Consider the following 55,286-nt stretch of genomic DNA (forward strand, 5'->3'; position numbering starts at 1 on the left):
TCACCCAGTCGCCGCCGAGGCTTTGAGCGAGGTTGGCCGCGGCTTCTCGGACTGCGGCGTCGGTAATGAGCATGTGTGGTTCTCCAAGAGGTCTGCGGGTGAAGTGGGGCCCGCCCCTGCCGGGGCGGGCCCGGTATGGCTATGCGGGGCGTACTTCGTCGCCGTCGTCGAGGAGCATCGAGAGGGTGGAGCCGCTGTCCCAGCTCACGGAGAGGATGGAGAGGTTGGCGTCGAACCGGTGGACGGTGCCTTCGTCGCCGGGCTTGAGTTCGGTGTGCGAGTCGGTGGTGTGTACGAGGGCGATGCGGTCGCCCTTTTTGTAGGTCATCTGCGCTCCAGTCGTGATGTGTTGGGGAAGTCGTGGTGGGCCGCCGACTGGCCCCGCCGAGTGACGGGGCCGTTGGTGGCCGCCTGCTAGGCGTCGTGGTCGCATGCCTCGGTCGGGCAGGCTCCGCAGTCGAAGCAGTGGTCGCAGGCGCAGGCGCCGCAGCCCGGCTCCTGGCACCGGACGTCGTGGCTGCGGCAGTACGGGAATGTGAACGGTGGCTTTTCCATGACTCCCCACCCCTTCTGGTTCTATTCTATATGCAGTCGGGGAGGAGTTCAAGATCACATAAGGCGATTTCCGCAGGTCAGGCTGCTACATCGCGTATCAGAGCTTCGACCTTCCGGATGGCCGCGAGGAAGACAGCCTGCGAGTGCAGTCGATCGCGCCGTTCCAGGGACTCCAATGCCTCCCGGGCGGCCCTGGCGGGCACGTTGCCTTCGTGCAGGGTGTCGCCGCACCCGATGAGTACGTGCGGGCCGAGGTCCCAGAGGATCGCGTTGACGGCGGCGCCCGCCGCCGCGAGGGGGTCGATGTCAGTCAGCGACCATCCGAACTGGTGCGGGTCGATGCCGCGTTCGCGCATGACCTGTACGGCGGCGCGGTACATGCCACCGGTCCCGCCCGCGGGCTCGTCGAACTTCATGCCGGGCTCAAGCGGCATGTCGTCGAGCAGCATCCTGGCCATCAGGTAGGCGACGTCCGGCGGTGTGTGTATCTCCGCGAGTGCATCGTGAGCGCCCTCGGAGCGCATGACGGCAAGCAGGGTTCCGATCACGTCGGTGGTGGAGCGGAGATCGGGGTCATCGCTGGCGGTCAGATGCAGGAGCCCGTTGGTGAGCGCGGCCTCGACAACGGCTCGTACGGCAGTGGCTCGCCGAGCATCGGGTTTCTCGTCGTCGACCCACTTGTGGAGAGGTGTGGCTCGGTCGATGAGGTCGGGTCGCATGATCCACATGCGGGCCCAGCACTCGCGGAAGGCGGCCAGCAGCTCGGTGTCGTCGAGGCTGAGCCACCAGTCGGCGGCGAGGTGGGCGTCCGGGCCGCGCAGGGGCCACAGGGCGAGTGCGGCGACCGTGCCGATGGGGATTTCGATGCTGCTCCCCCCGTGCGCGTGGTGCCAGGCGTAGCTGACGGCTTCCGCGATCTCGAACGCGTGCGCGTGCGGGTTGCTCTGCGCCGGGCGGTAGTGACCCAGCTTTGGCTTGACGACCGCCAGGGAAGGGCGAGGCGTGGCGGCGGGCATGGTCACGGGCGCAGGGGCCGGCGGCAGGTCGGTGAGGTACTTGCGGGTCAGGGCGGCAGGGGTGCGCGGCGCGGGTGGCTGGTCTGGCTCTTCAGGGTCGGCGAACAGATCGAGTTGGCTCATGCTGGTCCTCCTGGCTCGTGGGTCTGCGTGCGGCGTCACGTGTCGGCCTGCCGGGGTGCAGGCCGACACGTGTCGCCGTCAGGGGGCGTGCTGGATGCGGCGCAGCAGGACGGCGGCTTCCTCGGTGCGTCCGGCGTCGACGAGCGCGGCGTGCTGGAGCAATTCCGTCAGGTCCTCTGCGGTGAGCTGTGCGAGGACGTCGGTGAGGCTGAGGTGCCGCATGTCTGCGGATCGGTAGGGGTAACCGGTCGCGATGGTGAAGACCAGTCCGGGTATGAGCCGGTCGGTGTGCTCGTCGGCGAGGCCGAGTTGGCGGCCAACGCGGTGGATGGCGTCCGGGTCGCCGAGGATGGCGTTCGCCGGTACGGCCTGATGGGCGAGCCTGGTGGTCTCCATCTCCCGGTCGAGATAGGCAGTCCAGGTGAGGCGGGCGTCGGCGTCCCGGCCAGCGGCCGTCAAGGTGGCGGCGATGAGCAGGGCCTTGAATCGATCGCTCTTGAGCGCCAGGCCGAGGTATTCGGCGGGTGTGATGCCGGCGTTGACGATCGCGGGGTGGTGGGCCTGGGCGCGGAAGAGGCCGAGGGCGGCGCGCAGCGCGCGAGCGGCGGCGTCCGGGTGAACACCCAGTTCCTCGGCGACGCGGACGGACACGGTGTGCAGAGCGGTCGGACTCATGTGGTCTCCAGAGATCTAGTCGGTGGACTGGTTGAGGGAGGCGAGGTAGGCGTTGGCCGCCGCCAGCCGTGTCGGGCTGTTGACGAGTTCTTCCGACCAGACCCGCAGAGCGATGTCGCCTGCCACGTCCTCGTCGGGTGCAGTGACGACGTAGGCGGCCTGGCCGGATGTCTCCAGTTCGGCGCACCGTTTGTCATGGGCTGCGTCGTCCTCGGGAGGGGTTTCGACGGCGACGACGTCTATCTGTGCGGGGTTCGACTCCTGGTAGATGACCCACCACTGCCGTGCGGGTGGATTGGGCATAGCTCTCCTTTGGTGTTCAGGGGCGGGCGTCAGACCTGGGGGCCGGGCGCGGAGTAGTGGGTGAGGAGTTCCGCGACCTCTCGGCCGATGTGGTCCATGAGCGTGCGGATGTGCTTCCTGTCGCCGCGCAGGTAGAGGGCCAGGTCGAGGACTTCGGGAGCGGCGGTGTAGGCGAGCAGCTCCCGGTACTGCTCGACGGTGAGGGGTTCGAGGTCGTCGGGGCGCAGTGCCCAGGAGGCGACAGCTGCGCTGTCGGCGAGGCGCGTGGCGGCGCGGAGCGTGGCGGTGTCGGGCGCGCGGGCGAGAAGGATGAGGAACATCGCAGCGAAGTGGTGGTCCGGCGTGTTGATGACCGGTACCGAGGGGCGAGCTGGCACAAATGCCTCCGGTTGAGGATGAACGGGCCTCGAATGCTTCTTTTCTATATGCACTCAGGGGAGGTTGCGGCCCTGCCGCGAGCGAGCACGGAGGGGGTCAGTCCTGACTGATGTTGACCACGAGCGCCGCCCCGTCGGCAGGGCGGTCACCCTCGCCGACAGCTACCACCGAAGGTGACCGACCTCGCGAGGAGGGAGGCCGCGGGGGTTGGCAGGGAGAGGGACGGCGATGTCGCGCTCGTCGGTCAGCGGGTGGACGAAGTAGTAGCCGGGCGGGTGCGTGCGCAGGTCGGCGAGCCGAGCGAGGAAGCACAGATCAACGGTGAGCTCGCCCCAGATCGGGTCCGGCCGCTTTTGCAGGTCGAACCGGAGAAGGAGTCGTCCGTCGTCGCCGTGCAGACTCCATAGGGCATAGCCGGGTTCGTCGCGGGTGGCGACGAGGGTCCTGATGCGCGGCTCGATCGCTACCGCCGTCACAGCCATGCGCCTCAGTACGGCGCGAGCGAGGTTGCGGGTGGCCTCACACACCCGCCTGTCCGCGAGCGGGCAGGGATCTTGCACTTCACATGCCTCCTTGGCATAAGGCCGCCCGGCGGCCGGGATGCGGTGGTCACCGGTCGCCGGACGGAGTCGTCGACGGCGTCAGCCGACGGGGATGGGACGGTTCTGCAGATCCAGGAAGATGCAGGCGGCTGCGACGGTGGGCCTGTAGTCGGCCACGATTTGACCGTCCTCGTCCCAGGTGAGGAGTTGGACCAGGACGTCGAGCAGCGGTTCGGGGAGCATCTGCCGCCAGTTGTCGTAGTCGGTGCCGGGGAACCACTCCCTACAGGTCCGCTGAAGGGATTCCACGACGGCCTCGGCCAGCCGGTCCGCCTGGGTGGGGCTGATCTGCTCGACGCTCAGGCGCTGGCGGATGCGCTCGGGACTGAAGGGGTCTGTCACGGTCTCTCCTGACGGTTCAAGAAGGGGGCCGCTCCCCCTTCCTTCTGGTTCTATTCTATATGCATTCGGGAGGAGGGCAAGATTTCCGGTAGATTTTCTTGATCACCGAAGGGCTTTATTTCCGCAGGTCAGGAGCCATGTCCGCAGGGGTAAGATCGCGTATGTGGAGGACGAGCCGCGCGCCCTCGATTACGTGCCCCATGCGCATGTCCGGGCCGACGACGCGCGTGTGGTCGTCGTCGTCCAGGACTCCTTGGTCCACCAGCCCGTCAACGCACGCCTTGAAGCTGGGGTACCAGTTGGCCGGGTCTCTCCTCTGCCTGTCCTCGGGGTGCAGGACGCCGATGATGTGGACCCGTTCCAGGCGTGGCACTGCGCGTGAGGCGGCCCAGGCCGCCCGCCGCAGCACCCTGGTGATCTCCGCGCGCTTGTGGTGGTGGAACCGCTGGTTGGCGTTCAGGAGCGTCAACCGGGGCGGCAGCGCGACCATGAACTGGCGGCCGGGCATCCCCTCGAACCAGTCCGGTTCCTCCTTGCCCGGAACTCCGACCGGGGGACCTGCTTTGGGCGTTGCCAACGCCGTTACGTCAGGGGCGTATCCGCTCCGGCGCGGCACGCCGGCGTTGGTGAAGGCCGAAGCGTGCAAGGCCGAGATCAGCATGAGGCGACGCCTGCGGCCAGTCGCAGCGTCCGCGACCAGGGCGCGCATGTCCCCCGGCTTGTACTGCTCGATCCGTATGCGGATGCTGTCCCGCGGGTCGCAGGCCACGAAGATCCGTCCCGGCTTGATATGGGTCACCTGCGGCCCCGGTCGAAGAGATCCGACAGAGCCTTCGCCGCCACCGCCGCCGGCCACGCGACGATGACCACCGCGAGGTACAAGGCGGACGCGGCTGGCCGCAGTTGGCACACCAGTCGCAGGATCGGGTCGTGGGCGAGCAGCCTCCGGAAAGCGCCCGCCAGGACCACGGCTCCCGCTGCCCACGCGAGGAGGACAGGCAGAGCGAGCACGCTGGTCACGACTCCACCTTTCTGGTGTCGACGTGAACCCAGACGGTACGAAGTACGCGGGCTCGGGCCAGGCGCAGGGCGAGGGAAGCGGCCCGGCCGTTCCGGTGCGCGGCGAAGCCCGCGCAGATGGCAGGGGCATCGGTGCCGAGCGTGGCGTGGCAGACGATGTGCCCCTCCTCGGCGATGGCGTTGGCGATCATCTCTGCCACGCGCCCCTCTTCCAGGCGCATCAGGTTGCCCGGCCGGAAGATGCACGTGCCGCATCGCCCCGCGCAGATCCGGACGCTCCATGTCGCCGGGTCGGCAACGTCGTGGCGCAGTCCGTCGGACGAGTAGGTGGCAGAGCTGGTCATCGATCGGCCCCCGGAGTGGCGGCGCGTACTGCCTCACCCGTCGCTGCCAGCAGCATCTCGAGGCAGTGGGAGAACAGTTCGGGGTCCGGCGCGGTGAAAGCGGCCCCGTAGAGGGCGAGCGTGGTCGCGGTGTCCCCGTTGGCGAACGCGGTGATGAAGCGTGCTGCGAAGAGGTGTGGCTGCGGGACGATGTCCTCGGGGCGGCTGCCGTCGGAAGTCAGAATGATCCAGGACGCCGTGTCGGCATCGAGTCCCTGCATCTTCGCCAAGGCCGCCTTCGCCATAACTGCGAGTTCCGTCGCGACGCCGTACATCAGCGAGGGTGTCCCGTTCCGTGCGAGGTCCGCCAGGATCTCCTGGGCCTCGTCGTGGCGTCCCTCCGTCCAGAGGGAGACCGCCTCGACGAGGCGCTCGCTGACCATCAGGTGCGTCACTGAGTCGCCCCCGTTCGTCGGCATGACCGGCACGGACCAGGTTCCGGGCTGGCCCGGGACCTCTCTCCAGCCGTTCACCGCGTCCTGGGTTCGGGCGTCGGGTCGGATCATGTAGCCGTGCTCGATCAGCCGGTGCCCGGCGCTGGCCGGGCGGAAGCTGTCCCAGTCGAAGACGAGGTCCACCAAGTCGTCGTCGCGGTCCTCGGCCAGAACTCGAATCTGGTAGCCGTCCGGCAGTCCGGTGCATATTGCGGTCAGGTGCTTCACTGCGATTCCTCTCAGTTGGTCAGGGAGCGTCGGGCAGTTCGAGCTGCTGCGCGGCCTGCTCCTCCGCGTCCAGTGGGTTGGGTCCGGGGCGGTAGTGGGGCAGGCACCGGGGGCACTGCTGCTCTACGGCCCGGCGGTGAGCGCGTGATCCGGCGGCCGTGCCGCACGATTTGCGGATGACCGGGACTGGCAGCTCGCTGGGGTCGGCGTCGGGAAGCTCGTGGATGATCACGCCGTTGAGCCAGATACGGCCGCCGCAGATGCCGGTGAACAGGCTTTTGGCTGGCAGGACTTGCCGGATGCAAGCGGCCCGGAAGGGGCATCCTCCGCAGACGTAGAGGACGGGTTCGCAGATGGCGACCAGTTCGATGCCGTTCTTCCATCTGTCGTCGGCAACGGCGAAGTCCTCGTCGCCGAAGCATGGGGCGTGGGAGGTGACGTGGGTGCCGATCAGGGTTCGTGATCCGGTCACAGGACGGGCTCCAATCGCTGGCCTATCCACCGGGCGACATTGACCGAGACCGCGTTGCCTGCCTGCGCGGTCTGCTCGGCCTGGTTGCCGTAGACGACGTACTTCTTGGGGAACCGCTGCCCTTCGAGCTGTTCGCGGGGCTTGAGCATCCGGAAGTAGCAGTCGTTGATGTGCGGGGCGTTTTGCACCAGGGCAGCTGAGTCGCGGGTGGAGAGGGTGTGGACGGGTTCGGCGGCCGTCTTCACCGCGGCCTTGCGGTACGGCACGACGAGAGTGTTCCGCGCATGCTCGGGGGTGGTGCCGGCGTGCGTGACGAGGCCGTGGTGGTTGCCCTGGGCGGTGACGACGCTGAGCGGGTCGCTCGCGGGGCTGGCGGTGGCGTGGTTGCGGTACTCGATGATGAAGGGGTCCATCGTCAGCAGGGCTTCGCTCTCGCGGGTGGTGCGAGTACGCATCGGCACGTCGAGGGGGACGGCGTCGGTGTTCCACGAGCCGCCGGTCGGCACCAGGAGCGCGTCTCCCTGCTTCACCGTCCGGGCGGGCATCGGCCGGTCCTCGACGGCGTACGCCCTGTCCCCGCCGTCCTTTCCGTGGGTGAGCGAGATCGAGTACGGGCGCCAGGGGAACTTGCGGCGCCCCGCGCGGATTCGGTCCATGGTGGTATCGGCGAGCGGTTTCTTGCGGTCGCCGATCCGCTTCCCGAGGTCGCTGAAGTCGATGATGTCGCTGGCCGGGCGAACGTACGGCTCGACCATGGAGTGGCGGCAACGGGTGTTGGGGCAGCGATAGATGTAGTCGCGCCGGTATTTACCGATACGCAGGCCATCGGTCTTGGTCCACGACTGGACGGCGTGCACGTCTTCACCGCAGTCGACGCAGGGAGCGAGCGGCCTGGGCTCCAGGTCGGGCTTGCGCATGGTCTTGAGGGTGAAGACCACGTACATCCGGTCACGCCACTGCGGGGCGCGCAGGTTGACGTCATCACCAACGTGGGCGCTGCTGACGCACACGATCTGGTACTGGTATCCGAGCAACTCCATGGCTTGGAGCCAGGTCGCGAACAGGATCCAGTCCAGGCCGAATTCGACGACGTTCTCGACGACGATGGCCTTGAACCGCTTCGCTTCAGCGGCTCGCACCACGCACCACGCGGTGACCCGGGTCGCCTCGAACGCATCCTTGGTCAAGGACTCCCATTCGTCGCGTTCCTCTTCGAGCAGGTCGAGGAGATCAAGTTGGTTGGTTTCCCGGGGCTTGCCGCCCGCGGGGCTGATCTCAGTGCAGATGACGGATGCCCACAGTCCATCGGCCTTGGGCAGCATGCGCATGGGGAAGCCGTCGCTGAGCGTCATGACGGCGTGCTCACAGTTGGGATGATTGGCGGCGTGCGTCTCGATCGCGAGCCGCCAGTGGTTGATGCCGAGCAACAGCTCGTGCCCGGCTTCGACAAGTCCGGTGCTACTGCCGCCCGCGCCACACAAAAGGTCAATCCAGGTGGCCATGCTGGTAGTTGTTCTCCAAGAGGTCTTGAATGCCCGGCCCCGCGACGCGGGGCCGGGCGACGGCCGAGATCAGTACGTGCGGAGGCCGCCGTGCGCCTGCGCACGGCGCAGGAAGGTGATCCAGTGCCCCCACATCGGGTCGCCCACGGGCATCTCGGCGATGACCACGCCCGGGTGGGCGCCATAGGCGGTGAGGGCAGCGGTGATCTCGGCGACGGTCACGAGAAAGCCGTCGTTGTATTCGAGCTTGTACCTGGGTATTCCGGTCGGCGCCGTCTCGGAGGCGTCCTTGACGGCCTGGTACGCGGCCCGGAACTCGGCGATTCGGTTCGCCGTGCTCTCGTCGTGTTTGATGCCGGGCCGGTGGTCCACGCCCGCCAGCCCGTAGGCGGACAGCTGGGGGTATGACGGGACGGGCAGCTCGACGAGCATCCCGAAGTTCTTCATCGTGTCGAGGGTGCGCGGCATCGCGGTGTAGGCGAACCGGAAGTAGTTCTGGTCCCCTTCAGCGGGCTTGCCGTCGGAGGTGTGGATGTAGATGTCGTATCCCACGGGGGTGTTCTCCAAGAGGTCTGCGGCTGCCCGGCCCGGAGTCGGGCCGGGCAGCGTGATCAGTGGTGGGCGGCGTGACGGTGGTGGACTTCGCCGTCGGGCATGCGGCGCGGGGCCCGGCTGCGGGCCTCCCAGCGGAGCTCTTCGATGACGATCACGGTGAGGCCGGCACCGACACCGAGGGCGAGCACGAGCAGCGCGTACAGGACGGTCACCGCGCCACCACCTCGTAGCGAGCCGGGCAGGGCTGAAGGAGCTGCATGCACGCGACGAACACCCCGTGGGCGTCGTTGGTCGCGAGTCCGTTGTCCAACGCGGCCTGGGCCCGGGCTCGTTCGGCGTCGTCCTGCGGGTGCGCGATGATGCAGGCGCAGCGGCGCTTGCCGGTCTCCTCCGCCGGATTCGGCGTTACCGCTTCGGCGCCCGCCATCAGACGATCACCTGCCCGGCGGACGCGAGGTAGAGGATGCCGACCTCATCGTCCAGCTCCCACACAGTGAGCGGCCAGTCCGTGCCGCCTTGCGCGTGGACGCACGTCCAGCCCTTCTCCACCATGGCGCGCACGGCGTTGCCGTACTCCTTGATGGCCGCGCCTTTGTCGGCGAGAGGGCCGTGGCGCAGCTTGGACAGCGGCTGGCGCTGCGCTGTCACGCCCCGAAGCCGGACGGAGACCAGATCGATGACGCGTGGCGCGAGGTGCCGCTCGGTGACGAAGGCCGTGATGGCCTGGATGAGCGGGACGACGTTGTTGCCGTGCTCCGACTGCTCTCCGCTGTCAGTGGAGTCGTAGAACACCTCGTCGATGTTCGGGTTGTCGTCGTGGAGGCGCTTGACCTGGAAGCCCTCCAGCGCGGCCGGGTCCATGGGCAGGTCCTCGACCGAGGAGATCCACAGATACGAGCCATCGGTGAGCTCGGCGGTGATGGCGAACATGTTCCCGGACTCGACGTTGGTCACGAGCGGGATGCGGCGCAGCGCGGTGATGACCGGCTCGTACGCGCTCCACAGAGCCAGCCACAGCGGGTCTTCGGTGTTGTTGTGTACGGGCATCGGGGCCAGCGGCGCCGGGTCGTTGCTCACAGTTCCTTCTCCAAGAGGTCGTGTGCCAGCCAACAGTACAGAGTTGGGATCTATCTCAGTGCAAAATTGATGCACATGGACGCGCTCACCACAGGCGGGTGACGAACACCAGGCGCGGGGCCTTGCGCCGTTCCTCTCGTGCCTGACGGGCGAGGGCGGTTGAAGCCTCCAGCTCATCGGCACGCTGGATAGCGACATCGGCGATGTCCAGCGCCTGGTGGGCGAGGTCCCGGGCTTGCATGAGCGCCCGGTGGTTCTCACGGTGGTCGAGGTGGATCTCTGCGCCGCCGACGTCGTCAAGGAGTTCGCCGACGACCTCGTCCCGCACGAGCTTGGCGCGCCCGAGCCCGCCGAGATGGCGCTCACAGTCGACCACGTCCTTGAGGTCGGCGATCTGGATGAGCATGTCGCCGACACCCTCGGGGTCCTGGCGGTAGAGGTCGGCGAGTCCGTGGATCTGCTCGCGGGCGGCAGCGCCGCTGTCGAGCACGAGCGCACCCTTGTGGCAGCGGCGAAGGATGGGCAGGTAGTTCATGTCGTCCTTCCGATCAAGAGGGGGCCTCTCCCCTTTCTGGTTCTATTCTATATGCATTGCCAGGGATGTCCATATTTCTGGTGCAATTTTCTTTCGGGGGGCTAAGTTTTTCGCTGACTGCCGCCCTTCCGTGCTCGTACGGCCTCGCGCACAGCTCTGCGCGCCTCTTCGGTCGCTTCCGGGTGCTCCTCGACCCGTCGGCGGCGCCTGGCGGCGTCCTCGCGCCACTCATCCCAGAAGCGCCCGTGCTCCCGGCGTTCCTCGTCCTTGGCCTCCTCCTGCTCCCTCTGGCGCCCCGCGCGCGGGTTGGTGCCGCAGCCACGGCAGGAGGCAGCGGGACGCCCCCGGTGCTTCGTGCAGCCCTTAAGCGGCTCCCCGCGTTCCGGGGCGGAGTCGTCCGGCGGAGCGGACGCGGGCTCCCCTGCGGCGTCAGCCGTGGGGGTAGGGGGGGAAGGAAGGACAGAGGAAGAACCAGGAAAGGAAGGGGTTCCATCGTTGGAACCCAGTGGGTTCCCCCCGTGAAACTCACCGGGTTCCACGGGTGGAACCCGGCTGTTCTGCCCGTCCGGGTTCCCCCCGTGGAACCCTGCCTCCTCACCCGGGTTCCCCGCGTGGAACCCAGCTTCGACCTGCGGCGATTCGACCTTCTCTCGGCGAGCGGCCTCGCGTTCTTCGACGTCCTGATAGGTCATCGCAGGCTTTGCGGGGGCCGAACGCGTGACTCCAGAGCGGGCCTTATTGGCGTTCTTCGGAGCAGCCTTGCGGGCCTCCAGGCGCTCCTTGAGCTCCGGCGTGGTCGGTGTGGGCGGTACCCCGAGGGGGAAGACCCGGTAGACCGCCGCACGTCCCGCCTTGCCGGTCTCCACGCGCTCGACAAGCCCTTTGGCTATCAGCTCCGTGACGATGGTGATGGCGCGCTTGTCGGTCACGCCGACCCATGCCGCGAGACGGGTGAGGCCGGGGCGTGCGAGGCGGGTCTCGTCGTCGGCACTGTCCGCGATCTTCATGAGGGCGAGTTTCTGGCTCTGGCTGAGCACGTCGGGCGGCAAGTAGGCCGCGGCAATCATCAGTTGGATGGACACGGTTCCCCTTGGGCGGTACAGGCACGGCGGCAGGACAGGGTGCCCCGCCCGGTCACTCCCGGGCGGGGCTGAGACTCATCGGAGTCGGGTCAGGCCGGCGCGATGTTGATGACCGCGGGCGTTTTCTTACCGGTCTTCCGCCGGGGGATCGCCAGTCCTGCGTCCTTGAGGTTCTTGACCATGCGGTTGACGTCCGGCGTCATCGGGACCGGGATTCCGGCGACCTCATGCAGGTCGACCATCGCCTCCACGTCGTCCTTCTCCTCGTCGTTGCCCCCGCCCCAGGAGAGCTTGTTGGGGCCGTAGATCCCCTCCGGGGAACGGTCGAGCTTCTTGCGCGCGAACTCCTTGATCCTTTTTCCCTCGCTGAAGAGCTTGTGTCCGTTCACGTAGTCGATGAGCGCCTGTTCGCGGTCAGCGTCGTTGCGGATGAGCGCCGTCTGCTCGGGCACGCCGGGAGCTGTCCCGGGCCAGCACAGGGAGCGGAACGGGCAGTAGTCGCAGATGGCGTCCAGCCCGGGGCCGTTGAAGTCTCGGGGCATCTCTTCGGGGTTGCTGGTCTCGCGCACACGTTCCACCCACCACTGGGCCTGGGCCGCGCGCTGCGGGTCGAAGTCGATCTCCTGGACATGCTCTGCGCCGGAGTCCCGGTTGATGAACCGGAAGCGAATACGACCGATGTTCAGTGGCCCCAGGCGGGACAGGTACCGCTGGCCGGGAACGTCCTCGAACCCGACTTCGAACAGCGCGCCCGCGTACAGATGGACCTGCCGCAGTTCGGCGGCCGTGGCACCGTAGCGGAGAACGCGGTCCCACAGATAGGTGGACTTGGTCTTCACGTCCTCCACGGTGAGGACGTCGGCGGGTATCGCCGGCCTGTGACGAGCGGGCAGGCGAGCGGCGGTCGCCGCGTCGAGCTGTACGACGTCGATATGCCCCCGGATCAAGTTGTCCTGGACGCTGCGTTCAACCAGCCATCTGTACTCGGTGCGCGCGGACTCAAGCAGCCCGTGGTGAATGAACGTTCCGAGGATCGCCGCACGCTTGTCGGGGTGATCGGTCGGTGTGGTGCCGTGCAGGATGAAGGCGGCGCGTCGGCCGCACACGGTGTCGGACGCGCCGAGCTGTGTCTGACGAGAGCGCGGGCGGCGGGCGTCCACGTCGTGTGCGGCATCCCAGATGGATGGTGCGATGCCGTCAACGGTGGCTACGGACATAGGGGAGTTCTCCAAGAGGTCAGCGTGGGCGGTCACTGCTCGGCGTCCGCGTCCTGCTCGTCGGCCTTGCGCTGGGCGGCGGCACGGAGCTTGTCGGCGTCGGACAGTGGGCCCTCCCCCATCTCCCGCCGGGGGCTGTCGAGTTCGGCGGCGCGCTGCTCGGCGGCGGCCCGGATGGTGAGGATTTCGTCGTGGCTCAGGCGGTTCACCGGATCTGGGACGGCCCGCCACAGCGCCTCAAGGAGCTTCTTGTCCGTCAGGCCGGCGATGCGGGCGAGCCAGGGCTGCACGAGATCGCCGACGAGCGCGGGCATGATGCGCGGCTGGGACTCGACTGAGCAGCCCAGCTTGTTGAAGACCAGGTCCTCGATGCTGAAGTCCCGCAGCGGCAGCGGCTTGTTCCGCTCGACGCGCATCCGCAGTGATCGGACCTTGATGACCTGCGGGTCGGCGTTGCGCTTCATGCGCACCCAGCACGACGAGTCGAAGCCAAGGTCTTTCTGGGCCGAGACCTTCCACTCGCTCTTGTTCTGGATCGGCTGGCCGTTGTCGTCCGTGGCGCTGACCTGCTTGCCGCGGGCCAGCACGATGGCGATGCCGGGCAGTGTGCGCAGCAGGTAGATGATCCTGTTCCACCGCTCCGTGGCGTCGTTCCACAGATTCCGGCCGATGTCGAATGCGGCGTCCGGGTCCTCCTGGAGCAGGGCGCGGTTCTTTCGCGTCCGACGACCTCGTTCGTAGGTCCAGTTGGTGAGCATCCGCCACAGGGCGGATCCCGAGTCGATGGTCAGGACGACGGGGGGCTCTCCGGCTGCCGCCGCGCGCCTGGCCTCGGCATGCACCGCCTCAACCTGTTCGAGAATGTCTCGGTAGGTGCCGTCGTGCTCGATGATCAGATAGTTGGCGCCCTCGATGGCCGCGTACTCGTCGGCCGATCCCTCGTCGAGGTCGATCCAGTACATCTGACCGATGCGGTCGCTGCTGGAGAACTGTGCCGCCGAGTAGGTCTTGCCCGCGCCCTCCTCGCCCTCGATGAGGAGGAGGGGCCAGGGGACGATCCCTGTCGGCTTGCGTGTTTTCAGTTGGACTGCGGGCGGCTTGTCGGTGCCCGCTGGTGCATTCACGATCTGGCTCCAAGAGGTCGTGGTCAGTCCGCGCGCAGAGCCCGGACTTCAAAGAGGGCTGACCACTCCGGGTGTTCGGCCAGCAGGAGCCGTACGTACCGGGAGCGGTAGTCGTTGTTCAGCGCGAACTCGTCGCCTCGGGTCGCCGCGCCGTACTGATAGCGCAGGAGCTCGAAGAGCATCCCGATGCCGATGCGGCCGAACCCCTTCTCCGCGCAGTCGGCGGTCATCCGGATCAGCGCCCTGAGAACCCAGGGGTTGAGCGCGTGGAACGCCTCGAATCGCTGCTGGATGGTCAGGCTGCCGACATCGGCGGGGTGGCGAACGGGCTGGATGGTGCCGAACAACGGCGGCTGTTCGATCAGCAAGGCTCCCCCTCAGAGATAGACCTGACACGCTGAAGTGTTGGAATCTATCTACGGATAGAGGGATTGTCGATCGACAACACCACCGATGCCCCCTCGGCGGCCCCCTGGATCGCTGCAAGATCCCCCCTTGAATGAGTGAAGCGCACCCCTTTGGGTGCGCTTCCATTCTATATGCATTTAAGGATTAGATCAAGAAGATCAAGCCTCTGACCTGGGGTTATTCAGCGATCTTGTTTGCCGCCTTGCCTCGCGGCACAATCCTGGATCCGGGCCCGTCGTAACTGCCGTCACGCAGGGCAGCCAAGACTTCCTCATCGATCACCCAGTCCACTCCACGCGCACCCGCCTGTAGCGCGGGTGCGTCGGCAACGACTGGCTCCAGGAACCAGATCGGTGATCCGGACAGGTTGTAGTCAGCGGGCCGGAACCGGCCCGTGCCCATGGCCTTCCGCAGGAGCGCGCCCGACGGAAGCTGGAACAGGGCCACCAACTCGGCCTGACCTACCAACGGGGGGAGTTGCTCAACGTCCCTCACCCAGTAGCCCGGGTCCTGCTCCTTGGTCAGCCGCTCAAGCTCCGTCTGATTGAGCTGCTTCGGGCGCGGGGTCGTCTCTCCGAAGCCCTTCACGAACTGGAGGAGCCAGTAAGGCGACCCGCTGATGATCTTGGCGTAGCGGTAGTCGAGGGTGTGGTCCCTGCTGATCCACTGGCTGACCTGGAGCCGCTTCACGTCGTACAGCGCGGCGAACTCAGCTCCGCCGGCCAGGTACGGCTTCCTTCCCGCTGGCGCCTTGTCCACTGCCACTCCATCGCCTCCAGCTCACGTCACGTCTGCATATAGATTGTAACCAACGTGGAAGCAGAGTCGGAACCCTCCAGAGAGGCGATAGGGTGGAGTCTCCAAGAGGTCGAAGACCCCCGTCGTGAGACGGGGGTCTTCTTCCATGCTGGGCTCTCGGGCTGCTCGACGTCACCTCATCGTGGGTCAGGTACGCGGCAGGGTGAGCGTCGTGTTCTCGTACTTCGGCGGACGTGCGTAGCCGAGCAGCCAGCCGAACCGAGGCGACAGGTGCTCCTCGGCGAGCCGGAAGACGCCGTAGTAGGAGAAGGTGGCCACCGGGGTCAAGGCTCCCGTGACGGCCGTGGTGTCGAGATCGAGTCCGTGGCGGAGGGCGACCGCGACGAGCCAGCCGACCGCGGCCGGGACTCCCGTACGCATCAGCGAGGCGTAGAGGTTCATGGGGATGTACTCCTTGAGCAGTCGAGTGGGATCAGGCGAAGAGACGGCGCCAGGTCTCCGGGCCGGGGTAGCCGTCGGCGTCGGAGCCGCTCCACTTCTGGGCGTGCTGGAAGTCGACGACGTTGAGGCGGTCCGCCTCACCCCAGTCGCGGGACGGGCCGACGCGGTAGTGCTTGCCGTAGCCCTTGCGCACGAGCTGCTGGCCCAGCAGGAGGACCGAGGCGTTCGACTTGCCGGGTCCGAAGGCTCTTCGGCCGGGGAACGCCGGCGGGCCCGGCTTGGGCGGCGTCGACGTCGTGGTCGGCCACTTCGGCATCGGGCCCGGGTCCGTGTGCGTGTTCTCGGGCGTCTGGCCGTGGCCGTAGTGCCCACCTTCCGTCTCCCAGATGTGCTCGCTTCGGTTCGCCTTCCAGGTCGGGGCGCCCATCGGCCAGACGTCCGGCACCCCCCAACTCCGCGCCCAGGCCAGGACCTTGTCGAGGCCTTTGGCCGGGGTGTCCCGGACGGTCGCGTACGACTTCCCGTTCACGCGGCAGTACGGGAAGAACAGCGTTTCGACTTGGAGACACACCTTCCCGGTGCGATTGGTTCGGGTGCCGCCGGTGGCGTCGGCGACCGACTTGGACCGGCTGTTCGCCGGATAGAACTGGGCAGTCCTGCCCGTGAAGGGATCCCAGAGCAGATGCGGCGCGACTCCCTGGCCGCCGCCGGTGAAGTACTGAACGAGCTTGTCGAACGCCACGAGATCGGCGGGCTTGGCCGCCGTGGTGTTCTTGTCCCACGTGATGTGCCAGATGACGCGTGGGTCGTACTGCGTGTCGGTGGGTGCGGTGTCGCTGAGCGGGTGCCGCTCAGCTCCAGGCAGCCAGAGATCAGGCATGGCGCGTTCCTTGTTCTCCCCCGCGCCTGCTGTTTTGAGCCTACAGTCCGAGCTTGCCGGTCACGATCGCGACGATCACTCCCACCACGACCGGCGCCACGAGGGCGGTGAGAGCCAACCGCCTTACGCCGCGGGCCTCTTGGCGCTCCGTCTCGCGCTCGCGCTGTATCTGGGCGATGTCGTCCTCGACGGCCTTGATCCGTACCTCGTCAGTCCGCCTGTCGGCGTCGTACTGGATCTTCGTCACCATCTCGGCGAGCCGCGCACTGAAGGCAGCGAAGTCGGCGCGCAGGTCGTCGCGCATCTGCTGCATGGCCCGCAGCAGTTCCCACGGCGTGGGGTCCTGTCCCGGCGGCGCGCTCACGGTGCTCCCTTCGGCAGCCCCGCGCCGCTGAAGATCAGTCTATGAGTCTTTTCCCTTGCGCTTGCATCAGTCCTACTGGGATTCCTCGGAACCGTCCTCGCTCGCTCCAGCGACTCTGCCGCCGACGAACGCCACGCTCAGCGCGAGCGCGGCTACACCGGTGGCCGCCACCAGCTTCATCCCCGCCCCCTGGAACTGCTTGCTCTCGCTGTCCTTCTCGGATACCCGCCCCACGTTTCGTTCGAGGCGGTCGTGGAGGGACTCCCGCTGTGCCTCGCTGAGGTCGTCCCGACCAAGGTCGGCCTGCAGAGCGTCCCGCTGGTCCTGTGCAGCCTTGTAGAAGTGGTTCTGACTGTTCTCGTTGGCTGCGAGAGTGGACCTGTGGGCCTCTGCGACTGCATCCATGTTGGCCTTGCCCAGGTCCTTGAAGGCAGGGAACTGCTCGATGAGCTTGAGCCGCGCCTCGGTGGCCATCTCGGGCATCGCTGCCGCGAACTTGAGCACCTTGTCCTTGGACAGGTTCCGCCAGTTCGGGATACCCAACTTCCGCTTGATCGCTGATTCGTTCACGTCGCCCATTCCCTGACTCCGCTCGTCGTTCCGTGAGGCATCCCGGATAGTAGCGGTGCCCACCGACAAGCCGTGGACCGTGTCGGTTGAGCTGTGCGATCACTTGGAACCGCTGCTACCGCAGCGCCAGCGGCACTTCCGCAATCCGGATCGCCGGCCGTGGCCGGACCGGGATGTGCTGTTTGGAATCTTGTACTTGCTGCACCTTGGGATCCGGCGGGAGTGTCTGCCGTGCGGACCCCGGTACAGCTCCGGGCATGACGTGGTGGCGCCGACAGCGCGTGTCGTAGCCAGCACCCCTGACGCTCCCTCAACTCGTACGAAAGAGGGTCCCTCAGATGACGTAGGCGCGGTCCCATTTCTTGAACCGCTGTTGCACCTCGATGCTGCCTGACCTGGGAAATTCGCATACGTCCACCCAAACGGGTGAGTGGTGCGAAAGAACACAAATCCCCAGTTCGCCTGGGACTTTCGACCGTGAGTAGGCCAAGATCCTGCTGACGACAAGCCCTCGCCGCAGTGGTGGGGCGATCCGGGCGGACGCCGAGTCCTGCCGCCGCCCGGATGACCGGTCGACAGAAGTGGATCGGCAGGAGTGGAGGACCCAGGCACGACGGGTCGCCGGGACGGTCACGCCATGACCGGGTCGAGCAGCCCTTGGGGTGAAGCCGCGTCAGCGGCCGGGCAACTTCGCCAGCCCGAATCCGACAGGTCATCCTTCACAGGCGGCTGACGCGAAGGTGCAGCCGTCATGTCAACGACTCAAAACAACCCCCAGCCCTCTGGAACCAGCTCCAACGGGGACGGGGGTGATGGGTCCAAGATCCGCAAATTTGAAGCCGCAGTCATTGTCCTTGTGGGGATCATCGGTGGTTTCACCGCGGCGACCGGGCGACGGATCATGGACCATGTCTCGTATTTCGAGGCGATTTACTCAGGCTGCCTAGCAGCCGTCGGCCTGTGTGGCTTCATCATCCTGATGTTGAGGTTCATCCGGGGACAGTCCTGACCCGGTAGCACAGCAGGAGGGGCCTTGGCATCTAACCAAGGCCCCTTTCCTGGGCTCTCCTTGTTACGAGCCAATAGCACTGACTTCAAGTGGTTAGGCGTGATTCAGGAAATCGCGGGCGTTACTTGAGAGCGGGACATTCTGAGTTGTCATGATCGGGCTAGTCAGGTAATCGCCTGGCCGATGTAGTCGTCGGCCGAGCCGCAGTCCTCTACCAGCAGATAGGCGACGTTGCTGCTGCTGGCGGCTAGCGTCCACGTCTGTGCGACACCGCCTTGAGTTCCGGTCCAGCACAGTGCCGCTGTGACGTCGCTGCCGGTTGTGTTGGTCAGGATGGTCTGGACGGAAACGGCTGCGTTCGCTGTGGATGCTTGCAGATTATTGATCCGTATCTGGTCCTTGTAAATCGTTCCGGACACGGTGTTCTTGCGGATTCGGTATAGCGCGTAACTGTCGCTGGCCGCACTGTGCAGCGCCCAGAGGGAGACACGGTAGGCGCGGCCGGTCTTGAACGTGATGCTGCCGGTGGTGATCAGGGCCGTCTCCGTACTGGAGAAGGTGACGTTCGCGGTCAGAAGCTTCTGAGCGACGAATCCGCGACCCTGGGATTTGCCGTAGACGCTGAGGTCTCGGTCGATCGCGAATCCGCTGGATGTGAGCTTGGCAGTGGACTGGGCCGACCCGGACGGCGCGTCGCGGACGTGCAGCTCGATGGACGATCCAGCGGCCGATGTATCGGCGCCGTACCCGTTGATGTAGGCAACTCCGTTGCCGCTCAGATCGTTTGCGTAGAGGTTGAAGACTCCTCCCGAATAGCCCGGCACGTGGCTTTGCAGGAACACCCCTGTTTCCTGGCTCGAACCAGTCACCTTCGGGGCACTGAGCGAAACGCTCGGAACTTCGTAGGTACCGGAGGAATCTGAGGCGTACCCGATGGCGGTATTGAGTTCTGCCGGTGCTGACTCATCGGCGCTGCCGGAATAGAACTCAATCGATCCGGTCTCCGGATTGGTGTTTCCGGGACTGATGACAACTCGCTGTCCGCTCGCAGCGGTTTGAAGGGTGCTGCCGGTGAGAACGGCTCCGTTGATCGTCTTGCCATTGATGGCGTCGGCGTCGAGCTTGTCCGCCGTGATTGCCCCGGCCTTGACATGGGTCGCTTCGATCGCGCCCGCCGAGATCTTCGTTGCCGTCACGGCGTTGGCCGCGATCTTGTCCGCAGTGACGGAGAGCGCGTTCAGCTTGTCCGTCGTGATGGACAGCGCCGCGATCTTCTCGGCCGTGATGACCAAGGCCGCGATCTTCTCGGCGGTCACCGCTCCCGCGAGGATCTTGGTCGCGGTGACCGCGCCGTCGGCGATCTGCACGCCCGGGACCACCGGACGGACGACTGCGTTGTCCCACAGCACGGCTCCGGCGGTCGACTGGTACGTCTCCACCCAGACCGTGGCCGCGGTGGTGTTCGCCGGCGCCGTGACCGTGGCGGCAAGCCGTTGCCACGACCCGCGGGCCGGGACGTCCACCTGGGCGACGCCGAAGCCGACGGTCGCGCCGGCACCGTCCTGCCACCGGGCGTAGAACTTGAGCGCGCCTCCCGCCCAGTCGGCGGACGCGTTGGCGTCGATGGCTAGGTAGAGCTGCTCTCCGCTCAGGATCGGCATCGACGTGAGGTTCAGGGCCCGTGTCGTGGCGGCCGCCGCCGTGGCGTCGACCCGGAGTGCCTTCGCCGAGCCGTTGCCGCCAGAGACGACGGACCACACGGTCGTGGCGATCGCCGCGGTGTAGGCACCCTCGAACGAAGGGTCGCTGAGCACGTTCGTACCGCCCGCGACGACCAGTTTGTCCGTGGAGATCGAGGCCGCCGCGATCTCGGCCGCCGTGACTGAATTCGCGGCGATCTCGCGGCCCGTGATGGCATCGGCCGCGATCTTCCCGGCGATCACCGAGTCGGCTGCGAGCGCGGCGGCGGTTACCGAACCGCTCACGAGGTTGGTTGCGTCGACGATCCCCGTCTTCAACGCCTCGATGGCAACGGCGTCGACCTGCATGACGGCCGGGGAGCCCGAGACGCCCATTGAGCTGTAGTTCAGCCACAAGTAGGGGGTGATGAACCGGACGGCGTCGTGTACGGCGCCGGGCGAGCGCGGGTCGTTGTTGGGACCGGCGGAGCCCGTGGTCGCGCGGTCCTTCAGGTAGCCGACGACCGTGACCCAGCCGTCCGTGGTCGGCAGCGATCGATACGACGCCGCGATGTAGTAGTGGCTGTTCGGGGTGTTCCCCCCGGCGCGGTTGACCAGGGTGGTCTGGTCTGCGCCCACGCCGAGCACGCCGACGTAGAACGCGTCAGGGCCGGCGGCGAGTTGGGCTGTAGCCCTGATCCGGGCGCTGATCCGGTACAGGACACCGGGCTCGTACGGGACGAGGGTCGTGCCACGAAGCCGGATGAAGCCGCGCGCCTCCCCGATGTTTCGACCAGTGGGAGTGTCCGGTACGCCGGTGAGGTGCGCCCATGTGGCGCCGCTGCCCTGGTCGGTGGTCTGCCAGGCGGCGGCCTCGCCCATCGTGTCGACGAGGCGCTGGCTGGTGGCGTCCGCGAGCGCGCCGCCGAGCGAGCTGAGGGTGATCGCGCCGCTCGCGACCTTGCCCAGGGTCACGGAATTGGCGGCGAGCTTCTCGGCGAGCACCGCGCCGTCGGCGAGCGCGGTGGAGTTAACTGCTCCGAGGTCGAGCGCGGCTTCGGTGACCGCGCCGCGGGCTAGCTTATTTTCGTCGATGATCGCGTTGACCAGGTCATCGGGGACGGCCTTGCGGGCTTGGCCCTGCACAGCGGTCGAGGGCTCTCCGGCCGTACCGGAGGTGTTGACCGCGATCAGTCGCACCCACACCGGGGCGTAGGTGTCAGTGGCGAGGGTGAAGCATCCGCCAACAGCCGTGTGGAAGACGGCTACAGGGCTGCTGGTGTCCGGTTCGGTGTCGGCGGTCGCCGACAGGTGGACCTGGACTTCAGCCAGATCGAGCGGAGCAGTCTCGGCGTCCGTCCACGTTCCGGGCCAGGTGACCGTAAGCCCGGACAACGCGGACTCCACCACAGGCGACCTGGGAGTGGGGGGCGGCGGTCCGTTGTGGGCGACGAAACCGACGGTGCCGTCGTCCTGGAGACCCATGCTGCCGCGCAGGGCGCCGTCCTGGTCGTAGACCTCGATCGCTCCGTCCTCGATCGACGAGTACGCCATGCGGGCGGTGCGAGTGGTACGGGTCAGCTGCCGTTCCAGGACTGCGACGCGGGCGGCCAGGCGGGCGATGTCGCTGCTCATGCGTGCCTCCCCCGTAGGTGAAGCGGTCCGCGCGCTGGAGCTGGATGACGGCCTGCTCCTGGTCCTCGCCGGAGGCGGGTCGGATCTGCCAGCCGACGATGCGGCACCAGGCATCGAAGTCCGTCCACTGGTCGTGGACCCGGGCCCGTACGTCGTCACCGATTTGCCAGGACCCGAAACGGGCCGAGGGGTGATCGCGGACGGTGATCTCGGTGACCTCGCCGATGACCTGGCGGGAGATGCGTTCCGTGCGGGCGCGGGCAGCCAGCCGGTCGTTCGCCTTTTCTTCCGGCACCTCGAGTAGGTGCTCCAAGCGCAGTCGTCCGTCGCGCACGGCGTCCACGGCGCGGCGCCGGTTGCGGCCCTCGCCGGCGCCGAGGGCGATGACAACCTGGGCGAGGTTGTCGGCGTCGTACTCGACAGGTACGGACTTGACGATGTTCACGCCGGACTCGAAGTGGATGTCTGTGCGGCGGCGGCCGAGGCGGGGCCAGCCGATGCGGATGCGGCCTCGCGGGGTTCCGTTCTGCCAGGCGGCCTCCTCAGTCCACTCGGGGCCGCCTTCGACGGCGACCATGTCCTCGATTACGTCGCCGAGCGAGGGGGTGTCCCACCAGTCGATCCGGTAGGGGTCTTCCGGGGTGCCGACGGTGGCCTTGGAGGTGGTGGCGTCGACCTGGATGCCGAGCTGGCCGTCCGGCTGTTCTTGGCAGTACGCCCACACGTCGCGGATGACCTCGCACGGGTCGGCGTAGGTGTAGGGGCCGCGTCCGTTGAGCTGACCGTGGAGGTCGTAGCGCCGGTATGGGTAGGAGCCCCAGCCGGAGGCCTCGATGTTCAGCTGCTGGCCCTCAGGGTCAGCTCGCCAGATCAGGCCGCCCCATAGCAGCCGCCCGTCACGCTCCGCGTAGATCTTGGTGTTGCCGGGATCGAGCTGGGAGCGGACCAGGTGAGCCAGGCGAGGTTCTACGGCTCCGGCGAGGCTTCCGGTCGCGGACAGTGCGGGCCCGAACTCGACGCCGGTCAGCGGCAGATCCCAGGCCAGGACCTTGTTGGTCAGCGCGTCGGTGGTGAGATAGCGGTACGACGGCGACGCCATAGGGCGCGTCCTTACTCTCCCCCGCGCCGGATGGGCTTGTGGTGGTGCGCGTCGTGTTAGAGGACGCCTTCGGAAAATTCGACGTCGGCGATGATCGATGTCGAACTGTCGACGGACAGGTCACCGGTCTCGGCCTTGGACATGTAGGTCTGCAGCGACAGCGTCTGGGTGGTGCCTCGCTGCGCCGCGCTGATGGTGATGTTGTCGGCGATGACAACGGTTTGTCGGCGGACGACGAAGCCCTGGTTGTCGTCGATGATCGTGTTCTCGCCGAGGTCGGAGCCGAGCTTCGTCTGCATGGCGGCGAATACATTGGCTCGGGCCATCCGGAGCCCGGCGATGGTGACGACGGCCTTGGCCGAAACAGCCCAGACGGGGATCGGGACCGACCAGCTCGCCGCGCTCGGCCAGTTGTGCCACTTGTTGTCCTGATACTTCAACTCACTCAGGGCGGACGGGTAGGCGGTGTAGAGCTTCCGATCGCGTCGCGGGTTCGCGATCTTCCGCAGGTCCGTGATCATGCTGTTGGTGATCGTGGCCGTGTTCGCCGGGAGGCTGAGTCGGGCCAGCGGGATCGCGGTCATGCCGGAGGGCACCGTCTTCGTCGAAGCGGAGACGCCGGACACCACGTGGAAGTAGCCGATGTCGTCGGCGGCCGGGTTCCGGTTTCCTTCGTACTCCGGGTCCTCGACTCGCAGGCAGATCAGGTCTGATCGAGCCGAGGAGCCTGTGGGCGCGATCGGCACGATGGCGTCGCCCACGTTGTACTGGGTATAGGAGCCCTGACCCCAGGCCGCTCCTCCCACCACGGCCGAGCCGTCGCCAACCCGCACGCCGGCGCCGGGGGTGGCCCACTCTCTGACCTTCAGGTCGTTTCCCTCGGTCACGCCCGAGTTCCCGGACGCGAGGTCGCGGATCATCATCCGGAAGGCGCGCGCGGGGTGGGTGCCGCCATGGGTCAGCATGGGCGGCTGAATCAGTGCCATCTGGTGGTGGTCTCCTTATAGGGCTGTGTAGGCGTCGCGCCACGACACCGTGAGACGAGTGGAGTTGGTGTAGTCCGCGCCGGTCCACCGGACTTCGCTGGTCCGAAGGGGCGGGATCTGAAAGAGGTCCAGTCGGGATGTGGCGGACAGGGCGTACGCGGCGTTGCCGCCGTTGCGCAGCACCCAGCGCGTCCCGGGACGGGTGTCGATCTGAAGGACGTCGCGCTCGCCCAGCGTCAGCGCGAGGTCGAGGACACGGCCGGTCTCCGTGATCCAGATGCGGGGATTCACGACCGGGCCCCTGATCCTCAAGGAGGGCCAGGCAGCCATGTCACCGGAGTTGGTGACCCAGCCGGGCCGCTCCTGAGGATTTGCCACGCCGGTGGTGATCGGTGCGGTTACCGGAGCGGTGAAGCCTTCCGCGTCGGAGTCGCGGGCGAGGGGTAGCGTGGTCTGCTGCTCGGTGTCGTCGTGCCACTCGGGGGCGGTCGCGGTGAACTCCAAGGTGATCGGGATCCAGCCGTAGATGGCCTGCGCCATGGACACGGCCTCGACTCGGCGGACCCTGCCGTAGAGCCGCTTGGTGTTGGTCCGGCCCGGCCACCACAGCCGCAGGGTCTGCACAGCGCCCGCGCTCTTCCGGGTCGCCGGGTCAGCGGCGGCCTGGTCGAGTGCGGCGAGCGCGTCGACGGCAGCCTGCGGCTCGCCCGGGGTGCGGATGCCGGCCTCAATCGTCACCGTGCGAGGGCTGTAGTAGTCGACCCCGGGGAACGAGCCATCGTCGGTAGGCAGCTCGACGTCTTGGGCACGAACTTCGGGTGTCCCCAGCCCCGTAATGTCGCTGACCGGGTACGGCGTGCCGGGGCCCATGAGGACGCCCGCGAAGTCCACTTGCCACTGCTGGGTGATCGTCGCCATCAGATTCGGCCTCCTCGCTGGGCGTTCCTCAGCCGCCGCATGATCTCTATGCCGACCCGGTCAGCTGCCTTGGCGTCGGCACCGCCGTTGACGGTCACGGGCATGGATCCGACGAGGGCGGCGGGCCGCTCGTCGCGGACGACGACGACTTGGACCGGGGTGGGCCGAGCGTCGACGAGTCGTACGAGCCCGCCGCTGTCACCCCCGTGGGTGAGCTGGTAGCCGAACCTGCTCGCCACGTCCGCCAGGACGGCGGTCGCCGATCGCCGCTTGTTCACGCCGAGCGGCAGATACGCCTCTCCACCGGTGGAGGGCTCGGCGAATCGGATGATCCCGTTGTCGGTCGCGTACAGGCCGGCGCGGATACCGCCGTCCTCGTAGGCGAGTTGTTTGTTGGCCTTGTCCAGGTCGGAAAGGAAGCGCGTGGCCTTCTTGCCAAGGGCGTCCTTGATGCGGGTCCGGCCGAGTGTGGCGATGTCGATGATTCGGTCCTCATCGAGATGGGTCTTCTCCGCGACGTCGTGGATACCGGTCTTGCTGGAGGTGATTGCGGAGATGATCGCCACGAGGTCCGGGAGGTCATCGTCGGGGATGGCCTTCGAGGCGGCCTTGGCCTGGGTGTTGGCATTCTTGGCCTTGCTCGGGGATTTTGCGGCTTCGGCGGCGATGTCCTCCGCGTCCTTGTCTCCCTGCTCCGCGAGCATCGTCGCCAGGTCTCCGTAGCCCATGGCCGCCAGCTTGGAGAGGTTCTTCTCGAACGCGGCCTGGTCCTTGACGGCCTGCTTCAGCTGGGCGGTGTAGTCGGACAGCGTGGCTCGTACGACCACGCCCAGCTTCTCCAGGTCCTTGGTCATCTCCTTGACGTACTTGGAGCTGCCGGTCGCCATCTTGTGCGTGAGCTCGACGCCGTCCTCGCCCATGGCCTCGAGGGCGTCCGCAACGTCCTGGCCAGCGCGCCGGGCGACGGTGCCCAGGTCCCTGCGCCACCGCTGGGCGCGCTTCACCGCCTTGTCGAGGTTCTTCTCGAAGAGCTTGAGGTCGAAGACCTCGGTCTCCTTGCCGCCCTTCTTCACGGTGCGCATGGAGTCCGAGCGGACAGACGAGACGGAGATCAGCTCCGTCGAGCCGGAGGGGCTGTAGGACCAGCCGGTCAGCCCTCCGTCGGCGTGCCATTCGACGCCTTTGCCTCCCAGACGTCGTACGACTTCCTCGGTGATGGCGCGGGAGCGGGCGCGCTTGTTGTGGGCCAGGGGTACATAGGCCTCCCCACCTGTGGCTTCCTCCGCCCATACCCGCCAGGTTCCGGCCTTCGCGATCTGCGCCATGTGGTCTTCTCGCCTGGCGGTGACACCTCCGTCTGCGAAGAACGACAGGATGCCTCCGTCCTTCCACTGCGGCTTGTTCGCCCACGGCAGGTCGGTGCCGGGCGCCACGCGCGGAATCACGGAGACCGACACGGGAGCCGGAGGGGTCACAGAGATCGCGATGCTCTTGGAGCCGGGGATGTTGGTGACGCTGATGCCGATGGCGTCCAGCTGTGTCTGCACCGCGGCCATGTCGCCCGACAGGAGTGCGGAGGTGAGCGCGCTCGCTGCTTCCGTGCCCTTGGACTGTGCCACCTGCCGGATCAGGTCGAGGGCGCCTGACCATTCGGCGTTCGCGTCCTTCCCGGCCTGGGAGAAGGCGGACACGACGTTCGCCAAGTCGGGCGCAGTGATCGGTACGTGGGCTCCCCAGATGCTCTTGAGGGAGTCCATTGCCCGCTCCACGTCGCCGGACAGCAACGCGTCCTGAAACGCGCCGGCGGCATCCTTCCCCTTCCTCTTGGCGACCTCTGCGAGAAGGCCCATGCCACGGTCGAATTCGCTGCGCGCGTCGCCGACGGACTTCTTTACGGCCTTGCGCAGGTCGACCATGGCCATCTGCTCGGTGACCTTCTGGAAGGCGGCCGGGTCGTTCCGCTCCGATGCCTTGGCCCAGGCGCGGCCGATCTCTTTGCCGTACTTCGCGGTGATCTCGGCGGTCTTCTGCAGGCCGAGCCGGTACGCCTCGGTGGACCGTTCCGCGTCCTCGGTCACGATGTCGCGCAGTTCGTCGGCGACCTTCGTCTTGCCCTTCTTCAGCTGCCCGATGAGTTCGTTGAGCATCGGTGCTGCGTCCACGCCGAGCTCCGCGAAGTGATCGGCGAGGTCGTCGTAGCCGAACACCGCGAGCTCGGACAGGTTTCCCTGGAAGTCGCGTTGCGCCTGAAGCTGTTTGTACAGCTCCTTCATGTAGTCGGACAGCTTCACCTTGGCGGTGTCGGCGTCCTTTCCAGCTTTGCGCATCGCCTCGCCCGCGGCGGCCTGTGCGTCCCTGAAGGCTCGGGACGGGTCGACGGCGGCACCCACGGCCTCGGCGAGTGCCCTCATCTCGTCGGTGATTTCAGGTGCACCGGTGCGGTCGATGTCCGCGAGGGAGAACAGGTCGAAGATGCCGCCGCTGGACTTGGCCTGCTGTTTGATCTTCGCTTCGACGATCGCCTTCTGCTGGGCGATCTCGGCTTCCTTCTTGACTGCCTCGGACCACATCTTGTGGCGCTCTTTGAGGGTCTTCTCCGCTTTGGCGTACTGGGTGATGCTCTCGTAATCGCCAGATACCTCACCGGCTTTGGCCTTGCCGGCGTACTCGTAGGCGTCCTGCTGAAGGCGGCTCTGGAGGATGGCGAGCTTCGCCCCGCCGGAGGTGATCGCGTCGATGGCCTCCGTCGTGCCGATGCCGACCTTCTCAAGGTCCTTCAGTGCACCGTCAGCGGTGAGCTGGTCGTACAGCTTGTTGATGCTGGCGCCGGTCGTCGTCTCCTCGCGTTCCTGCTGCAAGGCTTGGACCAGCTCGTTGGTGGCGTCCTTCGCCTTCTGCTTGGAGGCGGTGTAGGCGGCGTATCCGGCGATGCCGAGGGTGAGGACGGCGGCGAGGCCGGTGACCGCGAGGCTGGTGCCGGCCAGCACGGCGGGCATCACAGCGCCTCCGGCCTGGGTGGCGGCCAGGGCGGTACGGAACGCGGCGATCTGTACGGTGACCTTCGTGTAGGCAGCTCGGAGCAGGAGCAGTCCCGCAACGGACGCGGCGACCATCGCGATGACGGACTTCATCGGTCCGGGCAGGTCCTCGATGGTGCCGACGAAGGTACGGACGGCGGATCCGACGGTCATCAGTACCGGCAGCAGGGCTCGGCCGACATCGATGGCCAGGGCGCGGGCCTGGTTAGAGGCCAGCTGCCACTGGCCGGTGACGGTGCCGGTCTGGAGGGTGTACGCCTTCTGCGTGGCTTCGGCGCGCGCCACTTCGTTGGCAATGCCCGCGTAGGTATTGGCGTAGTTCTGTCCCCCGGCGGAGGCCAAGGCAAGAGCGGCACGTGTGGCGCGGATGTCCTTCCACATGTTCGAGATGCCCTCGGCGGTGTTTCCCGCCGCCCCGTTGAGCTTGTTGACGACCACATACAGGCCGTCCTGTTCGACGGCGGAGGCGGCCGACTCGTAGCCCAGGTCCTTGACGGCCTGTTTGAGGTCCTGCGTCGGCTTCATGACGCGGGTGAGGAGCATGTTCAGCGCGGTCACGGCTTCGGCCGCTGGGATGCCGGTGAGGGTGATCGCGGCGAGCGCGGCACTCATGTCGTCGAACTCGACGCCGGCCGCCGCAGCCATCGGTACGACGTCGCCGAGCTGCTGCGCGAGTTCCTCGAAGGAGATGACGCCGTAGTTGACGGTCTGGAACATCACGTCCATGACGTCGCTGGCGTCGGACGCCGACAATCCGTACGCGTTCAGCACTCCGAGCAGCGCGCGCGCTGAGGTCTCCGACGTGGTCAGGCCCGCTGCCGCACCCTGAGCCGCGACCTCGAGGATCTGCATGGCGTCCGCGCCGTCGAAGCCGGACGAGACGATCTGATAGAGGCCGTCGGCGAGCTGGTCGGCGGTCTGCGGCAGGCGGGTCGACAGCTCGACGATCTGATCGGTGAAGGCTCCGACGTTCTCGGACGTGATCTGTTGCGAGATCGTCAGCACGTTGGCCATTGCCCGCTCCAGCGAAATCGCCTGAGCCACTCCGACGCCGAGTGCGGCACCGATGAGCAGACCGTTCTTGGCGGTCCGCGCAGCCTGGGCGGTCCGTGCGGCGGCCAACTGCGCCTCAGCCCGAGCGACTTGCTGTGCCTGTCGCTGCGCGTTGCGTGCGGCCGTGGTCTGTGCCTCGTCCCGCATCCGCACTGCGGACACAGCACGCGCCTCGGCCGATGCGGCGAGACCGGTGGCGCGCGTCGCCGTAGCCTGGGCCGCCGCCGACCGCCGCTGCGCTTCGGCATGCTCCTGGGCGGCGCGGGCGGCGGCCGACTGAGCGGCAGCGGCGGTGCGCGCGGCAGCTGCGGCCCCGGCACCAGCAGTGGCCTGTGCACGCGCGTTCATCGTCTGTGCCAGGGCCTGGGCCCGTGCGGCTCGCGCTCCTGTCGCCGCCACGGCGGCCTGTTCCGCTGCCGCGCGGCGGGCCGCTGTCGCTGCCACCGCTTGTGCACGGCCCGCGCGTTCCTGGAGCGCGGTGGTCCGTTGCACAGCTTGAGCCACCTGCGCCTGCGAGCGAACCATCTGCGCCGACGCGGCAGCTTGAGCTCGGGCCAGATTGTCGCTGGCCACACGTACCTGGTTCAGTCGCGTCGCCGTTGCGTCCAATTGGCCATCAAAGGCACGAAGTTGCGTCGCTCCCTGCCGTAGACCGGTGGATAGCCCACCGGTTGACGCGAGCAGGTTGACGTACAGGGTGTAGGCACCAGCCACGTCAGGATGCCTCTCTGGGCCTCAGCCCGATCTTGAGCCCCCGCGCATCTGGTCCATCAGGAATGTGCTCGCGCTCCATCTCGATGACCTCGCAACCCACACAGCGGTAGGGCTCGGCCACGTACGCGAAGCGGTCGCCGCCCTGGCTCTCGTCCCACTCCGCAGCACGTGTCCCGCAGGTCTCGCAGACACTGCGCTGGTACGCGAGATAGGCCACCGCCTTCGCCCGGTCCAAAGCCGTCCACCGGCCGTCCCCCGCACCCGTGAATTGCGAGTGCGGGAGTCCGTAGGCGTGGCACAGCTCCATCTCGGCCCTGAACTGGGCGTCGGCGATCAGCCTTTTCCCAGGTCGGCCCTCATGGTCTGGTTGACCAGCAGCGCGGCCGTGAACAGGGCCTTGGCGTCTGCATCCGACCAGCTGTCGAGGAGTTCCTGCGCCTCTGCCTCGCTCATGCCGTCCACCGAGGAGGCCGAGACGAGAGCGGCGGGGAAGGTCTCGACGTTGTACTCATGGCCGAGATCCGCCTGCTCCTCCGTGGGGGCGTGCTCGCGAAGTAGCTGCTCCCAGGCGGGGCGAGGCAGAGCCCGGAAGGTGAGTGTGAGGGTCCCGGCTGCAAGGGCTCGCCGGGCCTCGTCCAGCGCGGCCTGGGCGGCCAGCACTTCCGGCTGAGCGAGCGCCCAGCTCTCACGCTCGTCGGCTGGTACCTCCATCTCGGAGGCTCGGCCAACGGCGCTGGTGCGTGCCTTGGCCATGTCGAGCGCCGCATCGGTCACGCGCTGCTTCAGGTCCTGGTCGTCGAGGAAGGACACGGCGCGCTCGGGAAGTCGACGGGCCCGCAGACGGGCCATCTTGGCCGCCCAGTGGGGATCGCGGGCGACGGCATCGGCCGGCGGTTCAACGAAGGTCGTAGTCATGCAGCACCCCCCGCCGATCAGGCCACGGCCGGGACGGCTACGTCCTGGACGGGCTTGCCGGTCACGTTGAAGCTGACCTTGAACTTCGCCGGCTCGGAGGCGGTCGTGTACGTGCTCGACCGGGAGCCGACGCGCACCGGGAAGATGTCCATGGACTGCGACGCCGGGATGTCGCCCTTGCGGAGGATGACCACGTAGCCCTCGGTCCCCTTGGCGAGGAGCGTCTCCAGGGCGTTGTCGACCTTGTCCTCGTAGAAGGTGAGGCTGCTGTTGTCGGCCTTGTCCTCACCGGGGATGTTGCCGGTGAACTCGGTCGCCAAGTCCGGAGTGTCGATGGGGGTGTTCTCGACGGCGAAGCCCTCGATGTCGCTGATGGCCGGGGACAGGTCGGTCCCGTTGGTGCCGCCGAGCTCCGGACGGATCGGGATCAGTTCCTTCGAGACGATGTCCTTCAGGAAGAAGAACTTCGTGGTGCCGCGACGGGTGAACCGCTGCTGTGACACTGATTCTCGCTCTCCGGGAACCGGTATTCCGGAGCGCGCACACGCCGGGCCGGTCCCCATGAAGGGGGAATCGGCCCGTGCCGGGTGGCCGGGCGTCCGCGAGATGCCTCCGCGGTGAGGTAGCTGGAACGTCAGGACCCGAGAGTGGTCACAGTGAGGACGTACCGCTGCACATAACTGTATACGCCACCGCTGACAGACATCCCTTCCTCCTTGTCCAGCTCACGGTCGATCACGAGGTAGCCGGTGATGGTGATGGTGTTGACGTAGGTCCCGTTCAAACGCGCGAGGAGCGCGGTGCGGACCTTGTCTGCCATCCACTCGACCTGTTCGGCGGTTGAGGCGACCGAGGTGACCTGGACGAGCACGCGGGCGTCAGCGTCACCGTCACCGTAGGGCGGGCCACTCGTAGTCACGCCCAGCGGGTAGAGAACGCTGTAGGGGATCGTGGCGCCGGTGGGCGTACTTGATGCCGTGGGGGCGGTCCCGTACCCGCAGCTTCGGGCGGTCGCTGTGGCCAGTGTCTTCTGGATCGCGAGGGACACTTCTCTGCCGGAGACGGGCACTATTCCTCCTCCTCTTCTCCCTGGGTAGTGAACTGTCGCCCGGTGGCGCGGCGGTCACTCACGAGTCGTCGTCGATCGTGTCGCCGAGCGCGGCGATGAACAGCGGCCGGATCTCCTCGACGGCCGGCCCGACGTGCGGGTAGGGCGGCTGGTTGTAGATGCGCCCCAGGCTGTCTGCGCCGACGAAGCCGTACTCCAGGCGCCGCGCCTGAGGCTTGTTCGTGCCGACAACCGCCGTGACGGAGAGCCCGTCCGTGGACACCTCGTGCGTCCAGGAGCGCCGGTAGTCGCCCGTGGGCGCGTTGGGGCCCGGCCTGCCGCTGGCCTTGGCCTTGATCCTGGTCTCCAGCAGCATCGCGTAGTGCTGGACGGTGGCCGTGACCTCGGGCAGAGTGCGCGCCGCCCTGGCGTCGAGCTGCGCGGCGATCTGGAACGCGTTGGAGTAGGCGCCCGCAAGAGGGTGTGCGTTGGGGTGCGGGTTCAGCGAGGACGCCACTGGCTCACTGCCCGCCTTCCGGTTCCGGCTCGCCCCACTGACCAAGGGCCCATTCCCGTAACAGGGCGAGCATGGCGCGAGTCAGCTCGTGCGGGCGGCCGTCCATGAGGTCGTGACGGTCGAGCGCGGCCTTCTCCAGTTCGGCGGGACTGATCGCGGACAGGAAGGCAGCCGCTGCCGGGCCAGGGTCCGGTGGGTCGCCGATGACGACACGTGCCAGGCCCTCGAACACACCGGTCGCCGTGGATCTCGGGGAGAGTTCGATGACCATCTGCGGTACGTCGCCCGCGCGGTGAGCCAGTGAATAGGCAGCAAGGTCCCGGGAGACGTCGTGACCGCCGATCTCCACGACGGCGATTTGCCCCTGCCCGGTGACGCGCACCGGCAGGGGCTCACCCTCGGGAGAGATAGATTTTGAATTCTTATGTGTTGGCACCTATCTGAGGTTACGGGTATCTGGTGACAGCCCAGCTCGCCAGCCGTCTATGGAGGGGTGATCTCGTCAAGACGGGTCACCCGAACGATCTCGACCGTGGACGCCTCCGACGGATCGAGGACCTGCCACACCCGATTCGCTGTCGCCGCATGCTCGCCAGCTGCGGCCACGACCTCCACGCGGTCGTACCGCACGGGAACGGGGGCCGAAATCGGCGTGAGGAGCCGATACCAGCTGACCGTGTCGTCCAGCCATTCCCGCCCGAGAACGTGCTGCGCGGTGACCTGGCCATGGCCGGACAGGACAGCCCCCGGTCCCTCGTAGACCGATTCCGCCGGCACTGACCCCAAGAGTCCGGTCGAGGGGTCGAGTTGGGGAGTTCCCGTTGGGCGGGTGATCCGTACCGTGTCCACCAGCAACGTCGACTCCAGCTTCTCCCGCTCCGCCTCGGTGTCGATCGGCGTGCTCACGAGGTGGCGCCTGAAGTGCTGGACTGCGTGTTCTGGTCCAGGAACGTCGTGCGGACCACGGCCAGAGTGGAGGTCTGCCCGACATCGAGGACGCGCCAAGTACGGCCGATCGCTGCTGGGTCGGCGGCGTTGACGACGCTCACCGTGTCCTCGCGCGAGGCCACCGGGGCGTCCAGGGGCGTGATCAGCTTGTACTTCGACGCGGAGTCGTCGACGTACGCCTGACCTTCCAGGTGCAGCACGATCCCGGGATCTCCATTCGGGAAGACCCCGCCGTGCCCTTCGTAGATGATGACGGGCGGGCCGGGCTCGTACTGGCCTGTGTCCGGGTTGAAGACCGGCTCGCCCGCTCTACTGATACGTACGATGTCGGTGAGGATCTTGCGTTCGATCAGGGCGCTGACGGCCCCGAGGGTCAATCCTTCAGCGGGAGTGCTCATATGTTTGAGCGTAGTCTCGTCAGCTGACAGCCCGAATTCCTCCTGACCCCAGGGTTAGGAGGTGACGCTGAGCGTCAGTTCGCGAAGCTGGCGGCCGGTGGTAGCGATGTCGTATCGGCGCGCGTTATCGAGAGCCGCCTTTTTCAGGGCCTTGCGCCGGTGGAAGTCCCGGCCCATCTCGTCTAAGGCCACAGCCAGCGAGCGCGGGTCGGCAGGAGTATAGGGAACGCCAGCGCCCCCGAGGATTTCCCTCACGCCGGGCAGATCGGAGTAGGCAACTGGAAGTCCGTGGGCTTGGGCCTCAATGAGGACGAGCCCGAAAGCCTCCAGACCCTTGGTTGTGAAGACGAAGGCGTCGAAGTTCGGCAGGCGGCGCCACACTTCGGCGCGGGGCAGGAACGGATCAAAATGAACCCGGCCCCGGAGCCCGAGTTCGATAGCCCGCTGTTCCAGATACTCCCGTAGCATTCCTTCGCCGATCACGGTCAAGTGGTGCGGCTGATCGGTTAAAGCGAGGGCTTCGACGGCGGTGATCGTGGATTTGTTGTCGTCCAGTCGACCGGCGTGCACCAGAGACAGGGGTCCGGTTCCGGTAGGCGGTTGATCGCGTACCCGGGCATCGCTCAAAGGGATGCCCCACGGGATGACGGTGAGTCGATCGGTGAATCGGCGTCTGGTGAGACGGTCGATGCGGTCGGCGAGGGCGGAGGTCGGGGCGACGATCGCGGCGCTGGCGGCAGCAACTTCATTCATGGCCTCGCGTTCCGATGCGCTGCGCTCGGCTACCATCACCTCGGGGCCGTGGGCGATGGCGATGATCGGGATGTTGCCGGCGGTTCGGGTAAAGGCCAGGCTGAGAGCGAACCCGAGGTACTGGGCGTGAATGGCGTTCGGCTGGATCTTCTCGATGAGCGCACCGACCTCACGCGTCAACTCGTCAACGTAGGGGGCGAAGTCCGGGCCGTGGGGGCGTTTCGTTGTGGCGAGCGTGATCAGCTGATCAAACGTAGCCTCCCAAGCCTGATCGACCGGCGCCCTGCCCAGGAAAGTCGTATGGATTTCAGGCATCGCGCCGTAGAGGTCGTTGACGAGGATCATGCTCCCGGACGAAGGCGCGGCAGTGCGGTTGATGCCGGTCAGGATGTTCAGGAGCTGGGCGGTCATGCGGAAACTCCATTCATGGATGACCGTTGGGGTGGAACCGGAGGTCGGGCTCCCAGGGCCACCCCGAATCGTGAATCATCGGCGGCGTTCTGCAACTCGCGATGACGGGGTGGTGCCCACCATGACGCCAGGTGCGGTGTGAAGACGGCCGTGACCTCATCGGCCGGATGCAAATAGCCCTTACCGTCCAGTTCTGCCGTCCATACTCTGACTGCCGATCGGGCGTAGACGGGATTTATCCCTATCTCTCCCTTGGGGAGGACTCCGTTGAAGGGGGTGGGTATTCCCTCGTTGTTCCAGTAGTCCCACGCCTCAAGGGCCTTGGCCTTCTGAAGCAGTGGTACAGCTGCTGGTAGCGCGGCATGTACCGGATCTCGCGGAAGATCATCTGGCCGATCAGTCCGGGCGCGGCTTTCCGGAGCGTACTGAGATCGACGCCCTGGAAGGTGACCGATGCCGCGTCCTGGGATGGGTGCAGCGCGGTCCGGGCGAAGAGGTGGGACAGTCGTCGCCGGACGTACTCGGCGACTCCCGGGCCGAGAGCTGATTCCATGCCTTCGATGAGCTGGACGAGCCGGTGATAGCGCAGATTGAAACGGGCCAGGTCGAACAACTGGCCCATGCCGTCCACGGCGGCGAAGGCGAGTCGTTTGTAGAGCCAGTTGTTCAGTTCTCCCGCCTGGGCATAGGTCTTGGTCTCCGGAGTAACGGAGTGGAGCATCAGGTATTCGGACAGAACCTCGAAGTACAGGTAGCCGAGGAACGGCACGTGGGCCACGGCGTCGGACAACTGGTCGATGAACTCGGGTGCCGGAGTGGCGTGGCCGGCGGCGTTGCGCAGGGCGACGTCGAGGAACACGGCCGCGGCACGCAGCCCGGCCAGCACGACGCGGTCGAGCTGGTCGTTCTCGGCCGGGGTGAGGAAGCTCTGGTAGCGCAGGTAGGTACGCAGATGGATGGCACCGAGATGCAGGTAGTCGACGCCCTTGGGGCGGATCGGGGCATCCGGGATGACCTCAAAGACCATGGGCGTAGTGGAAGGCTTCGTCCGCATCAGGTAGGCGCCGAGGTTGTGTGGACGCAGCCCCTCGCGCTGACTGACGAGAGGCGAGCAGTACAGGGCTCCGACCAGGCATCCGGTGGAGACGTGCAACTGCTGGCTGATGCGGATGGCGTCGATGTCCTTGGTGGTGTGCAGCAGGTACATCGGCTTTCCGCTGACGAGCGCGTCAGTCATGGCGTTGTTCTGGATCAGCCAGCCGTTGGGGGTTGAGCATTCCAGGTAGTGGCGCCAGTCGCTCTCGCTTTCGGCCAGCGAGGCAGGAATGCGACGCTGCACGGGCACGGTGTAGTCCGTGTGGGCGTGTTCCCATTCGTCGCGCAAGAGAACTCCCGAAGATGGAGGATTGGCCGCGGTTCGGAAGAATTTCGAGAAGCTAAAGAGTCTCGACGTTCACTCCGGAAAGACGGTTTCGGCAGTCGAGAACATAGGTTGCGCATTTCTCGATCATCGGGAGGTCGAATCTCGGATGGTCCATGAGGAGAACCACTGCATCAGCAGCCCCTACCTCGTCCGGGCTCGCATCGACCCGGAGCACGTTCAGCGTGGTGTCGTCGCCGTCCGGGATGTTGGGTTCGGCGCCGCGAACCTCGGCACCGAGGTCGATGAGCAGTTCGGCGACACGTGCCGAAGGTGAATTACGAAGATCAGTGGCGTTGTACTTGTAGGTCAGGCCGAGGAGCAGAATCCGAGATCCCCTGACGGGCATGCCGCGCTTGCCGAGTGCCTCCACGAGACGCCGGACGACGTAGTCGGGCATGTGCCGGTTCACATCGGCGGCGAGTTCCGCGAACCGGAAAGGGACGCCAAGCTCCTGCTGGGCCTTCCACGAGAGGAACATTGGGTCAACAGGCAGGCAGTGCCCGCCGACTCCCGGCCCCGGCGTGAACCGTGTGAATCCGAAGGGCTTGGTTGCGGCGGCGTCGATCGCCTCCCAGATGTTCACGCCGAGGGAGGCGGTCAGCATCGCCATCTCGTTGACCATGGAGATGTTGACGAACCGGAAGGTGTTCTCGATCAGCTTGGCCAGCTCGGCGACCTTCGTCCCGGACACCGGTACCGTGGTCTGAAAGATGCCGTCGTAGAAACCCTTGATCACATCGAGTGATTTGGCGTCGATTCCGGACACCAACTTCGGCGTCCCGGCGAACGACCACCGCTTGTTTCCGATCCGCTCAGGACTGAAACCGGCCAGGAAGTCCACCCCGCCCTTGAGGCCCGACACCTCTTCCAGGATCGGCAGCAGCAGCTCCTCGGTGGTGCCGGGATAGGTCGTGGACTCCAGGACCACCGTCGCACCGGTGTGAAGGTGCTCGCCCAGCGTCCGAGCGCAGGACTCGATGTAGGTCAGGTCGGGCACACCGTCCCGCAGCGGGGTCGGCACGGTGATTACCGCGATGTCGAAGCCGGCCAGCGCGGCAGCGTCGGCGGTGGCGGAGTAGACCCCAGAGTCCAGCACTGCACGCAGCCGCGAGGAGTCCACGTCCGCCACGTAGGACTGGCCGGCGGCGAGCTGTTGAACGCGGTGCGGGTCCACGTCGTAGCCGACGACATGGTGACCCACCTCGGCGGCGCGTACGGCCAAGGGAAGCCCTACATAGCCCTGACCAGCGACAACTATCTGCATGACAGCTCCTACTCGATTGCGGTGCTTGAATGGACCGTCGTTCCTGATCTGGCAAGGAGAAGAGCCGTGCCCCTGGTGTCTGTCGTGATGCCCGTGTACAACTCGGCGGCCACCCTCGGCGCAGCCGTCCGTTCGGTGCTCACGCAGACCCACAGCGACCTGGAGCTGCTGGTCACCGACGACCAGTCCTCCGATGGCTCCATGGACCTGCTTCGCGAATTCGCCGAGCAGGACGAGCGCGTCCTGCCGGAGTCGGCACCCGAAAGGGGCGGTGCGGGCCGGGCCCGCAACCTCGCGATTAAGCGGGCCCGCGGGGACTACATCGCCTTTCTCGACAGCGACGACATGTGGCTTCCGGAGAAGACCGAGAAGCAGCTCGCCTTCGCCGCGGAAGGTGATGCGCCGCTGACGTTCACCTCTTACTTCAAGATGGACGCCGACTACGACGGCGAGAGCACCGACTGGGTCCCGAACGGGCGGGTGATCCGTGCGCGGGAGCACGTGAACTACCGCGCGATGCTGGTCCGAGACCACATCGGTGCCCTCACCGCCATGTACGACCGCACTGTCCTGGGCACGAGGCTGATGCCGGAGATGCGCAAACGCCAGGACTACGCCCTCTGGCTGTCGATCATGCGGGACGGCGCTGACGCCCGGGGCCTGGATGAGCCGCTTGCGATGTACAGAGCCCACCAGGCGGGATCGCTGTCCTCCAACAAGCTGTCGCTCGTGCAATACAACTGGTCCCTGTACCGCGAGCACGAGCGTCTGTCGGTCCCGCGGGCGACGCGGGCGCTGGCCGGCGCTGTGTGGCAATCGCTGTACAACTCGCGCATATAGGTCCGTACGCGGGCCCGGGGAGCCCGGTGCGCGACCGTTTCCGGGGGTGCCCGACCGGGCCCCGCCCCGTGGCCGCGCCACGTGCTCGGGGGCTGGACCCGAGGGCGGGACTCGGTGGGTCACCGGTGCTGTCGGCCGGCTACGCGGCCGAGCCATCGCCGGCCCTCGCGCGCAGAAACAACTGGAGGAGCAGCCGCCGGTCGGAGACCGGGACGGTTTCCTGACCGCTGTGGAGCGCCTCCCGACCGTGCAGGAAGCGGCGCTGGTTCACGATGAGGTAGTCCCCGGGCTGAAGCATGAAGGAGACCTGACCCCGGACGAGCTCCTCGGCGAGTTCCCTGGCGGCGTCGGCGTGCGCCTGGCCGAGCTCGGACCTCTCGAGCATCTTGGCGGTGAACCGGACGAACCCCTCGCCTGGATCGGAGCCGTCCAGGATCGGAAACGGCTTGTACTCCTCGCCCACGCCGAACAGGTCGAAGAAGGTCCCGTAGTGGTAGGCCGACTCGGCCAGCAGAGCGCGGCTGTCCTCCGACAGCCGCGCCACCGCCGCGTGGGCGTCAGAGAGGATGCTGGGGCCGCCGCCGAGTGGGTCGCGGCGAACGCACAGGAGCGTGGTGTAGTCCGGGGGCAGGGTCCCGTTCACCAGGTCCATGTGGAACGCGTTGTACCCGATGCCGCTGGACTTGCCGGGGTCCTTGTCGACCTTGACCCCGATGTCCTTCCAAAGGGGCCACCGCGGGAAGGGCGAGAAGGGGACAGCCACCTCGGCCGCGAAGCCCGTCACCAGCCGCAGGAACCGGTCATCGTCGATCCCCGGCGCCTTGGCGAGGTTTCCCAGGCGCAGGACGGCGTATCCGCCACCCTCTCCGGTCAACGCGTGGCGCAGCGTCGCGGCGGTCTCCTCGAACTGCGGCGTTGCCATCAGCTCAGTCCGGTACCGCTCCATGGTGGACTGCGCCAGGAACGAACCGTCCAGTTCCCAGGGCGGGAGAGAACGGTCGATCAGAGCGGCTTCGAGTTCACTCGGGATGTCGATGAACACGCGGAGCTTCCTTCTCTCTTGGGGTCTCGGGGTATCGCTCTGGTGCTGCTGCCGCCCCCGGGGCGCCAAAGGCGGTCCGCCAGCGGGTGGGTCTCGTGGGGCCGTGGGCCTCGGGGGCAGCGATCAACTGTCGAATCGCGTGCCAAGTGGGCGGCGGTGAGGCCCAGGGGGGTATAGCCCCCAGCGCCGCGTCTCCGCCCGCACCGAATGCCGTCTGTCGTACGGGCGGAGCTTGTTACCGCCGGGTGGCCAGGGCGGGCATCCGTCCCACCGAGCGGCCGTCTCAGGGGGCGACCAGCGACTCGAGCGCGCCCGGCTGCTGGTTGAGGATGTCCGAAAGGCGGTCGCCGTCGAGCGCGACCCGAACGATGTGGTGGCCCGAAACCTCCTCGGGGACCTCGATCACATCCACGCCAGTCACCGCGTCCAGCAAGTCGGTAGTGGCGTAAAGGCGGTCGATGCGAGAGTCCGGCCCGTGCGTCTCGCAGGCGTTGACCGTTCGGGAGACTGCCGCCTTGTCTCCGTGATCGGCAGACCAGTGGCGGGCCACGTCCTCCAGGCCGGCGGTGCGCAGCGCCTCATCCGGGCGGGTATCCATTACCCGGGCACCGTCCGGGCCTATGAACGAGCGGTGTAGGCGGTGCGGCCTATCTTTGATCTCGTTCAGGATCGGTAGCGCGGGGTCGGCCTCGATGCCGGGGACTGGATAGCTGTTGTTGTCGCCGGCTACGAGACACGGCATCCGTACGGTCTCTCCCTGTGGGTTGGTCCACTTCTTGTCGGCCCACGTCGACAGCCATTCCGCCTCGGCAGCACGGTTGGTGCTCGATGCGTAGTTGAGGTGGTACGAGGCCAGGGCGAGCGGTGTGGCTTCGGTGCCTGCGGGCAGGTAGCGCATGGTCAGCCCTGTGGGCGGCAGCACCCACATGGGGCCGGGCTTGGGCCACTCACGCACCGGGTGGAAGAAGCGCGGGTCGGCGAAGATCCCGGTACACGATTCCGGGCCGAGCCAGCCGCGCATACCGAGAACGCCCTCCAGCTCGTACAGGATCGAGTTGCCGTCGGTGTCCGCGCGCCACATCTCCTGACGAAGCACCAGGTGTGGGCTAAGGGACACCAGCCTCTCGTGCGCCTGAAGGCGCTTGGCGGAGTCACCACCACCGTTGTTCTCAAAGTTCCAGGACAGCACGGTGATTCGGGTGCTCATGCTGCGACCGCCTTCTCACCAGGGGTCCCAGACAGGGCGAGGCGCAGCTTGGCGAGGCTGAAGGTGGCGACAACTGGGGCGTGATCGGATACCTCGCGAACGTCGTCGGTGACGGTGACCTCCAGCCTGGTCAGGGCCTCGGCTACCTGCGGGGTCGCATAGATGCGGTCGATCCGCCGCATCGGGCCTTGGTCCGTGCGCCACAGCGATGCCGTGGGGTCGAGCGCATCCGGCTGTCCGAGCACGGTCGCGGCGTGGTGCCCCAGGTCCTTGAAGACCGGCGGTCGCCCGTCGTGCTCGCCGGCGAGGATCTCGTCCGGCCGGGTGTCGGAGACGCGTTCGCCGCCCCTCTCGATCGTGCGGGCCTCAAAGTGCGACCGGTCAGTGATCTTGTCCCAATCGGGTAACGCGGCTGTCTCGTCGTCGGATCGGTGTGGATAGGAGTTGCAGTCGCCGCCGATGATCGCCGCCATGCCCGGTTGTCCCAACATGGCAAGACGCTTCGCTTCGCTCGCCCGTTGGGCTGGGTCGAAGGAACACAGGTGGAATGAGGCCAGGCTCAGCGTCGACGGCGCGCCCTTGAGCCGTACGACCGGGTTGCAGATCGGATGCCACATGCTGGTGACGTGCTCGAAGTATTGGATGGGCGTACACAGAGACGGGTCGGTGTAGACACCGGTCGGATTGGCTGACTCAGGGGTGGCAGTAGCGAGGAACGCAGTGTGCGCCGGGCCGTTGCCGCCGAGACGAGCAGCCTCCGCCCATATCGCTCGCCCGCCGAACATGTCCCCGCGAGTGATCTCCTGACGGAGGAGTACGTGCGGCTGGAGTTCGACGAGGACGTCCATGGCCAGGTGCCATTTGGCATCATCACCGCTGTTGCTGATGCCGTTGTGCTCGACGTTCCACGAAACGACGCGGAACTCATCGGTCGAGTTCAACAGGTTCCTCTCCTTCGGGGTCTTGAGGTGTCTTCGGATGCTGTTCTGAACGTCCGGCTGGCGCTGGGGCCTATGGGGGACGTGGGCCCCAGCGCCGTTCCTCCGCCCGCGCCGAATGCCGTTGTCGTACGGGCGGAGCTTGCTGCCTGCCTGATGGCCACAGAGCCGGTCGTGTGGTCACCCGGCAGGGGTCTATGCGGCGGCGGGCGCCGCCAGGTCCTCGAGCAGCTCGTCGAGGCCGACGGCGCGGAACGACTGGAGGCGGCGAACCAACTGCGAGGCGAGAAACGTCCCGATGTTCGCGTGGCCGTACGGCAAGGGCGCGTCCGGCTGGGCGACGACCTTCACGCCTCCGTGGTCGAGGCCGTACAGGGTGCCGTGCACGCCGTATAGGGGCGCGCTCCTGGCCAGGATCACCATCGGGTTGTCTTCCAGGTGCGGACAGAGCTTCGCGGCTGCACGGGCGTGCTTGCGGCACACGGGCGGCTGGTTCGTGAGAATGCTCGCCTGAGTCGGGTCGTGGTCCCTGGGGCCGGCGAGAAAGATGAGGCCGAGCGGCGTCCGGGCGGGGAGCGAGCAGATCTGACAGAGCATCGTCTGCATGCACACCATCTGCCGGTGGGGGTGCATCAGCTTCCATTGCGGTTCGCCGGTGATTCGGCCTTGCGCGTCGACGGGGTTCCAGCCGCACCGGGCCCACAGGGCGCCTCGCGGGTCTCGATCCCTGGGGTCCTCGTCTCGGTAGTACAACCGCGGACCGGACGAGTGCCGGATGATGAAGAGGTTTTCTGGCGCTGCGTCTTCCCCGCCCCTCTGGGTGATGTAGGGCACTAGGGACAGGCGCGGGTCCCGAGGGTCTATGGCCCGCGGGTTGTACGCGAGTCTGAGGGACGGGAAGGTCACGGCTCCTCCGTAAGGCACTGGTTCTCCACCAGCAGTTCGAGGAGTTCGTTGAGCGTCCACGCCATCTGTCGGACGTGTCCGACGGCCCGGCGGTGGTCGCTGGGTACTTCCTCGGATCGGATGGTGCGGCCCCGCTCGACGAGGTCGGCTATTCGCTGGTCCTTCTGGTCCATCTGAGAGGTGAGGGCGAGGTTGACGAGTCGCATCAGGTGGCCGCGGAGCCGCTGCGCGTGCTCCTCGGCCTCGTCCTCGGAGGGCGTGTAGTCGTCCAGGACGGCCGCGACGTCGTCGAGTAAGGAGCCGTCGATGTACGGGGCCCACCGCTGCACCTTCTCCAGGACCCTTTTCAGTCCGGCCTCGGTGAAGGGCGGCACGGCCGCACGCACGGGATGGGCCCAACCGGAGGCCAGAGCGGGGATGGCCGTCACTGGGACTCCTTCGGCACGGCCTTCGGCTCCTCCGGTACGGCGAGGCGGCACCAGGTCTTCGCGCCGACGTCGCTCGTTCCCCAGGTCCCGCCGCACTCTTTGACCACTGCCTCGACCAGGGCGAGGCCGCGCCCCGACTCGGCGTTGGCGCTCACCCGTCTGGGCGCCCCGTGCCCTGCCATGCCGTCGATGACGTCGATGTGCAGGAAGCCGTCTCGTACGGCCATCACCAGGCCGACTCTGACGGTTCCGCTGTGCAGTACCGCGTTGGTCACCAACTCGGAGACGAGGAGCGTCACCTCGTCGATCAGGTCCTCCAAGCCGCAGTACCGGACTTGGGCGGCGGCGATCCTGCGAAGGACGCGTACGCGGTGGGCGTCTGTCTTGCGGAGCGGGCCGTTACCGCGGTGGGGCGCGACGTCGATCCACTGGTCCATCAGATCCGTGTCGCGGAGGGGGACCGCGCGGGACGGTCGTACGGCTGTCGTCGTCATCACGTCCTCTTGGGGGATGGCAGAACCGACGGGGACGGCAGGACCGACCTGAATGCCGACACAGCCCTGCTGAGGGGAGTCCGCTCTACAGGCACGGCGAGAAGAGCGCCCGCCTCGGAGAGGCATCGTGCGAGCGGGACGGGGCTGGTGAGCAACGGCGCTCCGCCGACGGACTGCTCGCCGTCGGGCGGCACCAGCCAGCGCACGAGCCCAGCCGTCGGCCGGGGCACGAGCGCGGGCGCGAGAATCGCGTGCCCCTCGCCAAGGCACGCTGGCCGGGGGAGCCGTTCGGGCCACTGCGAGGCCGCCATCAGGCCGTACCAGCCCGCCCCTGTACCGCGCGGTACCAACACGGCTGCGGAGCGAAGATTGGAGAACAGCACGGCCGGCCCGAGCGGCTGCTCGTACTGGTCGAGCAGCCGATACGCCGCCTCGACCAGGGATCGGTCAGAGAGCACGATGTCGAAGGTCACGCCGCACCCGAGACGCCGCGGCAGGTGAGGGTTCTCGCGCCAGCGGGCAGTGGCCATCTCCGGGTGCGCTGTCGCCGCGGAGAGCCACGCGGACACGGTCTCGTGCTCGGCGATCTCGCGGGTCTTCATGAGCCCTCCCGGCATCACGACGGCACACGCGGTGTGTGCGGCGTGACCCAGTGCAGCGAAGACGCCAGGCAGTGAACAGGTCTTTTCGCCGGAACTCTGTCCGCCTCCTACCCGCCCTTTGCCCGCCCTTTCGCCCGCCCTTTCCTCCTGACCTGGGCTTTCAGTTGACGAACCCTCACGCACCGCCACGGGAGTCGCTACCGTGAGGCGGACCAGATGGCGATGGGGGCGATGGAGATGCGTGAACTCAAGCGGTTACGCGAGCACGCGAACCTGACGCAAGAGGAGATGGTCGACCACCTCACCACCCTTGCCAAGCGCCTCTTCGCCGAGCGGCGGATAGGCAAGCTCCCGACCTTCACCGTCCGCCAACTCTCGAAGTGGGAGAGCAAGGAGCCTCCACCGTGGCCGCACCCCGACGCCCGCGCGGTGCTGGCCGCCTACTGGAAACGCCCCGTCGAGGAGCTAGGTCTGCGGCCACGGAGCGCCAAGAGCGACGGTGGCCCCATCGTCCTCACCCCAGTGCCCCTGATCACCCAAGAGCCCGCAGCCGGCCCCCTGCTGGTCGCCACCAGCCCGGCCCCCCTCACCGACGAGGCGCCGCCGTGGCTGGCCGAGACCACCACCGGCACCGACCGGTCCGGCGAGTGGCGGATCGTCCCGGAAGAGGTGTCATTCCTTTCGGCCGCCGCAGATGACAACTACGCGATCGACCAGCAGTTCGGCGCCAACAGGCTGTGGCGGCCGACCCGGGCGCACCTGCTCTGGACTCACCACATGATCGACCGAGGTATCTACGATGACGCCCTGGGCCAGCAGCTCCATGCTCTGGCGGGCAAGCTCACCACATCGCTCGGATGGTTCTGCTACGACGCCGGCCTACAGGACAAGGCCCGCCAATACTTCTCCGAGGCCCTGAACGCGGCCAACTACACCAGCGACGACAAGCTGGCCAGCCGCACGCTGAGCAACATGTCCCGACAGGCCGTCGACCTGAACAAGGGCCGTGAGGCCGTGCGCTTCGCCAAGCTCGGACAGCGGCATGCGGAACTGTGGGACGCGCCCACTCGCGTCATAGCTCTCCTCGCGATCCGAGAGGCACAGGGTTACGCCCGCCTCGGTGACACTTTCAACTGCGAGGCTGCCATCAAGCGGGCCTGGAAGGAGTGGGAGCGCGGTGGCGACCAGCGAGATCCGGACTGGGCCCTGTTCCTCAACCTCGCGGAGCTGACCTGTCTTGAAGGCATGTGCCGCCTCGACCTTGGCCAAACGGCCCGCGCGCAGGCGCTACTGGCCCGGTCTGAGGCGATGCAGGATGCCGCCCATTCCCGGAACCGCGGGATGTGCCTCGGTCGGCTCTCGGTCGCGGCCGTGGACAACGGTGACGTCGACCATGGCCTTGCGGCTGCCACCGAAGCCCTACGGCTCGTTGAGAGCGGCATGTCCTCGACCCGGACCGCCGCGCAGTTGAAGATCGTCCATAACGGGATGCTCCCCCATCAGCGCGCCCGCGGGGTGGGGGACTTGCTCGAACAGATCCGGGCTCACGTCGCGTGAGCGAGAAAAGGAGAGTGCACACAGTGGCACCGCAGTTCCAGCGGCACGATGCGAAGTCGGCGAAGGGCATAACCTCCGAGCTGGTCGACGTCTACGCCCACGTGTACGACGTCCCGCCGTACATCGGAGACCCCTTCTTCTCCGCCGACTCCTTCCGCGAGCGATTGGAGGCGGCGTACGACACCCCCGGGTTCGAGACCGTGACCGCCTGGCAGGACGGCCGAATCATCGGGTACGTGCACGGCGCGACCTTGCCCGCAGACAAGCCCTGGTGGACGTCACTCGGCAACAGGCGGCCGAACGACCTCGTCGTCCTGGCCGACGCCGGCGGAATCTTCTGGCTCCGGGAACTGATGGTGCTCCCCGAGTTCCAGAACAAGGGGCTCGGCCGCCAGATCCACGACACGGTCATTGCTGGCCGCGCGGAGACCGCCACGGCACTGACGTGCATCGTCGATAACCAACCTGCCCACGATGCATACCTGCGGTGGGGGTACACGATTATGGGACAGATCAAGCACGCCCCAGAGTCGCCCGTCTATGACGCGATGTACCTGCCCTCTCCCTGAGACCGGAACGCCAATGATCCAGACGATAACCAGCCCCGCCCCGGTCCCGGAGACCTCTGGTCGCCGGGACCGACTCGCGCAACACCCCGACGTGCTGTTCTGCTACGGCACGCTCCAGTTCGACGCCGTCCTCAAGGCCCTGTTGGGGCGGATACCCGAGCAGGCCCCAGCGGCTGCTCCCGGGTACCGCGCGGCCGCGCTCGTGGACCGCCTCTATCCCGGGCTCGTCGTGCGCGCTCTCGTCGGCTCCGCTTCCGGAGTGGTCCTGACCGACCTGAGCAACGAGGAGTGGCGCATCCTCGACGCGTTCGAGGACGAGCGGTACGACCTTCGTGAAGTGACCCTGTCCACCGGTGCGACCGGGTGGGCCTACATCTGGCCGGGCGGCGACGTCCTCGACGAGGATTGGAACGCCGCGGAGTTCGAGGCCAAGCACCTGTCCGCGTACGCCGCGCGGTGTGCCCGGCTCGCCCCCGGGCTAGCCGCGGGAAAGCCAAAGGACGAGTAGGCCGGCGGCATCCGGCGGGCCCCGGCCGCGCGCGGATGCCGCTTCGTTTCTGCTACTTGATCGGGTTCTCGTCGAGCCAGTCGGACAGGTCGTGCGCGGACCCAAGCACCTTCGGCCGGTTCGTGCCGTACGCCGTGGCGCCCTGGTCCTCACCCACGGCGATGCCGTCCTCCATGGTGTCGATCAGGGCGTACGCGTCCGTCCAGAAGTCGGCGTCCACGGACTTCTCCGAGTTCATCGCCTTCCGCAGGTCGCGCGCGGGCTTCATGAGCGCCTGCATCTGATCCCAGCACGTAGCCGGCTCCTGCTCGAGACAGCCGCCGTCCGTGTCGAACTTCGTCACCGCATCCTGGAACGTGGTGGTCGCGGCTTCCACGCTCACTGTCTTCGCCTTCGCGGCCAGCTTGGCGTCGTCCTGGTCGTCCGAGCTGCTGCAGCCACTCACGGCCGCCACGGTCGCGGCCAGGAACAGCCCGGCGACAGTCTTCCCCCATGTGTGTCTCCCCATGACGGAGGATCATCCCACGAGCTACCGACACGGACACGACAAGGAATTGCCAACCGCCAGGGCTCTCCCCCGAAGTGTCCCCGCACTACGGCTCCTTGCCCCCACCTCCCTTGCACCGCGCAGAGCCTTGCGGCCACGGCCATACACAGCGCGCACGCCCCGCCTGCGATCAGCATGGCCACGATGCTGGCAAAGACCACGAGGCCAATACTCGCCCCGCCGAATCACCGCCGCCGCCAGCGGCTGACAGGCTGCCGGGCAGCAGGCGAGACGGGACAGGAACTGGTCGTCGCCGTGAGCGCATAGAAATAGAAGCAGGGCGCTGCCCCGTCCAGACGCCCCTCCGGACACGTCAGACCTACATCAGATCCGGACGTGGGCCGAACCCCCGCCGACAGCGCGGATGGGAGATCGGCCACTCCGCAGCGTCCTCGATGGTCCGCACTGTGCGGTTGGCCTTGTCGGTGTCCTGATGGGTGGTCCAGCCGCAGTCGAGCCCATCGAAGACTTCAACCACCGTGACGCCCGCCTGGCGGGTCCGGTTGAGGGTACCGGCGTTGTAGGCGACGGCCGACTTGGCGAGGGTAGCGGCCTCGGCCCAGGCGCGGACTGGGACGCGAGCGCCGTTGCGGTAGACGACGTGGGTCAGGTCGTGCTCGGCGGCGAGTCTGACCGCCAGTTTCGTCGCGGCCTGCTTCGCCGTCATGTTGCCCGCCCCGAGCAGCGGGACCTCTCGGCGGGCCGCCTCTCGCGCCGCTCGATAGAACTGGTTCGCCATTCGCTCGGCTTCCTGGGAGCGGCGCAGGAAATCGGCGTAGGAGTCGGACGCAAGCGACTGTAGGGCGTCGCGGTGGAAGGTGGTCCAGGTGAAGGTCACGTCGAGGGCCTCAGCGGCGGCTTGAGCGCCGACGGCGTACAGGTGGGGTAGCTGCCGTTGGACGAACTGCCGGGCCTCTTGGTCGACGCGCTGGCGGAAGGCGCGGATCGCTTGCTTGAACTCTTCCAACGTCGCCACGGTGTGCGGCGTTCTCGGGTTGTCGGCGAACTGAGTGAGGACGGCGCGCTGTTTGGCGGCAAGTCGCTGCCAGGCGTCCTCGAGTACGGCCGCGACGCGGCGCGCGATCTCGTCCGGGTCTCCGGGCACCAGCGGTGACCACTCGTACGGCATGCCGGTCTACCGGCCCCGGCAAGCGCGCAGCAGCGGCGCGGTCACGAGGTCGGTGCTTTCCTCTCCGTCAGCCAGTTCGTCCGGCGCGACCAGGTCCACGAGTGCCGCGATCTGGCGCTCGAGCCCTGCGAGGTTGTTGCTCTGGTCGATGGTGACCACGCCGTCCACAGTCATGCGGAGCGGGTCGGCGAGCAGCTTCGCGCGCCGCTCAGCCAAGACCTCGTTCGCGACAGCGCGAGCGGAGGTCAGCCGTGCGTAGCGTGCGTCAAGGTCGGAGGTGTCAGAGGTAGGGCCAAGCTGAGCCAGCAGCCAGGCGCGTACAGCGACGTCCACGAGTTGCTCCTGTCGTACGAGGCGAGGCTCGGCACCATGGCGGTGCCGAGCCTCCCTGGTGATGTGCCGCTACCTACGCACCTGTGCCAGCCGTCTTCGCGGCGCGTCGCCTCGGAGTCTTGGCGGCCTCCGGCTCCGGCTCCGGCTCCGGCTCCGGCTCCGGCTCCGGCTCCGGCTCCGGCTCCGGCTCCGGCTCCGAGGCAGAATCCGCCACGGTTGCCGCTTCTTTCGCCTCACCGTCTGCACCGATCTGGTTCGGGGTGTCCTCCTCTACTGAGGGAGCCTCCTCTGACCACGCGGCCGGGTTCGGGATGAGTAGGGCGAGCCGCTCGGGAACCTCCTCCCCCACTTCCAACCGGATCGGGCCCTGCTCGGGGTCTCGCAGGAATACCGTGCGCGCTAACTTCGCCATGACCAGCTCCCGTTAGAAGACTGTCGCGGCAATGTGGATGTCCGGCACGTACAGCACGGGCATCGCGGCAGCAGCGGAGATCGTGGACAGCTGGACGGGGGTACGGGTCTGCACGTGGGTGGTGATCACGATGCCGGGGGCCTCCTCAGCAGTGATGACTCCCTTGCCGCGCAGCTCGATCGCCTCGGCGGTCAGGCCGTACTGGGTCTCGCCCCACTGTTCGCGGCGTGGCGGGATCATCGCCCACAGGGACTCCGGGGTCGTGCGCACCAGGTTGTCGCTGCTGTCGTACGCCTGCACGTCGTAGGTGGTTACAGGGGGCAGGTTGTACTTGGCGCGGACCCGGTTGACCTCCTCCGGAGCGAGCATCCCTGTCGGGATCTGCTCGGTGGACGGCGAGTTATGGAACGCGGCCCGGTACTCCGCCGTGGACCCGAGCAACGACAGCGCCTTCTCCGAGCTGATGACCCGCTCGGGGCGCGGCGCACCGATGCTCTTCAGGTACTGAATCCACGCCAACTCGTCGGTGATCGGGGTGGCCACATCCGACTGGGACCACGGCACCGCCACCATCGGCCGGTTGGCGGCCGGCACCTTCCAGTCCACATCGAGGGCGACACCGGGCAGGGACACCACACCGGTGGACAGCATCTGTCCAGCGGCGATCTCCATGGCGGCCTTCGTGGCCTCCACGTGCTGTTCCAGGTCGTCGTAGAGCAGGTCGAGGAACTCGCTGGTGTCGTGGCCGCGGTCGACAGCGGCCAGGATGATCTGGAGTTCGGAGAAGGGCAGTTCCTGACCGACCCAGGGCAGCATGCCTTCGTTGATGACTTGCTCGGCCCGCCGCCTGGCGAGCGTCGGTGCGGCTTCCCAGGCGCGGAACTTCGCCGCGTTGACGCGCCGCTTGCTGCTCTTGGTACGGAACTTGACGTTGTCGATGTTCCGTTCGGCGAACACCTCGCGGGTGAGGAGGTAGTCCTCCGGTGTGGTGATCGCTCGGATGAACGCCTGGATGTCCTCGGGGACGATCGCCTCAAGAAGCTTCTCAAGTGCCATGCGGGTCTGCCTCCTTACCGGTAGTGGATGAACGCGGTCGTGTTCGCGGCGGCCGGGGGTGCGAAGGTGACGGGCAGCTTCGACGCCTGCACCTCGCCGCGCCACAGCAGTGCGCCCGCGGTCTTCACCGAGCCGGGGGTGAACGCGGTCTCGGCAACGAGGAATCCGGCGAGGATCTGCGTGCCGTCAGTGGCTGCGGCGTTGTAGGGCGCGTACAGGCCGGATGCGGTGATCCGCCCTAGTGGAATGCCGGACCTGATGATGTGGCGGGGCTGGTTCTGCGTGCCCGCCGTGTAGTGAGTGCCTGCGGTCAGTTTGCTGGTGTCGACGGTGACCGTCTGGGCTTCGTGAACGCCGTCCAGTGAAGCGAGCCATGTCCGGTCGTCGGTGACCGTCGTGGCAGTGGTGAGGACCTGGTAGTCGCTCACGATGTCTCCCTCGTGGGTGCGGATCGGGTTCCTCCCGCACCCGGCGCGAGTTGCATGGGGCGGTGTCCACGAGATGACGGCGGCTGAGCCGCGTCAGGGCGTGGTCCCTGATCAGCCCGACCGGTTCCGGAAGGGCGTCCACGGTTGGAGGGGCGTGGTCCCACAGCCATGTCTCGTTGACGTGGTCAGTCGCTGATGAGCCCTCGTCGCCGGGCCATCTCGAGCCCCGCCGCTCCGCGCCGGGGTGGAATGCCTCCGCGCTTCGGCGGTCCGCCGGCGGGAGATCCGCCCGGAGCAGGCGGCACGATCTCCCGGCCGGGGCCGAACAACTCAGGCCGTCGCTCTTTGAGTTGTTCAGCGGCAGCGGCAACAGCCGCCTCGTCGGCGTCGGGCTGGTCGTGCAGGGCGCGGTCGATCAAGAGGACCGCGTCATCAAGGTCGTCCCCCGTCGCGCCGAGACCTCCGAGGGCAGCGCGTCGGATGGCGGCGCGCTCCTTGGCCAGGGCCTGCGCCTCGCGCGTCTCGGCTGACCTCAGTTTCTCCTCAGCGGCCTGCTCGCGGCGTTCGACCTCGGTCAGAGCGGCCTGCTCGGCGTCGCGCTTCGTGGTGATGAAGTCGGTCAGTGCCTCGGAGCTGTCGAACCCGAGGTCGCCGAGCAGCTTCTTCACAGCCGCCCGGCCGCCCTGGGTCTTCTCTCGGGCCAGCAGTCGCGAGAGATCTTCCTGCGTGACGCCGCCGTTCGGGGCGCCGTCTTCGTCACCGGGCTTGTTGGAGTCGTCGTCGGGCGATGCTCCGAGGATCGGATAGATCGGCCGCCCGTCACGGCGGTGCCCGACCGGTTCGAGCGGATTGGGGAGTGAGGGGCGCGTCATGCGTGAACCATCCACAGGTCTCCAGCGCCCCCGCGCCGTTGATCAGTTTAGCGGTCCAGAGCAGAGCATCGCCTATCCGCCGGACGTCGCCCACCCGAAGGCCTCATCCATGGTGTTCTTCAGGCCCGTGTCGTTACTCCCGTCCGGGCTCCATGCAGTGACGAACACGTCTGGGAAAGTCGAAGTCGTCAGCACGAGAGCGTCACTCCGCGTGGGGCAAATGACGACGATGACGACTGGCACGAAGCGCCGCCGAGCACCGATCTCCGCCACGTATTCCTCCGCCTGGAGGTTTGACGTGACGAGCGCGACCTCGACCATGGGGCCGAATGGAGACGGCCCGCCCGGGTCCGGCATACGGACCGTCACGCTGACCGGCGGGCCCCATTCGCGGTTCCTGATCCCACACCCCGGGAACATCGCGAACAGCCGGGCGGAGAGCAGAAGCTCGAGGAACTCGACCTGTCGGTGCGGTTCCTCAACCCCCGCCGTGAGCCAGTCGGCGACCGCTGGAGCGTCTACTTGCGAGCGGGCGAGCGGTTTCAGATCCTGGGCAGAGGCTGCCGTCAGCTCCTGGCTCCGAGGAACGTGGATCTTGACGCCCTTGCCCGTTGACACCACCGTGTGATCACTCACGTGCTGCCAGTAGACCCGCTTCGTCTGAGGCTCGTAGAGCATCACGACTACCGGCAGCGAATGTCCCAGCCAGTACGAGACATGGTCGGCATCGCAGACGAACCACCACCCCGCGTCGCTAGAAACCTTGAAGTAGCTGTCCCCGGACTTGATCTGTACACCCAGGAGGCGCCCAGTAGCTTCAGCGGTGGCGCCGTCCACAACTTCCAGTTGCGCATCGATCCCTACGTCGGCCGTCTCTTGTTCGCGGAACAGCCAACCCAGGTCGTTCGTCACCAGGTGCTCAACCCATGACACTCCCGCCCGCTCAACCTGCTGGGTTTTCTGCACTCTCACGACTGCCCCCGTTCCCACGACCAGCGCAGCCACATCGTACGGGCCCCAACCGAGTAGGGCTGGCCGATCGAGACCTGGCCAGATCTACAGTGCCCTCACGCTCACCTCTCCTGCGCTGCCACAGGAATGAGCGGTGTTTCGGGAAGCCCCGGATCCGCCGGCGGGAGGCCTAGATACTCACGCACCGCACCATTGTCACCCGTGGCGTCTGCGAGACGGGCTGCGGCTTCGAAGGCTCGGGCCTGAATTCGCTGAATCTCCTCTTGGGCGTCATCAATGGGATATCCAGCGTCGATCAGCATCCGCACACCGGTCTCGACGGAAAGCACACTGGCGCCGACACCCTTGACCACCTCGTCGAGGACAGCGGCTCGGTCGGTCGGGGTGTGCGGGCCCCACACCAGCCGTGCGGGCAACGACTCCCCTGCCGGCCAGCCTTCTGCCTGTCCGGCTTGGTGGAGGCGCTGCACCATGCGCAACAGCACGGCGTACTTGTGGTCGCGGACCAGGCGCATGGCGGCGACAAGCGAGTCGAGCGGGCCCAAGGCGAGCTGGAGTGCGTACCCGGACGGCAGAGCGGTTGGATCAAGGGTGCCGAGGCCGGCGGCGGTGAGACGGCTGTTCGCTGCGATCCGGTCGATGATGTGGTCGACGCGGGCCCGAAGTTCGGCGAGTTGGGCCGACGTATCGAGGACGTCCATGCGTCCGTTGTCGTTCAGCTGCCACACCGTCCCCGCCCGAACTTTCACCGGCAACGGCTGGCCGGTCGCTCGGTCGATGGGCAACCGGGCTCCAGCCAGGCCGATGATCGGCGATCCGGTGGTGGCCGACGCGCCGGAACCATCGGTGTCGGTCGCGGACAGCTCGTCCAGGGCTTGAAGGACGGTGGCCACGGTCGGTTTCCCCCAGTGCTCTCCACTGGCAGGGATGCTGTTCGTGATGTGGACGACGGGTATGAAGTCCACCATCAGGTCGAGCCTGTCGAGGACTTCGCCATCCGAGCGAACCCGGTGGCGGGCCTTGTGCATCGGCAGGTCGTACAGCAGGTCGGCGTGCGCGAGGTCGTCCAGGTCCCATTCCGCGTCGGTGAGGAAGCACGTCCATGGGGAGCGCCGGTTGGGCGCCCACGGGTAGGTGCGGGTGATGACGCCTGTGTCGGCGTTGCGTGTGTCGCCCTTCACCAGGATCGGGTCGCCGCTGTCGGTGTACAGGTACTCGCGCGCTGGGCTGCCGTCCTTCGCCGCGCCGCGACGACTGGCCGGACTGATCGGCCCGAGTTCGTAGGTGACCCGCCGAAGCCTCGTCTTGAGCCCGCGCCGTTTGTCCTCGGGTAGCTCCCACGCCAGGTGAACACGTAGCGGGAACTCGGCGCCGTCCTGCTCTCCGTCCTCCGGCCACTCCGGGAAGTACAGGCCCGGATCCCAGGTGCGCAGCAGGGCCCGTCCCTTCGCGGGATCCCAGGCCAGGGTGTAGACGGCGTCGCCCAGCAGGATCGCGGTTCGCTCGGCCTGTTGAAGACGCAGCGGCAGCAGTTCCTTCTCTGCCCAGGACCTCAGCTTGTCCTGTACCTCTAGCGCCGCGCCTGCCTCGGCGGTCGGCTCGTCGTTGGTGCGCTCTGCACCCGCGACGTTGATGACCTGCTGGGAGCCGAGGAGGTAGCCGAGCGCGGTGTCGACCAGCTTGGAGGCGTCACCGAGTTCCCTCCGCTCGATGCCTGCTTCGTCAGCGCCCGTCACAGCGGCAAACTGGCCGGCCTGGTTGGAGTCGTACGCGGCTAGGAGTCGGTAGGCGGCCAGGCGCCGCAGATCCTCGTCAGGCACCCAGGATCGGGTCAGTTCCGCCCATGTGTTACGGCCCGATCGGCGAGGGTCGGCCATCGCTGGCTTGTAGTCCAGCCAGCTCCAGACGTCGGTGATCAGCTCGCGCAAGCCCACAGTGCCCCTCCGGCAGTCGGCCCCGCGCCGCAGATAGCCACCCTACGTGCTCCACACTCACACCAAGGGTCAGAAATAACGAATGGATAACGGCAAGCAGAAGCGGGTGAAGAGTTTCGCGCTCATTTCAGCCGATATGTGCGGCTGGCGCATCACCCCTGTTCGCGTGACCGACCAAAGTCACCCTCTCCAGTCAGGGTGACTGAGGTAGTCTTCACGGCATGGGAGGTGAGGAGATGTCCGAGGATGAGCTGAAGCTAGGCGAGGTAATAGCGCGGCACGATCTGCATGCCCGGTTCGGCGGTACCCCCCAAGGCGGTATCTCACCATCGACCCAGGCTCAGATGGTGATGGCCTTCGTCACCGAGCGGCCAAACCCAGATGACTTCACAGGGTGGGGGGAGGACGGAATCTTCCACTTCTCGGGCGCCGGTATTCACGGCGACCAGGAGATGACAAGGGGGAATCTGGCACTGCTGCGCCACAAGGACCAGGGGCGCGCGGTGCACCTGTTCCACCAACTCCCCAAACAGGCACACAAGCCCGGTCGGCTCTATCGCCACCTGGGCCGCTTCGAGGTCGACGCTGAGCAGCCGTACTACATTGCGGACGCACCAGATGCGAGCGGCCACATGCGGAACGTAATCGTCTTCCGGCTGCGACCAGTAGGCGCTAGCGTCCCTGAAGGGCCCCGGCTGCCAGTCACTCCGCTTGCTGAAACACGCATCACCCAGGCACCCGAGATCACCGTTGCCGGTGTGCGCCGACTACCTCAGGAATCCCCAGACGGCATTGTCGGACGCTTGACCGCCGATTATGCGAGCCACCTGCGCGGTCTCGGACGGGAGGCCGTCAGCGCACAAGTGCGGGTGAAGGGCGAGACCGGGATTGCCCGCGTCGATCTTCTGGATGCCACCAAGAACAGGCTCATCGAGGTGAAACACAACTCCACCCGGCAGTCAGTTCGAGGTGCGATCGGCGCTCTGATGGACTACCGGCGCTTTTTCCACCCGACGCCCACCCTCACGCTGCTCGTGCCCGCAGCACCGAGAGAAGACCTCCTCGACCTCTGCGCGTCCCTGTGCATAGAGGTCGTATGGCCGAACCCTGAAGGAGGCTTCACATCCACCCATGACTAACGGCTGAGGCAGTACGCGCACTGCAATGCGCCGCCGCCTCAGCCGCCGTCTGGTTACCACAGGGGTCCTAGTCGCTGTGAGTAACCGTGTGCCCATGTCCAGCAAGGAACAGGAGCTACTCCATTATGTGCGAAAACAACGCCGTGCCCGAAGTCACCAGCGGCCACGACGCCGCCGCGGCCCGAATGTACGGACTCGCCCTGGTGGCCGGCGTGCTGCTGATCGTCTTCGGGAACACCAGCCCGGTCGAGGCCACCGGGTTCGTTTCACCGTTTCTGGTGATGTTCGAGCAGCGCCGCTAGCTTGATCGTGTCGGCTGCCCCACCCCGGGGCAGCCGACACCACACCCCGACGGCCAGCTCGCCCAGGCCCACAGTGCGCCTCCGGCCGTCGGCCCCGCGCCCCGCCTACTCTCTTCTACGTCGACCTCCGCAGTTCCCAGCGTCTCGGTCTGGAAATTCCGAGCAGCCGAAGGCTCCCGGGTCGAAGATTCCGTCATGAACAGCAACCTGCCGGATGA

At 67.0% G+C, this 55,286-nt stretch carries 68 protein-coding genes and 1 pseudogene (2 of these 69 cut by a window edge); 9 read left to right on the forward strand and 60 right to left on the reverse strand.

What is annotated here, in order from left to right; all coding sequences use genetic code 11:
* The 28 genes from AC5P09_RS09425 to AC5P09_RS09560 form a co-directional block, all read right to left on the reverse strand.
* Positions 1-73, reverse strand: the beginning of a protein-coding gene (locus AC5P09_RS09425; protein WP_493873392.1) for a hypothetical protein. 794 nt of this gene lie to the left of the window's left edge; 73 of the gene's 867 nt are visible here — the first part of the coding sequence; its start codon is at positions 71-73; its stop codon lies beyond the left edge, outside the window.
* Between the two features lie 66 nt (positions 74-139).
* Complete coding sequence (locus tag AC5P09_RS09430) at positions 140-328, reverse strand: DUF4314 domain-containing protein (RefSeq protein WP_493873393.1); 189 nt, start codon at positions 326-328, stop codon at positions 140-142.
* Positions 329-632: 304 nt separating this feature from the next.
* Entirely contained in the window at positions 633-1,694 is a 1,062-nt protein-coding gene (locus AC5P09_RS09435; RefSeq protein WP_493873394.1) for an N-6 DNA methylase, read from the reverse strand.
* 78 nt (positions 1,695-1,772) lie between these two features.
* The gene (locus AC5P09_RS09440; protein ID WP_493873395.1) at positions 1,773-2,369 is read right to left on the reverse strand and encodes a hypothetical protein; all 597 of its coding nucleotides are present in this window, start codon (positions 2,367-2,369) and stop codon (positions 1,773-1,775) included.
* Positions 2,370-2,384: 15 nt separating this feature from the next.
* Positions 2,385-2,672 carry a hypothetical protein gene (locus AC5P09_RS09445; protein ID WP_493873396.1) on the reverse strand — a complete coding sequence of 96 codons (288 nt, stop codon included), beginning with the start codon at positions 2,670-2,672 and terminating at the stop codon, positions 2,385-2,387.
* A gap of 29 nt (positions 2,673-2,701) precedes the next feature.
* Positions 2,702-3,049 (reverse strand): hypothetical protein, encoded by a 348-nt coding sequence (locus tag AC5P09_RS09450; RefSeq protein WP_493873397.1) that lies wholly within the window; start codon positions 3,047-3,049, stop codon positions 2,702-2,704.
* 162 nt (positions 3,050-3,211) lie between these two features.
* Positions 3,212-3,532 (reverse strand): hypothetical protein, encoded by a 321-nt coding sequence (locus tag AC5P09_RS09455; protein WP_493873398.1) that lies wholly within the window; start codon positions 3,530-3,532, stop codon positions 3,212-3,214.
* Between the two features lie 159 nt (positions 3,533-3,691).
* Positions 3,692-3,994, reverse strand: a complete 303-nt coding sequence (locus tag AC5P09_RS09460; RefSeq protein ID WP_493873399.1) for a hypothetical protein — start codon at positions 3,992-3,994, stop codon at positions 3,692-3,694.
* Positions 3,995-4,109: 115 nt separating this feature from the next.
* The gene (locus AC5P09_RS09465; protein WP_493873400.1) at positions 4,110-4,793 is read right to left on the reverse strand and encodes a hypothetical protein; all 684 of its coding nucleotides are present in this window, start codon (positions 4,791-4,793) and stop codon (positions 4,110-4,112) included.
* Complete coding sequence (locus AC5P09_RS09470; protein ID WP_493873401.1) at positions 4,790-5,014, reverse strand: hypothetical protein; 225 nt, start codon at positions 5,012-5,014, stop codon at positions 4,790-4,792. The genes AC5P09_RS09465 and AC5P09_RS09470 overlap by 4 nt, the downstream gene beginning before the upstream one ends.
* Positions 5,011-5,358, reverse strand: a complete 348-nt coding sequence (locus tag AC5P09_RS09475; protein WP_493873402.1) for a hypothetical protein — start codon at positions 5,356-5,358, stop codon at positions 5,011-5,013. The genes AC5P09_RS09470 and AC5P09_RS09475 overlap by 4 nt, the downstream gene beginning before the upstream one ends.
* Positions 5,355-6,059 carry a hypothetical protein gene (locus AC5P09_RS09480; protein WP_493873403.1) on the reverse strand — a complete coding sequence of 235 codons (705 nt, stop codon included), beginning with the start codon at positions 6,057-6,059 and terminating at the stop codon, positions 5,355-5,357. The genes AC5P09_RS09475 and AC5P09_RS09480 overlap by 4 nt, the downstream gene beginning before the upstream one ends.
* Positions 6,060-6,078: 19 nt before the next feature.
* Entirely contained in the window at positions 6,079-6,531 is a 453-nt protein-coding gene (locus tag AC5P09_RS09485; RefSeq protein WP_351770150.1) for a hypothetical protein, read from the reverse strand.
* Positions 6,528-8,033 (reverse strand): DNA cytosine methyltransferase, encoded by a 1,506-nt coding sequence (locus tag AC5P09_RS09490; RefSeq protein ID WP_493873404.1) that lies wholly within the window; start codon positions 8,031-8,033, stop codon positions 6,528-6,530. The genes AC5P09_RS09485 and AC5P09_RS09490 overlap by 4 nt, the downstream gene beginning before the upstream one ends.
* 69 nt (positions 8,034-8,102) lie before the next feature.
* A complete protein-coding gene (locus tag AC5P09_RS09495) occupies positions 8,103-8,585 on the reverse strand; it encodes a hypothetical protein (protein WP_493873405.1) in 483 nt (160 codons plus the stop codon).
* A 59-nt stretch (positions 8,586-8,644) separates the two neighbouring features.
* Positions 8,645-8,800: a hypothetical protein gene (locus AC5P09_RS09500; RefSeq protein ID WP_493873406.1), complete on the reverse strand. Its 156-nt coding sequence runs from the start codon at positions 8,798-8,800 to the stop codon at positions 8,645-8,647.
* Positions 8,797-9,015: a hypothetical protein gene (locus AC5P09_RS09505; RefSeq protein WP_493873407.1), complete on the reverse strand. Its 219-nt coding sequence runs from the start codon at positions 9,013-9,015 to the stop codon at positions 8,797-8,799. Before AC5P09_RS09505 ends, AC5P09_RS09500 begins: the two co-directional genes overlap by 4 nt.
* Entirely contained in the window at positions 9,015-9,665 is a 651-nt protein-coding gene (locus AC5P09_RS09510) for a hypothetical protein (protein WP_493873408.1), read from the reverse strand. The genes AC5P09_RS09505 and AC5P09_RS09510 overlap by 1 nt, the downstream gene beginning before the upstream one ends.
* 85 nt (positions 9,666-9,750) lie before the next feature.
* Positions 9,751-10,200 (reverse strand): hypothetical protein, encoded by a 450-nt coding sequence (locus AC5P09_RS09515; RefSeq protein ID WP_493873409.1) that lies wholly within the window; start codon positions 10,198-10,200, stop codon positions 9,751-9,753.
* A gap of 101 nt (positions 10,201-10,301) precedes the next feature.
* On the reverse strand, positions 10,302-11,282 hold the full coding sequence (locus AC5P09_RS09520; RefSeq protein ID WP_493873410.1) for a helix-turn-helix domain-containing protein: 981 nt from the start codon (positions 11,280-11,282) through the stop codon (positions 10,302-10,304).
* An 89-nt stretch (positions 11,283-11,371) separates the two neighbouring features.
* Positions 11,372-12,499: a PD-(D/E)XK nuclease family protein gene (locus AC5P09_RS09525; protein ID WP_493873411.1), complete on the reverse strand. Its 1,128-nt coding sequence runs from the start codon at positions 12,497-12,499 to the stop codon at positions 11,372-11,374.
* 32 nt (positions 12,500-12,531) lie between these two features.
* The gene (locus AC5P09_RS09530; RefSeq protein WP_493873412.1) at positions 12,532-13,623 is read right to left on the reverse strand and encodes an AAA family ATPase; all 1,092 of its coding nucleotides are present in this window, start codon (positions 13,621-13,623) and stop codon (positions 12,532-12,534) included.
* A gap of 23 nt (positions 13,624-13,646) precedes the next feature.
* On the reverse strand, positions 13,647-13,991 hold the full coding sequence (locus tag AC5P09_RS09535; protein ID WP_060904449.1) for a hypothetical protein: 345 nt from the start codon (positions 13,989-13,991) through the stop codon (positions 13,647-13,649).
* A 217-nt stretch (positions 13,992-14,208) separates the two neighbouring features.
* A complete protein-coding gene (locus AC5P09_RS09540; protein WP_493873413.1) occupies positions 14,209-14,796 on the reverse strand; it encodes a hypothetical protein in 588 nt (195 codons plus the stop codon).
* Between the two features lie 180 nt (positions 14,797-14,976).
* The gene (locus AC5P09_RS09545) at positions 14,977-15,231 is read right to left on the reverse strand and encodes a hypothetical protein (RefSeq protein ID WP_493873414.1); all 255 of its coding nucleotides are present in this window, start codon (positions 15,229-15,231) and stop codon (positions 14,977-14,979) included.
* Between the two features lie 31 nt (positions 15,232-15,262).
* Complete coding sequence (locus tag AC5P09_RS09550) at positions 15,263-16,111, reverse strand: peptidoglycan-binding protein (RefSeq protein WP_493873415.1); 849 nt, start codon at positions 16,109-16,111, stop codon at positions 15,263-15,265.
* Between the two features lie 40 nt (positions 16,112-16,151).
* Positions 16,152-16,475 carry a hypothetical protein gene (locus AC5P09_RS09555; protein WP_200725110.1) on the reverse strand — a complete coding sequence of 108 codons (324 nt, stop codon included), beginning with the start codon at positions 16,473-16,475 and terminating at the stop codon, positions 16,152-16,154.
* A 72-nt stretch (positions 16,476-16,547) separates the two neighbouring features.
* Positions 16,548-17,054 (reverse strand): hypothetical protein, encoded by a 507-nt coding sequence (locus AC5P09_RS09560; protein WP_493873416.1) that lies wholly within the window; start codon positions 17,052-17,054, stop codon positions 16,548-16,550.
* Between the two features lie 37 nt (positions 17,055-17,091).
* Between AC5P09_RS09560 and AC5P09_RS09565 the strand changes: the two are divergent.
* Positions 17,092-17,326 (forward strand): annotated as a pseudogene (locus AC5P09_RS09565) (hypothetical protein); the annotation flags it as partial.
* Between the two features lie 470 nt (positions 17,327-17,796).
* The gene (locus AC5P09_RS09570; RefSeq protein WP_280909721.1) at positions 17,797-18,054 is read left to right on the forward strand and encodes a hypothetical protein; all 258 of its coding nucleotides are present in this window, start codon (positions 17,797-17,799) and stop codon (positions 18,052-18,054) included.
* A gap of 164 nt (positions 18,055-18,218) precedes the next feature.
* Here AC5P09_RS09570 and AC5P09_RS09575 read toward each other — a convergent pair whose 3' ends face one another.
* From AC5P09_RS09575 to AC5P09_RS09650, 16 genes are all read right to left on the reverse strand, one after another.
* Positions 18,219-21,143, reverse strand: a complete 2,925-nt coding sequence (locus tag AC5P09_RS09575) for a hypothetical protein (protein WP_493873417.1) — start codon at positions 21,141-21,143, stop codon at positions 18,219-18,221.
* On the reverse strand, positions 21,058-22,467 hold the full coding sequence (locus AC5P09_RS09580; protein ID WP_493873418.1) for a hypothetical protein: 1,410 nt from the start codon (positions 22,465-22,467) through the stop codon (positions 21,058-21,060). The genes AC5P09_RS09575 and AC5P09_RS09580 overlap by 86 nt, the downstream gene beginning before the upstream one ends.
* 56 nt (positions 22,468-22,523) lie before the next feature.
* Positions 22,524-23,453 (reverse strand): hypothetical protein, encoded by a 930-nt coding sequence (locus AC5P09_RS09585; RefSeq protein WP_493873419.1) that lies wholly within the window; start codon positions 23,451-23,453, stop codon positions 22,524-22,526.
* Positions 23,454-23,468: 15 nt separating this feature from the next.
* Positions 23,469-24,371, reverse strand: coding sequence for a phage tail family protein (locus AC5P09_RS09590; protein ID WP_493873420.1), 903 nt, complete (start codon positions 24,369-24,371; stop codon positions 23,469-23,471).
* Positions 24,371-28,954, reverse strand: a complete 4,584-nt coding sequence (locus tag AC5P09_RS09595; RefSeq protein ID WP_493873421.1) for a phage tail tape measure protein — start codon at positions 28,952-28,954, stop codon at positions 24,371-24,373. Before AC5P09_RS09595 ends, AC5P09_RS09590 begins: the two co-directional genes overlap by 1 nt.
* Before the next feature lie 223 nt (positions 28,955-29,177).
* A complete protein-coding gene (locus AC5P09_RS09600; RefSeq protein WP_493873422.1) occupies positions 29,178-29,483 on the reverse strand; it encodes a hypothetical protein in 306 nt (101 codons plus the stop codon).
* 26 nt (positions 29,484-29,509) lie between these two features.
* Positions 29,510-30,091, reverse strand: a complete 582-nt coding sequence (locus AC5P09_RS09605) for a hypothetical protein (protein WP_493873423.1) — start codon at positions 30,089-30,091, stop codon at positions 29,510-29,512.
* 17 nt (positions 30,092-30,108) lie between these two features.
* Positions 30,109-30,594, reverse strand: coding sequence for a phage tail tube protein (locus tag AC5P09_RS09610; protein ID WP_493873424.1), 486 nt, complete (start codon positions 30,592-30,594; stop codon positions 30,109-30,111).
* A 131-nt stretch (positions 30,595-30,725) separates the two neighbouring features.
* Positions 30,726-31,160: a hypothetical protein gene (locus AC5P09_RS09615; protein WP_468381583.1), complete on the reverse strand. Its 435-nt coding sequence runs from the start codon at positions 31,158-31,160 to the stop codon at positions 30,726-30,728.
* Positions 31,161-31,218: 58 nt separating this feature from the next.
* Positions 31,219-31,656 (reverse strand): HK97 gp10 family phage protein, encoded by a 438-nt coding sequence (locus tag AC5P09_RS09620; protein ID WP_329217014.1) that lies wholly within the window; start codon positions 31,654-31,656, stop codon positions 31,219-31,221.
* A 4-nt stretch (positions 31,657-31,660) separates the two neighbouring features.
* Positions 31,661-32,038, reverse strand: coding sequence for a hypothetical protein (locus AC5P09_RS09625; protein ID WP_493873425.1), 378 nt, complete (start codon positions 32,036-32,038; stop codon positions 31,661-31,663).
* Positions 32,039-32,139: 101 nt separating this feature from the next.
* Complete coding sequence (locus AC5P09_RS09630; protein WP_275458578.1) at positions 32,140-32,562, reverse strand: DUF6093 family protein; 423 nt, start codon at positions 32,560-32,562, stop codon at positions 32,140-32,142.
* Positions 32,559-33,002 (reverse strand): DUF6093 family protein, encoded by a 444-nt coding sequence (locus tag AC5P09_RS09635; protein WP_493873426.1) that lies wholly within the window; start codon positions 33,000-33,002, stop codon positions 32,559-32,561. Before AC5P09_RS09635 ends, AC5P09_RS09630 begins: the two co-directional genes overlap by 4 nt.
* 54 nt (positions 33,003-33,056) lie before the next feature.
* Positions 33,057-34,166 (reverse strand): glycosyltransferase family 4 protein, encoded by a 1,110-nt coding sequence (locus AC5P09_RS09640; protein ID WP_493873427.1) that lies wholly within the window; start codon positions 34,164-34,166, stop codon positions 33,057-33,059.
* Between the two features lie 241 nt (positions 34,167-34,407).
* Positions 34,408-35,550, reverse strand: a complete 1,143-nt coding sequence (locus tag AC5P09_RS09645) for a hypothetical protein (RefSeq protein WP_493873428.1) — start codon at positions 35,548-35,550, stop codon at positions 34,408-34,410.
* Positions 35,551-35,602: 52 nt separating this feature from the next.
* Positions 35,603-36,853, reverse strand: coding sequence for a nucleotide sugar dehydrogenase (locus AC5P09_RS09650; protein ID WP_493873429.1), 1,251 nt, complete (start codon positions 36,851-36,853; stop codon positions 35,603-35,605).
* Positions 36,854-36,919: 66 nt separating this feature from the next.
* On the opposite strand from AC5P09_RS09650, the gene AC5P09_RS09655 reads away from it, so the two are divergent.
* Positions 36,920-37,693 carry a glycosyltransferase family 2 protein gene (locus AC5P09_RS09655; RefSeq protein WP_493873430.1) on the forward strand — a complete coding sequence of 258 codons (774 nt, stop codon included), beginning with the start codon at positions 36,920-36,922 and terminating at the stop codon, positions 37,691-37,693.
* A gap of 139 nt (positions 37,694-37,832) precedes the next feature.
* Here AC5P09_RS09655 and AC5P09_RS09660 read toward each other — a convergent pair whose 3' ends face one another.
* The 7 genes from AC5P09_RS09660 to AC5P09_RS09690 all read right to left on the reverse strand — a co-directional run bounded on the left by AC5P09_RS09660 (position 37,833) and on the right by AC5P09_RS09690 (position 43,310).
* Positions 37,833-38,735 carry a TauD/TfdA family dioxygenase gene (locus AC5P09_RS09660; protein WP_493873431.1) on the reverse strand — a complete coding sequence of 301 codons (903 nt, stop codon included), beginning with the start codon at positions 38,733-38,735 and terminating at the stop codon, positions 37,833-37,835.
* 283 nt (positions 38,736-39,018) lie between these two features.
* Entirely contained in the window at positions 39,019-39,942 is a 924-nt protein-coding gene (locus AC5P09_RS09665; RefSeq protein WP_493873432.1) for an endonuclease/exonuclease/phosphatase family protein, read from the reverse strand.
* Positions 39,939-40,883: an endonuclease/exonuclease/phosphatase family protein gene (locus AC5P09_RS09670; protein WP_493873433.1), complete on the reverse strand. Its 945-nt coding sequence runs from the start codon at positions 40,881-40,883 to the stop codon at positions 39,939-39,941. Before AC5P09_RS09670 ends, AC5P09_RS09665 begins: the two co-directional genes overlap by 4 nt.
* A 192-nt stretch (positions 40,884-41,075) precedes the next feature.
* Positions 41,076-41,486: a hypothetical protein gene (locus AC5P09_RS09675; RefSeq protein ID WP_493873434.1), complete on the reverse strand. Its 411-nt coding sequence runs from the start codon at positions 41,484-41,486 to the stop codon at positions 41,076-41,078.
* Positions 41,487-41,782: 296 nt separating this feature from the next.
* On the reverse strand, positions 41,783-42,214 hold the full coding sequence (locus tag AC5P09_RS09680; protein WP_493873435.1) for a DUF6415 family natural product biosynthesis protein: 432 nt from the start codon (positions 42,212-42,214) through the stop codon (positions 41,783-41,785).
* Positions 42,211-42,708: an ATP-binding protein gene (locus tag AC5P09_RS09685; protein ID WP_493873436.1), complete on the reverse strand. Its 498-nt coding sequence runs from the start codon at positions 42,706-42,708 to the stop codon at positions 42,211-42,213. The genes AC5P09_RS09680 and AC5P09_RS09685 overlap by 4 nt, the downstream gene beginning before the upstream one ends.
* Positions 42,708-43,310, reverse strand: a complete 603-nt coding sequence (locus tag AC5P09_RS09690; protein WP_493873437.1) for a hypothetical protein — start codon at positions 43,308-43,310, stop codon at positions 42,708-42,710. Before AC5P09_RS09690 ends, AC5P09_RS09685 begins: the two co-directional genes overlap by 1 nt.
* A gap of 216 nt (positions 43,311-43,526) precedes the next feature.
* Here AC5P09_RS09690 and AC5P09_RS09695 point away from each other — a divergent pair, with 216 nt between their 5' ends.
* From AC5P09_RS09695 to AC5P09_RS09705, 3 genes are read left to right on the forward strand one after another with little or no spacing between them, the layout of a single operon-like run.
* Positions 43,527-44,867 (forward strand): NsdA family TPR-like regulatory protein, encoded by a 1,341-nt coding sequence (locus AC5P09_RS09695; protein ID WP_493873438.1) that lies wholly within the window; start codon positions 43,527-43,529, stop codon positions 44,865-44,867.
* 23 nt (positions 44,868-44,890) lie between these two features.
* Positions 44,891-45,436, forward strand: coding sequence for a GNAT family N-acetyltransferase (locus AC5P09_RS09700; protein ID WP_493873439.1), 546 nt, complete (start codon positions 44,891-44,893; stop codon positions 45,434-45,436).
* Positions 45,437-45,449: 13 nt separating this feature from the next.
* A complete protein-coding gene (locus tag AC5P09_RS09705; RefSeq protein WP_493873440.1) occupies positions 45,450-45,944 on the forward strand; it encodes a gamma-glutamylcyclotransferase family protein in 495 nt (164 codons plus the stop codon).
* 52 nt (positions 45,945-45,996) lie between these two features.
* On the opposite strand, the gene AC5P09_RS09710 is transcribed toward AC5P09_RS09705, so the two are convergent.
* The 9 genes from AC5P09_RS09710 to AC5P09_RS09750 form a co-directional block, all read right to left on the reverse strand.
* Positions 45,997-46,452, reverse strand: coding sequence for a hypothetical protein (locus AC5P09_RS09710; protein ID WP_493873441.1), 456 nt, complete (start codon positions 46,450-46,452; stop codon positions 45,997-45,999).
* A 358-nt stretch (positions 46,453-46,810) separates the two neighbouring features.
* Complete coding sequence (locus tag AC5P09_RS09715) at positions 46,811-47,620, reverse strand: hypothetical protein (protein WP_493873442.1); 810 nt, start codon at positions 47,618-47,620, stop codon at positions 46,811-46,813.
* 6 nt (positions 47,621-47,626) lie between these two features.
* Complete coding sequence (locus AC5P09_RS09720; protein WP_493873443.1) at positions 47,627-47,953, reverse strand: hypothetical protein; 327 nt, start codon at positions 47,951-47,953, stop codon at positions 47,627-47,629.
* A 73-nt stretch (positions 47,954-48,026) separates the two neighbouring features.
* Positions 48,027-48,365: a hypothetical protein gene (locus tag AC5P09_RS09725; RefSeq protein WP_493873444.1), complete on the reverse strand. Its 339-nt coding sequence runs from the start codon at positions 48,363-48,365 to the stop codon at positions 48,027-48,029.
* Positions 48,366-48,377: 12 nt separating this feature from the next.
* On the reverse strand, positions 48,378-49,421 hold the full coding sequence (locus tag AC5P09_RS09730) for a major capsid protein (RefSeq protein ID WP_493873445.1): 1,044 nt from the start codon (positions 49,419-49,421) through the stop codon (positions 48,378-48,380).
* Between the two features lie 14 nt (positions 49,422-49,435).
* Complete coding sequence (locus AC5P09_RS09735) at positions 49,436-49,849, reverse strand: head decoration protein (protein ID WP_493873446.1); 414 nt, start codon at positions 49,847-49,849, stop codon at positions 49,436-49,438.
* Between the two features lie 185 nt (positions 49,850-50,034).
* Positions 50,035-50,721, reverse strand: coding sequence for a hypothetical protein (locus tag AC5P09_RS09740; protein WP_493873447.1), 687 nt, complete (start codon positions 50,719-50,721; stop codon positions 50,035-50,037).
* A gap of 72 nt (positions 50,722-50,793) precedes the next feature.
* Positions 50,794-51,726 (reverse strand): DUF4365 domain-containing protein, encoded by a 933-nt coding sequence (locus AC5P09_RS09745; protein WP_493873448.1) that lies wholly within the window; start codon positions 51,724-51,726, stop codon positions 50,794-50,796.
* A 68-nt stretch (positions 51,727-51,794) separates the two neighbouring features.
* Positions 51,795-53,621: a hypothetical protein gene (locus AC5P09_RS09750; RefSeq protein WP_493873449.1), complete on the reverse strand. Its 1,827-nt coding sequence runs from the start codon at positions 53,619-53,621 to the stop codon at positions 51,795-51,797.
* Positions 53,622-53,863: 242 nt separating this feature from the next.
* Between AC5P09_RS09750 and AC5P09_RS09755 the strand changes: the two genes are divergently transcribed.
* The 3 genes from AC5P09_RS09755 to AC5P09_RS09765 all read left to right on the forward strand — a co-directional run.
* The gene (locus tag AC5P09_RS09755; protein ID WP_493873450.1) at positions 53,864-54,766 is read left to right on the forward strand and encodes an SRA domain-containing endonuclease; all 903 of its coding nucleotides are present in this window, start codon (positions 53,864-53,866) and stop codon (positions 54,764-54,766) included.
* A gap of 125 nt (positions 54,767-54,891) precedes the next feature.
* A complete protein-coding gene (locus AC5P09_RS09760) occupies positions 54,892-55,068 on the forward strand; it encodes a hypothetical protein (RefSeq protein ID WP_319671755.1) in 177 nt (58 codons plus the stop codon).
* 195 nt (positions 55,069-55,263) lie between these two features.
* Positions 55,264-55,286, forward strand: partial view of a hypothetical protein gene (locus tag AC5P09_RS09765; protein WP_493873451.1) — the start only. 826 nt of this gene lie beyond the right edge of the window; only the first 23 of its 849 coding nucleotides appear in the window; the start codon lies at positions 55,264-55,266; its stop codon lies beyond the right edge, outside the window.

This window comes from Streptomyces sp. a15, assembly GCF_059026085.1.

Coding starts and splice junctions, on each gene's coding strand:
- AC5P09_RS09430 (WP_493873393.1), bottom strand. CDS start 328: ATGACCTACAAAAAGGGCGACCGCATCGCCCTCGTACACACCACCGAC.
- AC5P09_RS09695 (WP_493873438.1), top strand. CDS start 43,527: ATGGCGATGGGGGCGATGGAGATGCGTGAACTCAAGCGGTTACGCGAG.
- AC5P09_RS09685 (WP_493873436.1), bottom strand. CDS start 42,708: ATGACGACGACAGCCGTACGACCGTCCCGCGCGGTCCCCCTCCGCGAC.
- AC5P09_RS09585 (WP_493873419.1), bottom strand. CDS start 23,453: ATGGCACTGATTCAGCCGCCCATGCTGACCCATGGCGGCACCCACCCC.
- AC5P09_RS09605 (WP_493873423.1), bottom strand. CDS start 30,091: ATGACTACGACCTTCGTTGAACCGCCGGCCGATGCCGTCGCCCGCGAT.
- AC5P09_RS09550 (WP_493873415.1), bottom strand. CDS start 16,111: ATGCCTGATCTCTGGCTGCCTGGAGCTGAGCGGCACCCGCTCAGCGAC.
- AC5P09_RS09600 (WP_493873422.1), bottom strand. CDS start 29,483: ATGGAGCTGTGCCACGCCTACGGACTCCCGCACTCGCAATTCACGGGT.
- AC5P09_RS09730 (WP_493873445.1), bottom strand. CDS start 49,421: ATGGCACTTGAGAAGCTTCTTGAGGCGATCGTCCCCGAGGACATCCAG.
- AC5P09_RS09525 (WP_493873411.1), bottom strand. CDS start 12,499: ATGTCCGTAGCCACCGTTGACGGCATCGCACCATCCATCTGGGATGCC.
- AC5P09_RS09445 (WP_493873396.1), bottom strand. CDS start 2,672: ATGCCCAATCCACCCGCACGGCAGTGGTGGGTCATCTACCAGGAGTCG.
- AC5P09_RS09545 (WP_493873414.1), bottom strand. CDS start 15,231: ATGAACCTCTACGCCTCGCTGATGCGTACGGGAGTCCCGGCCGCGGTC.
- AC5P09_RS09725 (WP_493873444.1), bottom strand. CDS start 48,365: ATGGCGAAGTTAGCGCGCACGGTATTCCTGCGAGACCCCGAGCAGGGC.
- AC5P09_RS09580 (WP_493873418.1), bottom strand. CDS start 22,467: ATGGCGTCGCCGTCGTACCGCTATCTCACCACCGACGCGCTGACCAAC.
- AC5P09_RS09590 (WP_493873420.1), bottom strand. CDS start 24,371: ATGGCGACGATCACCCAGCAGTGGCAAGTGGACTTCGCGGGCGTCCTC.
- AC5P09_RS09455 (WP_493873398.1), bottom strand. CDS start 3,532: ATGGCTGTGACGGCGGTAGCGATCGAGCCGCGCATCAGGACCCTCGTC.
- AC5P09_RS09740 (WP_493873447.1), bottom strand. CDS start 50,721: ATGACGCGCCCCTCACTCCCCAATCCGCTCGAACCGGTCGGGCACCGC.
- AC5P09_RS09715 (WP_493873442.1), bottom strand. CDS start 47,620: ATGCCGTACGAGTGGTCACCGCTGGTGCCCGGAGACCCGGACGAGATC.
- AC5P09_RS09760 (WP_319671755.1), top strand. CDS start 54,892: ATGTGCGAAAACAACGCCGTGCCCGAAGTCACCAGCGGCCACGACGCC.
- AC5P09_RS09635 (WP_493873426.1), bottom strand. CDS start 33,002: ATGAGCACTCCCGCTGAAGGATTGACCCTCGGGGCCGTCAGCGCCCTG.
- AC5P09_RS09690 (WP_493873437.1), bottom strand. CDS start 43,310: ATGAAGACCCGCGAGATCGCCGAGCACGAGACCGTGTCCGCGTGGCTC.
- AC5P09_RS09475 (WP_493873402.1), bottom strand. CDS start 5,358: ATGACCAGCTCTGCCACCTACTCGTCCGACGGACTGCGCCACGACGTT.
- AC5P09_RS09440 (WP_493873395.1), bottom strand. CDS start 2,369: ATGAGTCCGACCGCTCTGCACACCGTGTCCGTCCGCGTCGCCGAGGAA.
- AC5P09_RS09710 (WP_493873441.1), bottom strand. CDS start 46,452: ATGGGGAGACACACATGGGGGAAGACTGTCGCCGGGCTGTTCCTGGCC.
- AC5P09_RS09755 (WP_493873450.1), top strand. CDS start 53,864: ATGTCCGAGGATGAGCTGAAGCTAGGCGAGGTAATAGCGCGGCACGAT.
- AC5P09_RS09435 (WP_493873394.1), bottom strand. CDS start 1,694: ATGAGCCAACTCGATCTGTTCGCCGACCCTGAAGAGCCAGACCAGCCA.
- AC5P09_RS09490 (WP_493873404.1), bottom strand. CDS start 8,033: ATGGCCACCTGGATTGACCTTTTGTGTGGCGCGGGCGGCAGTAGCACC.
- AC5P09_RS09665 (WP_493873432.1), bottom strand. CDS start 39,942: ATGAGCACCCGAATCACCGTGCTGTCCTGGAACTTTGAGAACAACGGT.
- AC5P09_RS09570 (WP_280909721.1), top strand. CDS start 17,797: ATGTCAACGACTCAAAACAACCCCCAGCCCTCTGGAACCAGCTCCAAC.
- AC5P09_RS09650 (WP_493873429.1), bottom strand. CDS start 36,853: ATGCAGATAGTTGTCGCTGGTCAGGGCTATGTAGGGCTTCCCTTGGCC.
- AC5P09_RS09640 (WP_493873427.1), bottom strand. CDS start 34,166: ATGACCGCCCAGCTCCTGAACATCCTGACCGGCATCAACCGCACTGCC.
- AC5P09_RS09675 (WP_493873434.1), bottom strand. CDS start 41,486: ATGCAGACGATGCTCTGTCAGATCTGCTCGCTCCCCGCCCGGACGCCG.
- AC5P09_RS09705 (WP_493873440.1), top strand. CDS start 45,450: ATGATCCAGACGATAACCAGCCCCGCCCCGGTCCCGGAGACCTCTGGT.
- AC5P09_RS09505 (WP_493873407.1), bottom strand. CDS start 9,015: ATGGCGGGCGCCGAAGCGGTAACGCCGAATCCGGCGGAGGAGACCGGC.
- AC5P09_RS09515 (WP_493873409.1), bottom strand. CDS start 10,200: ATGAACTACCTGCCCATCCTTCGCCGCTGCCACAAGGGTGCGCTCGTG.
- AC5P09_RS09560 (WP_493873416.1), bottom strand. CDS start 17,054: ATGGGCGACGTGAACGAATCAGCGATCAAGCGGAAGTTGGGTATCCCG.